Annotated in this window: 56 protein-coding genes (1 of these 56 cut by a window edge); 28 read left to right on the top strand and 28 right to left on the bottom strand. The window is 57.1% G+C overall.

Features of this window, described 5'->3' with window-relative positions; all coding sequences use genetic code 11:
* The 5 genes in view from JWR17_RS25210 to JWR17_RS25190 are tightly spaced (each overlapping or abutting the next) and all read right to left on the bottom strand, a layout consistent with a single transcriptional unit that may run on beyond the window.
* A protein-coding gene (locus JWR17_RS25210; protein ID WP_299835919.1) for an efflux transporter outer membrane subunit crosses the window boundary here: on the bottom strand, positions 1 to 1,209 show its 5' portion. The gene continues 216 nt to the left of window position 1, outside the view; 1,209 of the gene's 1,425 nt are visible here — the first part of the coding sequence; the start codon lies at positions 1,207 to 1,209; the stop codon falls past the left edge of the window.
* Positions 1,206 to 2,126 (bottom strand): HlyD family secretion protein, encoded by a 921-nt coding sequence (locus tag JWR17_RS25205; RefSeq protein WP_299835917.1) that lies wholly within the window; start codon positions 2,124 to 2,126, stop codon positions 1,206 to 1,208. The genes JWR17_RS25210 and JWR17_RS25205 overlap by 4 nt, the downstream gene beginning before the upstream one ends.
* A complete protein-coding gene (locus JWR17_RS25200) occupies positions 2,123 to 2,332 on the bottom strand; it encodes a DUF1656 domain-containing protein (protein WP_299835915.1) in 210 nt (69 codons plus the stop codon). Before JWR17_RS25200 ends, JWR17_RS25205 begins: the two co-directional genes overlap by 4 nt.
* The gene (locus JWR17_RS25195; protein ID WP_299835914.1) at positions 2,329 to 4,413 is read right to left on the bottom strand and encodes an FUSC family protein; all 2,085 of its coding nucleotides are present in this window, start codon (positions 4,411 to 4,413) and stop codon (positions 2,329 to 2,331) included. Before JWR17_RS25195 ends, JWR17_RS25200 begins: the two co-directional genes overlap by 4 nt.
* A complete protein-coding gene (locus JWR17_RS25190) occupies positions 4,410 to 4,862 on the bottom strand; it encodes a MarR family winged helix-turn-helix transcriptional regulator (RefSeq protein WP_299835912.1) in 453 nt (150 codons plus the stop codon). Before JWR17_RS25190 ends, JWR17_RS25195 begins: the two co-directional genes overlap by 4 nt.
* Before the next feature lie 207 nt (positions 4,863 to 5,069).
* Between JWR17_RS25190 and JWR17_RS25185 the strand changes: the two genes are divergently transcribed.
* Positions 5,070 to 5,642: a YbhB/YbcL family Raf kinase inhibitor-like protein gene (locus JWR17_RS25185; RefSeq protein ID WP_299835910.1), complete on the top strand. Its 573-nt coding sequence runs from the start codon at positions 5,070 to 5,072 to the stop codon at positions 5,640 to 5,642.
* 117 nt (positions 5,643 to 5,759) lie between these two features.
* Here the strand turns inward: JWR17_RS25185 and JWR17_RS25180 are convergent, their stop codons facing one another.
* A complete protein-coding gene (locus JWR17_RS25180; protein ID WP_299835908.1) occupies positions 5,760 to 7,151 on the bottom strand; it encodes a heavy metal sensor histidine kinase in 1,392 nt (463 codons plus the stop codon).
* Positions 7,124 to 7,819 carry a heavy metal response regulator transcription factor gene (locus JWR17_RS25175; RefSeq protein ID WP_299835906.1) on the bottom strand — a complete coding sequence of 232 codons (696 nt, stop codon included), beginning with the start codon at positions 7,817 to 7,819 and terminating at the stop codon, positions 7,124 to 7,126. Before JWR17_RS25175 ends, JWR17_RS25180 begins: the two co-directional genes overlap by 28 nt.
* Positions 7,820 to 8,049: 230 nt before the next feature.
* On the opposite strand from JWR17_RS25175, the gene JWR17_RS25170 reads away from it, so the two are divergent.
* From JWR17_RS25170 to JWR17_RS25160, 3 genes are all read left to right on the top strand, one after another.
* Positions 8,050 to 8,655, top strand: coding sequence for a hypothetical protein (locus tag JWR17_RS25170; protein WP_299835904.1), 606 nt, complete (start codon positions 8,050 to 8,052; stop codon positions 8,653 to 8,655).
* 173 nt (positions 8,656 to 8,828) lie between these two features.
* Positions 8,829 to 9,437 carry a cytochrome b/b6 domain-containing protein gene (locus JWR17_RS25165; RefSeq protein ID WP_299835903.1) on the top strand — a complete coding sequence of 203 codons (609 nt, stop codon included), beginning with the start codon at positions 8,829 to 8,831 and terminating at the stop codon, positions 9,435 to 9,437.
* Positions 9,430 to 10,197, top strand: a complete 768-nt coding sequence (locus tag JWR17_RS25160) for a molybdopterin-dependent oxidoreductase (protein ID WP_299835901.1) — start codon at positions 9,430 to 9,432, stop codon at positions 10,195 to 10,197. The genes JWR17_RS25165 and JWR17_RS25160 overlap by 8 nt, the downstream gene beginning before the upstream one ends.
* Positions 10,198 to 10,281: 84 nt before the next feature.
* Here JWR17_RS25160 and efeO (JWR17_RS25155) read toward each other — a convergent pair whose 3' ends face one another.
* The 5 genes from efeO (JWR17_RS25155) to JWR17_RS25135 form a co-directional block, all read right to left on the bottom strand.
* Entirely contained in the window at positions 10,282 to 11,103 is an 822-nt protein-coding gene (gene efeO / locus JWR17_RS25155) for an iron uptake system protein EfeO (protein ID WP_299835899.1), read from the bottom strand.
* A 26-nt stretch (positions 11,104 to 11,129) separates the two neighbouring features.
* Positions 11,130 to 12,440, bottom strand: coding sequence for an iron uptake transporter deferrochelatase/peroxidase subunit (gene efeB / locus JWR17_RS25150; RefSeq protein ID WP_299835897.1), 1,311 nt, complete (start codon positions 12,438 to 12,440; stop codon positions 11,130 to 11,132).
* A 43-nt stretch (positions 12,441 to 12,483) separates the two neighbouring features.
* Complete coding sequence (gene efeO / locus JWR17_RS25145; protein ID WP_299835895.1) at positions 12,484 to 13,692, bottom strand: iron uptake system protein EfeO; 1,209 nt, start codon at positions 13,690 to 13,692, stop codon at positions 12,484 to 12,486.
* Between the two features lie 8 nt (positions 13,693 to 13,700).
* Positions 13,701 to 14,567, bottom strand: a complete 867-nt coding sequence (gene efeU / locus JWR17_RS25140; RefSeq protein WP_299835893.1) for an iron uptake transporter permease EfeU — start codon at positions 14,565 to 14,567, stop codon at positions 13,701 to 13,703.
* Positions 14,568 to 14,889: 322 nt separating this feature from the next.
* Positions 14,890 to 15,429, bottom strand: coding sequence for a cytochrome b (locus tag JWR17_RS25135; protein ID WP_299835974.1), 540 nt, complete (start codon positions 15,427 to 15,429; stop codon positions 14,890 to 14,892).
* A gap of 413 nt (positions 15,430 to 15,842) precedes the next feature.
* Here JWR17_RS25135 and JWR17_RS25130 point away from each other — a divergent pair, with 413 nt between their 5' ends.
* A complete protein-coding gene (locus JWR17_RS25130) occupies positions 15,843 to 16,982 on the top strand; it encodes a hypothetical protein (RefSeq protein WP_299835891.1) in 1,140 nt (379 codons plus the stop codon).
* 99 nt (positions 16,983 to 17,081) lie between these two features.
* On the opposite strand, the gene JWR17_RS25125 is transcribed toward JWR17_RS25130, so the two are convergent.
* The 3 genes from JWR17_RS25125 to JWR17_RS25115 all read right to left on the bottom strand — a co-directional run bounded on the left by JWR17_RS25125 (position 17,082) and on the right by JWR17_RS25115 (position 18,409).
* Positions 17,082 to 17,582 carry a DUF4142 domain-containing protein gene (locus JWR17_RS25125; protein WP_299835889.1) on the bottom strand — a complete coding sequence of 167 codons (501 nt, stop codon included), beginning with the start codon at positions 17,580 to 17,582 and terminating at the stop codon, positions 17,082 to 17,084.
* Between the two features lie 75 nt (positions 17,583 to 17,657).
* The gene (locus JWR17_RS25120) at positions 17,658 to 17,813 is read right to left on the bottom strand and encodes a KGG domain-containing protein (protein ID WP_299835887.1); all 156 of its coding nucleotides are present in this window, start codon (positions 17,811 to 17,813) and stop codon (positions 17,658 to 17,660) included.
* Between the two features lie 158 nt (positions 17,814 to 17,971).
* Positions 17,972 to 18,409 carry a hypothetical protein gene (locus tag JWR17_RS25115; protein ID WP_299835885.1) on the bottom strand — a complete coding sequence of 146 codons (438 nt, stop codon included), beginning with the start codon at positions 18,407 to 18,409 and terminating at the stop codon, positions 17,972 to 17,974.
* A 148-nt stretch (positions 18,410 to 18,557) separates the two neighbouring features.
* Here JWR17_RS25115 and JWR17_RS25110 point away from each other — a divergent pair, with 148 nt between their 5' ends.
* The 4 genes from JWR17_RS25110 (at position 18,558) to JWR17_RS25095 (ending at position 22,472) form a co-directional block, all read left to right on the top strand.
* Positions 18,558 to 19,475 (top strand): DUF72 domain-containing protein, encoded by a 918-nt coding sequence (locus tag JWR17_RS25110; protein ID WP_299835884.1) that lies wholly within the window; start codon positions 18,558 to 18,560, stop codon positions 19,473 to 19,475.
* 74 nt (positions 19,476 to 19,549) lie between these two features.
* Entirely contained in the window at positions 19,550 to 20,257 is a 708-nt protein-coding gene (locus tag JWR17_RS25105; RefSeq protein WP_366944196.1) for an endonuclease/exonuclease/phosphatase family protein, read from the top strand.
* Positions 20,258 to 20,259: 2 nt separating this feature from the next.
* Positions 20,260 to 21,501 (top strand): cardiolipin synthase ClsB, encoded by a 1,242-nt coding sequence (gene clsB / locus JWR17_RS25100; protein WP_299835970.1) that lies wholly within the window; start codon positions 20,260 to 20,262, stop codon positions 21,499 to 21,501.
* Between the two features lie 26 nt (positions 21,502 to 21,527).
* Positions 21,528 to 22,472, top strand: a complete 945-nt coding sequence (locus JWR17_RS25095) for a YbhN family protein (RefSeq protein ID WP_299835968.1) — start codon at positions 21,528 to 21,530, stop codon at positions 22,470 to 22,472.
* Positions 22,473 to 22,485: 13 nt separating this feature from the next.
* Here JWR17_RS25095 and JWR17_RS25090 read toward each other — a convergent pair whose 3' ends face one another.
* Positions 22,486 to 23,397, bottom strand: a complete 912-nt coding sequence (locus JWR17_RS25090; RefSeq protein WP_299835966.1) for a MurR/RpiR family transcriptional regulator — start codon at positions 23,395 to 23,397, stop codon at positions 22,486 to 22,488.
* A gap of 272 nt (positions 23,398 to 23,669) precedes the next feature.
* Between JWR17_RS25090 and iolC the strand changes: the two genes are divergently transcribed.
* From iolC to JWR17_RS25015, 15 genes are all read left to right on the top strand, one after another.
* Positions 23,670 to 25,625 (top strand): 5-dehydro-2-deoxygluconokinase, encoded by a 1,956-nt coding sequence (iolC, locus tag JWR17_RS25085; protein WP_299835882.1) that lies wholly within the window; start codon positions 23,670 to 23,672, stop codon positions 25,623 to 25,625.
* A gap of 55 nt (positions 25,626 to 25,680) precedes the next feature.
* A complete protein-coding gene (gene iolE / locus JWR17_RS25080) occupies positions 25,681 to 26,598 on the top strand; it encodes a myo-inosose-2 dehydratase (RefSeq protein ID WP_299835880.1) in 918 nt (305 codons plus the stop codon).
* A 2-nt stretch (positions 26,599 to 26,600) separates the two neighbouring features.
* Positions 26,601 to 27,425, top strand: coding sequence for a 5-deoxy-glucuronate isomerase (gene iolB / locus JWR17_RS25075; RefSeq protein WP_299835878.1), 825 nt, complete (start codon positions 26,601 to 26,603; stop codon positions 27,423 to 27,425).
* 38 nt (positions 27,426 to 27,463) lie between these two features.
* Positions 27,464 to 28,981 carry a CoA-acylating methylmalonate-semialdehyde dehydrogenase gene (locus JWR17_RS25070; protein ID WP_299835876.1) on the top strand — a complete coding sequence of 506 codons (1,518 nt, stop codon included), beginning with the start codon at positions 27,464 to 27,466 and terminating at the stop codon, positions 28,979 to 28,981.
* Positions 28,982 to 29,030: 49 nt separating this feature from the next.
* Complete coding sequence (locus tag JWR17_RS25065) at positions 29,031 to 29,867, top strand: TIM barrel protein (RefSeq protein ID WP_299835874.1); 837 nt, start codon at positions 29,031 to 29,033, stop codon at positions 29,865 to 29,867.
* A 203-nt stretch (positions 29,868 to 30,070) separates the two neighbouring features.
* The gene (gene iolD, locus JWR17_RS25060) at positions 30,071 to 32,008 is read left to right on the top strand and encodes a 3D-(3,5/4)-trihydroxycyclohexane-1,2-dione acylhydrolase (decyclizing) (RefSeq protein ID WP_299835872.1); all 1,938 of its coding nucleotides are present in this window, start codon (positions 30,071 to 30,073) and stop codon (positions 32,006 to 32,008) included.
* A gap of 37 nt (positions 32,009 to 32,045) precedes the next feature.
* Positions 32,046 to 33,056 carry a Gfo/Idh/MocA family oxidoreductase gene (locus JWR17_RS25055; protein ID WP_299835870.1) on the top strand — a complete coding sequence of 337 codons (1,011 nt, stop codon included), beginning with the start codon at positions 32,046 to 32,048 and terminating at the stop codon, positions 33,054 to 33,056.
* A 150-nt stretch (positions 33,057 to 33,206) separates the two neighbouring features.
* Complete coding sequence (locus JWR17_RS25050; RefSeq protein ID WP_299835868.1) at positions 33,207 to 34,067, top strand: sugar phosphate isomerase/epimerase; 861 nt, start codon at positions 33,207 to 33,209, stop codon at positions 34,065 to 34,067.
* A 76-nt stretch (positions 34,068 to 34,143) separates the two neighbouring features.
* Entirely contained in the window at positions 34,144 to 35,163 is a 1,020-nt protein-coding gene (locus tag JWR17_RS25045; protein WP_299835866.1) for a Gfo/Idh/MocA family oxidoreductase, read from the top strand.
* A 191-nt stretch (positions 35,164 to 35,354) separates the two neighbouring features.
* Positions 35,355 to 36,281, top strand: coding sequence for a sugar ABC transporter substrate-binding protein (locus JWR17_RS25040; protein WP_299835864.1), 927 nt, complete (start codon positions 35,355 to 35,357; stop codon positions 36,279 to 36,281).
* Positions 36,282 to 36,329: 48 nt separating this feature from the next.
* Positions 36,330 to 37,898, top strand: a complete 1,569-nt coding sequence (locus tag JWR17_RS25035) for a sugar ABC transporter ATP-binding protein (RefSeq protein ID WP_299835862.1) — start codon at positions 36,330 to 36,332, stop codon at positions 37,896 to 37,898.
* A 32-nt stretch (positions 37,899 to 37,930) separates the two neighbouring features.
* On the top strand, positions 37,931 to 38,953 hold the full coding sequence (locus JWR17_RS25030) for an ABC transporter permease (RefSeq protein ID WP_299835860.1): 1,023 nt from the start codon (positions 37,931 to 37,933) through the stop codon (positions 38,951 to 38,953).
* A 468-nt stretch (positions 38,954 to 39,421) separates the two neighbouring features.
* On the top strand, positions 39,422 to 39,826 hold the full coding sequence (locus JWR17_RS25025) for a TraR/DksA C4-type zinc finger protein (protein ID WP_299835858.1): 405 nt from the start codon (positions 39,422 to 39,424) through the stop codon (positions 39,824 to 39,826).
* A 197-nt stretch (positions 39,827 to 40,023) separates the two neighbouring features.
* Positions 40,024 to 41,682 carry a methyl-accepting chemotaxis protein gene (locus JWR17_RS25020; protein ID WP_299835856.1) on the top strand — a complete coding sequence of 553 codons (1,659 nt, stop codon included), beginning with the start codon at positions 40,024 to 40,026 and terminating at the stop codon, positions 41,680 to 41,682.
* A gap of 186 nt (positions 41,683 to 41,868) precedes the next feature.
* Positions 41,869 to 43,350: a DUF2235 domain-containing protein gene (locus tag JWR17_RS25015; RefSeq protein WP_299835854.1), complete on the top strand. Its 1,482-nt coding sequence runs from the start codon at positions 41,869 to 41,871 to the stop codon at positions 43,348 to 43,350.
* 58 nt (positions 43,351 to 43,408) lie between these two features.
* On the opposite strand, the gene JWR17_RS25010 is transcribed toward JWR17_RS25015, so the two are convergent.
* A complete protein-coding gene (locus tag JWR17_RS25010) occupies positions 43,409 to 43,648 on the bottom strand; it encodes a DUF2789 domain-containing protein (RefSeq protein WP_299835852.1) in 240 nt (79 codons plus the stop codon).
* Between the two features lie 264 nt (positions 43,649 to 43,912).
* Positions 43,913 to 44,143 carry a hypothetical protein gene (locus JWR17_RS25005; protein WP_299835850.1) on the bottom strand — a complete coding sequence of 77 codons (231 nt, stop codon included), beginning with the start codon at positions 44,141 to 44,143 and terminating at the stop codon, positions 43,913 to 43,915.
* A 423-nt stretch (positions 44,144 to 44,566) separates the two neighbouring features.
* On the opposite strand from JWR17_RS25005, the gene JWR17_RS25000 reads away from it, so the two are divergent.
* A complete protein-coding gene (locus tag JWR17_RS25000) occupies positions 44,567 to 45,034 on the top strand; it encodes a hypothetical protein (RefSeq protein WP_299835848.1) in 468 nt (155 codons plus the stop codon).
* 5 nt (positions 45,035 to 45,039) lie between these two features.
* On the opposite strand, the gene JWR17_RS24995 is transcribed toward JWR17_RS25000, so the two are convergent.
* Genes JWR17_RS24995 through JWR17_RS24970 form a run of 6 tightly spaced genes read right to left on the bottom strand, consistent with a single transcriptional unit; the run spans position 45,040 to position 51,130 of the window.
* On the bottom strand, positions 45,040 to 45,408 hold the full coding sequence (locus JWR17_RS24995; protein WP_299835846.1) for a Na+/H+ antiporter subunit G: 369 nt from the start codon (positions 45,406 to 45,408) through the stop codon (positions 45,040 to 45,042).
* Positions 45,405 to 45,683: a K+/H+ antiporter subunit F gene (locus JWR17_RS24990; protein ID WP_299835844.1), complete on the bottom strand. Its 279-nt coding sequence runs from the start codon at positions 45,681 to 45,683 to the stop codon at positions 45,405 to 45,407. The genes JWR17_RS24995 and JWR17_RS24990 overlap by 4 nt, the downstream gene beginning before the upstream one ends.
* Entirely contained in the window at positions 45,680 to 46,168 is a 489-nt protein-coding gene (locus tag JWR17_RS24985) for a Na+/H+ antiporter subunit E (RefSeq protein ID WP_299835843.1), read from the bottom strand. The genes JWR17_RS24990 and JWR17_RS24985 overlap by 4 nt, the downstream gene beginning before the upstream one ends.
* Positions 46,165 to 47,871 carry a monovalent cation/H+ antiporter subunit D gene (locus tag JWR17_RS24980; protein ID WP_299835841.1) on the bottom strand — a complete coding sequence of 569 codons (1,707 nt, stop codon included), beginning with the start codon at positions 47,869 to 47,871 and terminating at the stop codon, positions 46,165 to 46,167. The genes JWR17_RS24985 and JWR17_RS24980 overlap by 4 nt, the downstream gene beginning before the upstream one ends.
* Positions 47,868 to 48,212, bottom strand: coding sequence for a Na+/H+ antiporter subunit C (locus JWR17_RS24975; protein WP_299835839.1), 345 nt, complete (start codon positions 48,210 to 48,212; stop codon positions 47,868 to 47,870). The genes JWR17_RS24980 and JWR17_RS24975 overlap by 4 nt, the downstream gene beginning before the upstream one ends.
* Positions 48,212 to 51,130: a monovalent cation/H+ antiporter subunit A gene (locus JWR17_RS24970; protein ID WP_299835837.1), complete on the bottom strand. Its 2,919-nt coding sequence runs from the start codon at positions 51,128 to 51,130 to the stop codon at positions 48,212 to 48,214. The genes JWR17_RS24975 and JWR17_RS24970 overlap by 1 nt, the downstream gene beginning before the upstream one ends.
* 320 nt (positions 51,131 to 51,450) lie before the next feature.
* Between JWR17_RS24970 and JWR17_RS24965 the strand changes: the two genes are divergently transcribed.
* The gene (locus JWR17_RS24965) at positions 51,451 to 52,014 is read left to right on the top strand and encodes an XRE family transcriptional regulator (protein ID WP_299835835.1); all 564 of its coding nucleotides are present in this window, start codon (positions 51,451 to 51,453) and stop codon (positions 52,012 to 52,014) included.
* Between the two features lie 26 nt (positions 52,015 to 52,040).
* Positions 52,041 to 53,492, top strand: a complete 1,452-nt coding sequence (locus JWR17_RS24960; protein ID WP_299835834.1) for an FAD/NAD(P)-binding protein — start codon at positions 52,041 to 52,043, stop codon at positions 53,490 to 53,492.
* A gap of 101 nt (positions 53,493 to 53,593) precedes the next feature.
* Here JWR17_RS24960 and JWR17_RS24955 read toward each other — a convergent pair whose 3' ends face one another.
* Together JWR17_RS24955 and soxR are read right to left on the bottom strand one after the other, a co-directional pair.
* Positions 53,594 to 54,028 (bottom strand): hypothetical protein, encoded by a 435-nt coding sequence (locus JWR17_RS24955; protein ID WP_299835833.1) that lies wholly within the window; start codon positions 54,026 to 54,028, stop codon positions 53,594 to 53,596.
* Between the two features lie 195 nt (positions 54,029 to 54,223).
* Positions 54,224 to 54,685, bottom strand: coding sequence for a redox-sensitive transcriptional activator SoxR (gene soxR, locus JWR17_RS24950; protein WP_299835831.1), 462 nt, complete (start codon positions 54,683 to 54,685; stop codon positions 54,224 to 54,226).
* A 92-nt stretch (positions 54,686 to 54,777) separates the two neighbouring features.
* On the opposite strand from soxR, the gene JWR17_RS24945 reads away from it, so the two are divergent.
* Positions 54,778 to 55,113, top strand: coding sequence for an antibiotic biosynthesis monooxygenase (locus JWR17_RS24945; RefSeq protein ID WP_299835829.1), 336 nt, complete (start codon positions 54,778 to 54,780; stop codon positions 55,111 to 55,113).
* Between the two features lie 36 nt (positions 55,114 to 55,149).
* Here JWR17_RS24945 and JWR17_RS24940 read toward each other — a convergent pair whose 3' ends face one another.
* Together JWR17_RS24940 and JWR17_RS24935 are read right to left on the bottom strand one after the other, a co-directional pair.
* Positions 55,150 to 56,250, bottom strand: a complete 1,101-nt coding sequence (locus tag JWR17_RS24940; RefSeq protein WP_299835828.1) for a sigma-54 dependent transcriptional regulator — start codon at positions 56,248 to 56,250, stop codon at positions 55,150 to 55,152.
* 131 nt (positions 56,251 to 56,381) lie between these two features.
* Positions 56,382 to 56,497 (bottom strand): hypothetical protein (locus JWR17_RS24935; protein ID WP_299835964.1); only part of this gene is annotated, 116 nt, incomplete at its 5' end.

Below are 56,497 nucleotides of genomic sequence, written 5' to 3'. Positions count from 1 at the left end.
GTCGCGGCGTTCCAGCAGAGCGGTGTATTGCGCCAGGCTGGTTTGGGTTTCGCGGATAGCGTTTAACACCGTGCCGTCGAAACGTGCCAACGCTGCTTGGGTCGAGGCCTCGGCTTCGTGGATGCGTGCCCGTGAACCGTTGGACGGAACGGTCCAGTTCAGCAGCGGGCCAAAGCCCCAGCGGTTGGTGGCCGGTTTGCCGATGTCGTCGAGAATGCCCACGGAACCGATGGTCGCGCCGATGCTGATGTCCGGGTACAACTCGCCCGTGGCCACACCGATGTCGGCCGTCGCAGCCGCCAGTCTGCGCTCTGCTTGACGCACGTCCGGCCGACGCTTGAGTAACGCTGCGCCGTCACCCACCGGCATCACTTGCGCGATGTGCGGCAGTTCTTTGCAGGTGGCGACACCCGCCGGCAGTTGGTCGAGCGGTTTAGCCAGCAGCATGGATAAGCGAAACAGCCCTGACTGACGCGCTGCGGTATAACGGGGCAACTCGGCGCCCAAGGATTTGAATTGTGTTTGCGACCGGGTGACTTGGGTTTCATCGCCGCGCCCAGCGTCACGCAGACGCTGGGTCAGCTTCAGGCTTTGCTGTTGCAGGTCCAACGATTGCTGGGCGATACCCCGTTCTTCGTTGGCCGCGCAGACTTGGGTATAGGCCCGCACCACATCGGCGACCAAGGTGATACGCGCGGTGTCAGAGGCTGCCTGAGTCGCATCGGCGTTGGCTTGCGCCGCTTCGATGCCGCGTTGCAGCGTGCCGAACAAGTCGAATTGATACGAGGTGGTGATACCGACATCAGCGACGTTGGCGACCGGGACTTTTTCCGTCAACAAATACGCTTCGCCTGATTCCTGCAAACGCTGTGCGCCGAGGGTCGCACTGCTGTGAAAACCGCCCGCTGCCTGGGCCTCTGCAACCTGCATGCGCGCGCGCGACAGGTTGGCCGCGGCGACGCGCAGGTCGGTGTTGGTCGCCATGGCTTGTTCAATCAACTGGTTCAGGCGTTGGTCCTGGTACAACCGCCACCAGTCTTCAGGGACTGGTGCCGAAATGGCGTCGACGCCTTTGCCCGCCAATTCACCTTGCAAATCCGGACGATTCAGCGCGGCGTCTTTGGGCACATCATAGTTCGGGCCAACAATCTGGCACGCGGACAACATCAAGCTCAGCGCGAGCGCCGTGAAATGAACGCCGTGCTTCATTTCCCGGCGTCCTTGTTTTGGGTGTCTTTAGCATCATGCGCGGCCAAGTCGGCATCGTCGATCATCGACACGGTGGCGGTACGGCCGGCAATCATGCGAAAGTCATCGGGCACGCTGTCGAACGCGATGCGCACCGGAATCCGCTGCGCCAGGCGCACCCAACTGAACGCTGGGTTAACGTTTGGCAACAGGTTGCTGCCACTGCTGCGATCCCGGTCTTCGATACCGGCGACGATGCTCTGCACATGGCCCCGTAGACGCGAGTGATCGCCAATCACCCGGATATCCACAGGCTGGCCGATATGAATGCCAGACAGTTTGGTTTCTTCGAAGTAGCCATCGATGTGAAACGACGTACCGTCAACCACCGACAGCACGGCACGGCCCGCGGTGACATACTCCTGCGCCCGGGGCGCACGGTCGTTGAGGTAGCCGTCCACCGGGCTGCGAATCACCGAACGATCAAGGTTCAACTGCGCCGCGTCCACCGCCACTTGCGACTCGCTCAAGGCCGCCAGGCCGCGGGCTTCACGTGATTGGCCCTCTTCCAATTGTTCCTGGGCGACCAGATTGCCCAACCCACGGTTACGTTTGTTTTCGCGACGGGCTTGTTCGTAAGCTTCCTGCCGTTCGGCCACCGTGGCTTTGGCCTGGCGCAAAGCCAGACGGAAGCGGTCCTGGTCGATGGCGAACAGCACTTGGCCTTTGCTCACCACTTGGTTATCCACAACGTCGACTTGCTGGATCAAGCCAGAAACGTCCGGGGCTATTTGCACCACGTCGGCCCGGATATGCCCGTCCCGTGTCCAGGGCGCGAACATGTAGTACATCACCATGCGCCAGACAACGACACTGGCAAGCATCACAATCAGTAGGGTCAGGACCACGCGGCCCAACGTCAGTAAAGGTTTTTTCATTTCATCAGGTATCGACTGAGAGTATCCACCGCGCCGAGCAGCAGAGCGTATAGACCTACGTTAAACAAAGCCCGGTGCCAGACCAGACGATAAAAGTGGGCGCGGTTCAGCAGCGCATGCACCCCCAGGTAAAGCACGTACGTAATACCCATCACCACCATTAGCGTGGGTAAAAATATTCCACTGATGTCCACATCACCGATCATAGCGGCGCTCCGTCGAGTCCATAGGGCGGTTGTTCTTCGAATTCGCCTGCGGCAACGATCTCCACACCTGGCAGCAGGGCCAGGCGCAGACCGCTGAGGGCATGCAGCAAATGGATGCGAGTCGGATCGTCACCCATCCAGGCAAATGTCATTGAGCGCCGTGCCCGGTCCATGGTCATCAATAACCCCTTAGGGGCGGGCAAGCGTTCGCGGGCATCAAGGCATGCCTGAAAATAGGCGCTAACCTCATTGATCACCTGACGCAGCAGGCCTTGCGGCACCGGGTGTACGCGGGGCAGATAGGCCAGCAAATCCAACAGGTTGAGGGTGACCCGCAGTTCGCGCAGGGCGATGCCGCTGTCTTGTGCGGTGATGGTCAGGCGCGGCAGATGCTGCATCAAACGGTCGAGCATTTTGACGCCCATTTTCCGGTGTTCAGATAACGTTGCCGGCTCGCTGAGGCTGGCGATGTCGCGCCAGCCGAAACGAGTCAAGCGTTTGGCCGCAAACTCGACGCCGAACGGGCGCACCACCAAGGTCCAGACAAAGGCGAACAGCAGACCGATAGGCCCGGCCATGTTGTTGTTGATGAACACCAGGAAGTCAGTGTCGTAGGTGCCCTGGATACTGATGAACGTTGCCGTGTTGACCAGCGTCAGCAAGGTGCCAAGGTAAAAGCGTGGTTGCACGGTGAGCGTGGCGATCCAGATAAAAGGAACGGCAAACGCGAGGACCAGCATCGGAAAGTCGTTGATGTTTGGCAGCACGACAAACAGGTACAGGCTGGAAAGGAGGACCGCCACAGAGGTCCAGAAAAAGAACCGATAAATCTGCGGCGCCGGGTCGTCCATGGCCGCGAAGAAACTGCAGGATACGGCCGCGAGGATCACTGCGCTGCCACCCTCGGGCCAGCCCAGCAGGATCCACAAGACTGAAGCAACAATGATTGCCGCGACCCCGGACAGTACCGAATACAACATCAGCCCACGGTCCAGAAACGGCGTCAACCGACCCAGCCGCCAGTGCCGATACACTGCGCGCCATGTCGATTGATCGTCGTTGCGCAGGGCATGCTGCAGGCTGCGGCAGTCTTGCCACAAATCCACCCATTCGCCCAAGCGAAACAAGGCGTTGGACAGCAGTAACTGATGGCGATCATCCAATTGCGCGGGGCTCGGTTGCAATTGTTCCAGCTTGGCGCGTAACGCCTGCCACTTATCCACAGCCGCGCTTTTGTCGGTGCCCTGCAACCAGATATGCGCTTTGTACAACGCAAATTGCAAGAGCGCCACCAGCTCTGGGGAGCGCCGTTCGACGGCCCATATGGCGTCGTCCAACGCATCGATCACGGGCAATAGATGAATCATTCGGCCGCGCAGTTCTTTGCTGTTGCGCAGGCTTTGTTGACGAACTCCTTCATGGGACAACTGGCCGATCATCAGCTCCAGGGAATTGAAGCTGCCGACCATGGCCGTGCGTAGCTGACCGATCTCTTCGGGCTGCTGACTGCGGGTCAGAAATCGCGCGCTGTAAGCAGAGGCGTCGGCAAACCATTTGTTTGCCGTGTCCATCACCACTGGCGCCAGGTGCCGTGGCCAGAACATCGCGCCGATCACGGCGGCGCAGACGATGCCGAGAAAAATTTCCTCGGTTCGGGCCACGGCAATGTCGAACACCGCCAACGGATTATCCACCACCGGGAAAGCAATCAGCGGCATGGTGTAGCCGGCAAGCATCAAGGCGTAGCTGTTGGCGGTGCGCAGGTGCAACGACAGAAACAGCAAGGTGCCCGTCCACAGGGCGATCACAATTGCCAGCAAGAGGGGGGTTTGCACGAACAGCGGCACAAAAAACACCGCTGCGGCGGCACCGACGAAGGTGCCGACGGCGCGGTACAGCGCCTTGGAACTGGTGGGGCCGACGAAGGGGCTGGAGACGATGTACACAGTGGCCATGGCCCAATAAGGACGAGGCATTTCCATGATCAAGGCGATGTACAGCGCGACCATCGACGCGGCGAAAGTGCGCAGGCCAAAAAACCAGTCCCGTGCAGGCGGCACGCTGGCAAAAAAGCCCTTCATTGCACCCACTCCGCGCCCAACTGTCCGGCTTCTTCAAATGCATGCAATACGCGCAGGGCGGCTTCCAGATCATTGACGTCGACGTTTCTCAGCACCTTGCGGCGCAGGCTTTGCAATTCAGTTTCGATGGACAAAGCCAAGGCGCGTCCGCTGTCGGTAAGGCTCAGGGACTTGGCGCGGCGGTCAGTGGGGTCTGCCGTGCGCAGGACGATATTGGCGGCACACAGCTGGTCAAGCAGGCGTACCAACGATGGGCTCTCGAGGCCCGAAGCCTGAGCTACAGTCACTTGGCGCACGCCATCACCCAAGCGCAATATCATCAGCAACGGCATCGCACAGGCTTCGGAAATGCCGTAGTTGACCAAGGTGTTTTGGCAAATTCGGCGCCAATGACGAGAGGCGGCGACGACGCTGCGGCTGATGCTCATTTGCAGTAGATCAGGGGTCATGACGTCGCCAGCGGAAAATTGTTGGGGTTGATATTATTAGGATGCTAACTAATATCTTGTAACAGTGTTGCTGTGACGTCAACTGGCATTTTTGCTGACTGACTTGATGAATTTGCACAGGGTCCGGCAGTCCAACGGTTCATCTATTAGGGGCGCGGGCATTCCGTGACCCGATTTCCAAACGTGTTTAATCGACAGGTAACCGGCATGAATCGTTCATTGGGAAACTTTTCCACCCGAAGCTGGTTGACCGTGGGGGTATTGGCCTTGTGTCTGCACATGACGGCCGAGGCCGCGCAGCCGCATTTCAGCCTGGCCATGCCGGACGCCGAAGACAATGCGTTTTTCTCTCCGGACAATGCCGCCAGCGCCAACGGTTGCGGCGGCAAAAATATTTCGCCGGCGTTGTACTGGAGTAACCCGCCACAAGGCACGCAAAGTTTTGCATTGATAATGCATGACCCGGATGGCCAGAAGGGTTTGGGTGTGGACCACTGGGTGCGTTATGGGTTGCCATTCAGCATTGCAGAGATTGTGACTGGCGTAGGGGGAGAGTCAAAACTGGAAGGCATGGGCGGGGTGAACACCCGAGGCACGACGGACTACATGGGGCCATGCCCGCCACCGGGTGATAGCCCCCATCATTTTGTGATCCAGCTGTATGCCCTTGATTTGGCCCATGACGCATTGAAGCCAGGCCTGACCGGGGATGAACTGCGCGCGGCAATCAAAGGCCATATTTTAGGGGTGAGCAGCGTGGTTAGGCGCTATCAGCGGTAGATCCTCCGGCCACATTGATCTTTGTAAGAGCCAACGTGTTGGCGAGAGGTTGGATGCGGTGGATCGGGTACACCGCCTCGCCAACACGTTGGCCCCTACAGAGGTCGTGTGGCTGCCTCAGGCTGGAAACCCCAGCGCAAACCGAATCCTGCCCTCCACGGGTTGAGTCACTTCAACCCTCCCGCCGTGCAGGTGCATGATGGCGGCGACGATGGCCAGGCCCAAGCCGTTAGAGTCGGAGCTTTGGTGGCGGGAGGCGTCGCCGCGGTAGAAGCGGTCGAAGAGTTTGGTCAAGGCGGCTGCTGCCAATACGGGGCCTTGATTTTCTACCTGAATCAGCCATTCACGATGACGTTGTTCCACCACCACCAGGATCTCGCTTCCCTCGTCGGCGTAGCGAATTGCATTGGCGACCAAATTGCTCAGCGCCCGACGCAGCAGGATCGGATCAGCGTGTAACGTGCCGCCACCCGTGGTGTGCAAGGTCAACCGGCGCTCTTCGGCCAGGCCTTCAAAATACCCCGCTACGCGCTGCATTTCGTCCTCAAGATTCAGCGGTTGGCGCTGCAGCACTGACTGAGCTTCATCGGCCCGAGCCAGGAACAGAATGCTTTCTACCAACCGCGAGATACGCTCCAGCTCCTCCAGATTCGAAGCCAACAATGCCTGGTATTCATCGACGCTGCGAGTTTGCCGCAGCGCCACCTGGCAGTGGCCCATCAACGAACCCACCGGCGTACGAATCTCATGCGCTAAGTCGGCGGAGAACTGCGTCAAGCGCTGGTAGCCGTCCGACAAGCGATCAAGCATGGCGTTGAAGGCTTCGCTGAGCTGATGCAATTCAACCGGCGTATCCTGTCCATCGAGGCGGCGGTCGAGCCGCGCCGGAGTGATATCCGCGGCATGGGCAGCCATTCGCCGCAAGGGCCGCAAGCCACGGCGCAGCAGCAGGTAACCGAGCAGGGCAGTGACGATGAAGGCCAAGGTCACGGCGGCATACAGGCGTTGGCGAAAGGTGGCGAGCATGGCCATTTCCTTAGCCATCACGTGGGCCGCCACTAAGTGCAACTCGGTGCCCCCCGAGAGTATCTGCGCCGAGGCAGCGCGTAAGGGCACCCCTTGCAAACTCATGCCGCTGCGCAGATCAGCCTCGGTCAGCACCCGATCCTGGCCAACCACCTGTAATTGCGGCAGTGGCGCATGCAGCGGATTGACCGAGATCACTGGCGGTTTGTCTGGCTCGCCCAGGATAAAAATATCGTCTTCGTTGTCGAGCATGTTTTCGAACAGTTGCGGGCTGCCCTTGAACTTGTCCAGCGTCAGGTCGTAACGTAGCAATTTGCGAAAGTGATCAAGCCGCGCCAGCACCGCGTGGTCGCTGCGCAACATGACCGTTTCCTTGATCGATTCGTACAAGTACAACCCTGCACCCGCCACCGTCAGCATCGCTACCAACGCGAACGCCAGCGAAGCGCGCAGGGTCAGGGATGGCTGGCGTCGGGCGCGCATGCTCGTACCTCGCAGACATAACCGATGCCGCGCACGGTATGGATGAGTTTCACCGGATAGGGTAGATCGATTTTGCTGCGCAGGCGTTTGATCGCCACATCAACCACGTTGGTATCGCTGTCGAAATTCATGTCCCAGACCTCAGAGGCTATTTGCGCCCGGGACAGTACATCGCCTTCGCGGCGTAATAGAAGGTGCAACAGCGCGAACTCTTTATTGGTTAGCACGATGACCTGCTGTTGACGGGTGACACGACGGCGCAACAGGTCCAGTTCCAGGTCGGCGAGATGAAAATGGTCTGCCTCGCGAACCACCCCTCGACGTAGCACTGTGCGGATGCGCAACAGCAGTTCGGTGAAGGAAAACGGCTTGATCAGGTAATCGTCGGCGCCCAGCTCGAGGCCGCGAATACGGTCTTGCAATTGATCCCGGGCGGTAAGAAACAGCACTGGCACGTCTTGCTTGGCGCGCAGCACTTCGATGATCTGCCAGCCATCGATGCCGGGCAGCATGACGTCGAGCACGATCAGGTCATAGCGCTGTTCCAGGGCCATGTGCAGGCCGTCAGCACCGTGCTGTGTCCAGTCGACTTTGTAGCCGGATTCGCCGAGGCCCTTTTTCAGGTATTCGCCGGTTTTGGTGTCGTCTTCGATGAGCAGGATGTGCATCGAGTGTGGCTCCTTCCAACGAGGAGCGTTGGGCATGGTCGGCGCGTTCAGGCGGTGCTCAAAACACGCATCGGAGCTGAAGTTTAACCAAGTGCCAAGCGGGTGTCGGTGACATTTTTGTCATCCGCCAAACGCGCCCGGCAAATGACAAAAATGTCATTCGCCGGTCATGGTACAGCGCCGGTTCGAGGGCCATGATGAATGCCACTTCAACCCAACCAGGTAATGACATGAAGATTGCATTGTCCACCACGTTCGGCCTCCTTTTGCTCAGCGCGGCCGTTATGGCCCAAGCGGCAGACATGCCGGTCGTCAAACCCGTGCGCGGCACCATCGACAGCGTGCAGGCTGATACCTTGAGCTTCACTGACCGCGCCGGTAAGCATGAAACCATCGGGCTGACTGACAAGACCGCGATTCGAGTGATCTCAAAAACCGAGCTTACTTCGATCAAGTCCGATAGCTTCGTCGGTTCAGCCGCAGCAGCTCAGCCAGACGGCACGCTCAAAGCACTGGAAGTGACCGTGTTTGAACCCAGCCTGAAAGGCAGCGGCGAAGGCCATTACGGCTGGGAAAATGCGGATGGCACCACCGGCACCATGACTAACGGCACTGTGGGGAAAATCACCGGAACCACCGGCCGGACTCTGACGGTTATGTACAAAGGCGGCGAGAAGCAGTTGGTTGTGCCTAATGACGTGCCAATCGCTTATGTTGAACCAGGTAAGCGTGAGCAGTTAGTGGCCGGTGCTAAAATCGTATTGTTCCCGGCTGAAGACGGTAAAACCGCTCGCGGTATCGCGGTTGGCAAAAACGGTTTTGCACCGCCGATGTAAGCTGGATTCGCTGCCACAGGAATGCAGGCGATGGTTACATTCTCTGTAGGAGCTGCCGAAGGCTGCGATGGGCGTCCATAGAGATCGCAGCCTTCGGCAGCGCCTACAGTAGATCCAGGCACCGCCTGCATATTCCCGAAGGCGACCCATCAATCCTAGCGCAGGAGGCAGCCATGAGTACCCGACGTATCCACCCCTGGCCGGTTCGGCTTACCCATTGGCTGAACGCGATTGGCATGGTTGGCATGTTCATGAGCGGCTGGGGTATCTACAACGCTTCACCGTTGTTTGCATTCAATTTCCCCCGCAGCATTACCTTGGGCGGTTGGCTCGGTGGCTCCATTGCCTGGCACTTGGCGGTCATGTGGTTACTGGTGGTCAACGGCCTGGCCTACGTGTTGTATGGCGTTTTCAGCCGCCACTTCAAGCGCGACTTATTACCGGTCTCGGTCAGCGCGATAAGACGCGATTTTATCGATGCCTTGCGTTTTCGCCTGGCGCACCAGCATGGGCGTTATAACGCGGTGCAACGCCTGTCATATTGGCTGGTACTGGCGTTGGGCGTTCTGGTGCTGCTGTCCGGGCTGTCGATCTGGAAACCGATTCAGCTGCAAGGGCTGGTCAATCTGTTTGGTGGATATGACTTCGCTCGCTTCGTGCATTTTGGTGCCATGGCCGGAATTGGCGCGTTTGTCGTCGTTCATTTGGCGCTGGTGTTGCTGGTTCCGCGGACCTTTTTGCCGATGATCACCGGCGGCACTCGGGAGAATTCCAATGACTGACCCCAAACAGCGGCCGCCTCGAATCATCCTGGAGCCGGCGCAGCAGACTGCGTTGTTCAAACTGCAACGCCGCTCGTTTTTGCGCGCGGGTCTGACCCTCGGCGCTGTGTCGATGCTGACTGGCTGCAATCTCGAAGGCGACGATGCCGTGGATAAAACCCTGTGGGCCATGTCGCGCTGGAACGACCGGGTTCAGGCCTGGCTGTTCAGCGGACAGAAACTGGCGCAGACTTACGACAAGTCGAAACTCACCACTCCGTTTCCGTTCAACGCGTTTTATGCCGAATACAACGTCCCGGACCTGGATATATCCACCTACAGCCTGGGGGTCTCAGGATTGGTACGGGACAAGCAACCGTGGACCCTTGACGGCTTGCGCAAGCTGCCGCAACGCACCGACATCACGCGGTTGATCTGTGTCGAAGGTTGGAGTGCGATTGGCCAGTGGGGCGGGGTGCCGTTACGTACGTTTCTTGAACACATTGGTGCTGACACCACCGCGAAGTTCGTCGGCTTCAAATGCGCCGACAAGTACTACTCAAGCCTTGATATGCCCACCGCATTGCATCCACAGACCTTGTTGGCACTGGACTTCGGCGAAGTCGCACTGCCACCGGATTATGGTTATCCGTTGCGGGTTCGGGTACCGACCAAATTGGGGTTCAAGAATCCCAAGCACATCGTCGAATTGTTCGTGACGAATGACTACCCGGGCGGGTATTGGGAAGATCAGGGGTACAACTGGTTTAGCGGGAGTTGATACCAGAATCGCAGCCTTCGGCGGCCCCTACGGGATCGCGCTGGACCTGTAAGAGCTGCCGAAGGCTGCGATTGGGTTTTATGCTTAGTTCAGACCCAGCTTGCCACGCAGTGTGGACAGGTCTTCTGCCAAAGTGGTAACCGGGCCAGTCAGTGCTTTACGGTCGTTGGCGGTGACTTTGTCGTAAGACTCAAAGCCGCCGTCCTTGGTTTTGTACTTGGCCAGGATCTTGTCGACCGCAGCGAAGTTCTTGTCGACCTTGTCGGCGAACGCTTTGTCTTGTTTGACGATTTGCGGGTGGAACAAGTCGACGATTTTCTTCGCGCCGTCAATGTTGCCCTGGAAGTCATACAAATCAGTGTGGCTGTAACGGTCTTCTTCACCGGAAATTTTGGTCGCGGCGACCTCTTCCAGCAAGGCAGCAGCACCACCAACAACTTTCTCTGGCGGGAACGTCAGGCCGGCAACGCGGGTTTGCAGCTCTTTGACGTCGTTATTCAGCTTGGTAGCCAGGTCGCTGAGACCTTCTGTGGTTTTCTTCTCGAACAGGGTGTATTCGATGCGGTGGAAGCCGGTGAAATCCGGGGCATCCACGTTGTCACCGTGGTCATCAACACGGGAGTCGATGGCCTTGTCGAGGTCGTCGAACAGCTCGGCAATCGGCTCGATGGCTTCATACGATACGCGGGTCGTCGGGTACAGCTTCTGGGCTGTTTTCAGGTCGCCTTTCTTGATGGCGTCGGTGAACTTCTGAGTGTCAGTACCCAGGGTGTCCAGCTGTTCGGTGACATAAATCTTGTAGTCGGAAACGGGTCCTACCAAGTCCAGCGGCGCCGTGGCTGCGAAAACGAACGGAGTCTGGAGCAAGCCAAGGGTAAGCATTAATGCGAGAGGCGACTTTTTCATGGGACGTTTCCGGGTAGGGTTAGGGATCATGCGGTTTTTGTTGAGGTTGAAGCGGCAAGCAGCGAACGGCCGATAAAGTCTTGATCGCTGACGACACCGGGCAAGGTGAAAAAGTAACCGCCGCCAATGGGCTTGAGGTACTCCTCCAGAGGTTCGCCATTGAGGCGGGTCTGCACCGTGATAAAACCTTTTTCCAGATCAGACTGGTAACAGATGAACAACAGGCCCATGTCGAGCTGACCGTTTTTGCTCACGCCGTTGGAATAGTTGAATGGACGGCGCAGAATCCGGTTGCGCTCAGTGGCAGCGGTGCGTGGGTTCGCTAAACGGATGTGGGCATCCATTCGCGTGACTTTGCCTTCCGGATCGGCCACAAAATTGGGCTCGTCGCTTTCCTGCTTGCCATCCATCGGCGCGCCCGTCGCTTTGTGGCGGCCAAAAATCGATTGCTGTTCCTGCAGGGGGGTCCGGTCCCAGCGCTCAACGAAGTTACGGATGATCCGCACCGCTTGATAACTGCCGTTGGTAGCCCAGGCGGGTTCGTCGACGTCGGGCTGTACCCACACCAACGCATCCATGGCTTTCTGATCGCTGGAGTCCGGGTTGGCGGAGCCGTCGCGGAATCCCAGGAAATTGCGTGCGCTTTCTGCCGGTTGACCGGGTTTAAGCGGCGCTTGTGGCGGCACGGTGCCTTCCTGCTTCCAACGCACCAGAAGCAAATCGGGCAAGTTTTTTACAATGTCGCGTAGGGCGTGGATGTTGCTGTCCGGCGTGTTGGAGCAGAACTGAATGCTCAAGTCGCCATGGCAGCAGTCAGGTTCCAGGGCGTCGTTGGGAAAACCGACCATCTCTATCAGGCGCTTGGGTTTTACCGACTCAAGGCCGAAACGCTCATCGAACAACGAAGCGCCTACAGAAACCGTGACCGTCAGGTTGTCCGGCGTGACCACCGGGCCGAGGATCCCGGAATCGGTGGGCGGAAACTTTTCGTCAACCTGCGGCACTGTGCCGCCCTTCATCAGAAACGCGATGCGCTCGTTCAGCGTGCGGAACAGGCGCTCCAAATCTTCACGGTCCGTGGCCAGCACGTCGAACGACACCAGCATGCCAGCGGCGGGGCGCGGGGTAACGATCCCGGTCTGATGAAGACCGTAGAAATCGTGATGATCGTGAGTCTGCTCGCTGTGCGGTGCTTCGGTCACTTTCGCCGGTGTGGCCGCCAGAACGTTGCCGCTCAGGCTGCTGCCGGCCAACGCTGCGCCCGCCGCGCCGAGGCCCAGAAGCACTCGGCGGCGTTGAACTGACTCTGGAGCATCGGTGTTCTTTGAATCTTTCATGGGGGTACGTCTTCGCTCTAATTCAAAATCGAGAGGACACTGTTCAGAGACCAGAGAGGCCTAATGCCGGATCGATTCCATCGAGTGCATCGGCCAGTGCCGAGGCCTTGTCTGCGATCTGCTGACGTTGTTCAGCCGTCACTTGGTCATACGGGCGGTAAACGCCATCGGTACTGAAACCCTTGATCTGCGCATCCAGCGCGGCGGTGGCACTGTCAATGCGTTTGAGCAGGTCGACGTTAGAGGTGCTCAACAGCGGCCGCATCAGCTCGATAACTTTGCGCGTGCCGTCCAGGTTGGCGGCAAAGCCATTCAGGTCGCTGTGGCTGTAACGTTCTTCTTCACCTTTGCTGCGAATGTCCGCAAGGCTACGCAGGGAGTGGACGACGCCACCGACCAACTGTTCAGGCTGCATCGACTGCGCCAGCAATTGTTGCTTGAGACTGGCGACGTCGGCTTGTAGCTTCTGCACCACCGGGCCCAGCCCCTCGACGGTGTGTTGGTCAAACAGGCTGTACTCAATGCGGTGGAAGCCACTGAAACCGGCATCTTGCTCGCGTTTTTCGTAGTAATCGGCACGGGCGTTGATTGCGTTATCGATTTCGGAGAATCGTTGGGCCGCAGGAGCAAGACGCTGGTAGGCAGCCCGGGCGGGCAGATAGGCCGCTTGCGCCTGGCTCAGTTCGCCGGCATCGACAGCGGCCTGCAACGCAATAACCGCCTTGAGCAGCGCCGAGCTTTGCAGGCTCATGTACACCCGGTATTCCGACAACGGGCCGAGAAACGCAGCCAGGGTAGGCTTGGCCTTGGCGAGGGCGTCGGACGCGGCGGTCGGAGTGACCTTCATGGTGCCGTGGGGATTGCTGAGCAAACCGCAGGTGATGGTGTAGTCACCTGGCTTGAGGTTGGCGTTGATCAGCGCACTCAAACCGGGCGCGATGTTCTCTCGCTCCTCGAGAACCATGACGCCATCGAGAATTTCCCACTCAACGGCACGTTCCGAGCGGTTGATGATACGAAATGCAGTACGCCCGGCCGGGACGGTCAGCGCGTTCGGTTCACAGTTATGGGCGTGAATGGTCACCGTCACTTCCGCGCTGTTGTTGGCCTGACGCTTGTGCATGGCGGCTTGGGACGCGTAGTAAAACAGTCCGCCAGCGGCAAGCATGACGATCACGGAACCGGCAACTGCCAAGCGCAAGACGCGGGTAGGCATGGCCTTCTCAGGAAGCCCGGTGGGGAGGTTCGACATGGGTGCCCTTATTTATTCGTAACAGAAGATGAGTGGTGATGTTGCGCAGGCTTGGTCGGCAAGCTGACCACCCGGGGGTGCGGCAGAAAGAACAGCACAAGAGCACCGATCAGGTAGATCAAATACACGCTCAGCGTGCTGACGGTCGGAGCATCCTGATAGCCGAACATACCCGCCAATACCGAACCCACTGGACCATCCATAGGCAACGTGGTGCTGATATCGAAGACCACGGTTTGTAAGTGATTCCACAGCCCGGCTTCATGCAAGGCTTGCACAGAGGTGGACAGAATGCCGGCGGCCACCACCAGGATGAACAGGCCCGTCCAACGGAAAAACAGGCTCAGGTTCAAACGCATGCTGCCGCTGTAGATGGCGAAACCTACGCCAATGGCGAGGATCAGGCCTAACAAGGCGCCGATGGGCGCGCCCGGGCCTTCGCTCTGCTGGAACACAGCCAGCAGGAAAAATACGGTTTCCAGACCCTCACGGGCCACGGCGAAAAACACCATGGCGATCAACGCGTAGACCTGGTTTTTCGAGGTGGCGAGGGCTGCGTCGAGAGAAGCGTGCAGGGCATGCTTGATGGAACGCGCAACCTTGCGCATCCAGAACACCATGGAGCTGAGGATGGCAACAGCTATCAAACCAACAACGCCTTCGAACAATTCCTGCTGACGTTGCGGAAATTCCGCACTCATCATTTCCAGGCCACCGCCAACCAACAGCGCAAGTGCCGACGCCAGAAACACGCCAATCCATACGGCGGGCATCCATTCACCGCGGCCGGTCTGCTTCAAGTAGCTGGCAATGATGCCAACGATAAGCGCGGCTTCAATGCCCTCGCGCAGCATGATCAGAAAAGGAACAAGCATCTTTCACCACGGAATCAGTAGGGTGTCTTTTGCCCGCACAACGGAACTCTGTGCGTATGGCAATACGTAACATAATGATACTCATTATTGACTGGAGCTACCTGTTTTTTCTGACGTCTGCGGATTTATTGTACGGACACGCTGGATTCGGGGGGTGGAGCTGACTACAGCGAAGCGATAAACCGCCGCGCTGCGGGGAAAAGACTGGCGCACTCAAACAGTTTAATTTGCGCCGATTCAGTGGCTTGGCCGTTAGCTGCCGAAGGCTTAGATAACGTCCGGGGAAGATTTCGTGGGAAATCGAATGTCGGAAATCGCCCCGTTACACCATGCGTTTTACGGTGTCGTCGCGGCGCACGAAGTGGTGCCACATCGCCGCGACAACGTGCAGGCCGATCACATAGTAGAAAATCGTGCCCAGTAAGACGTGCAGATGTACAAGGGATTCTGCGGTGGGTTTCGATACGTCGAACGGCGAGGGAATCGCCAACGATGTTAGCGGAATGGGCACCTTGCCGCTGCCCAGCAGCACGGTAAACAAACCCAACAATGGCTGAGCGAACAAAAACGCATACAGCGCGTAATGCGAGAGCGTCGCCATGACCTGCAGTGCGCCTTCAAGGGGTGGGGTAATCCCGGGCGGTGTGTGACGGTGGCGCTCGGCAATGCGAAAAAACGCCATCAGGAACACCAGAATCCCGACCCAAAAATGAGTTTGAATAACGAACGTCCGTGGGTCCGATCCTTTGGCAAACTGACTACGGCTTAGGATCAGGGCGTACGCCAGCACAATCAGGCCGGCCATCAACCAATGAAACCAACGAGCTTTGGCGGTGTAACGGGGGGCTAACGAAGCTGCAATCACGGTTTATTTCCTTGGTCGATTATTTGTCCCAGCGCTTGAACGGCGAAAGGCGTGGGGCCCTTAGAGTTAAGAACAGCTCAGTTGGCTAATTTATTCAAATTAAATTGATCACTGACCCAAAGCTAGAGGCCGACATGTGTGTACGGATTGCTCTCCAAGGGTTATTTCCAGTTTGCATAAGCCAAGCTCAATTTATTCCAGAGGCTGCGTTGACACCGTACCAACTTGGATCCAATCTTGAATGGCGGACCCTGGTTCAACAGCTAGAGCAGGACAAACACACCATAGAATGGTCTCCGCCAAATTGGCTATAGGCATCATTACACGAAAGAGTCATCGCCCCGGTTTTCATTCGATTCGAATGCGAGCGTGGTTATTTCGTCCCATGGAACTTCAACGGAAGCAGTATCATGGACCGGAAAAAAATACTGATTATTGGTGCGGGCCCCTTATCGTTTCAAATAATTCAGATGTTGGCGCTACGTAGTAACTTCCAGATATTTGTCGCAAGTCGCGACCTGGAAAAAACGACTCGCTTGTGCAATTTGGTAGCCCTCACTTTGTTGCAGTTAGACAGTTCAGCCTCTGTCACGGCTTTGCAGGTGGACCTTGCCGACATATATAGGACCGCCGACATTTTGCTCAAGCTCAGGCCCAATATCATTGTCAATTGCACGTCATTGCTGCCGTGGCGGGTCACTAAAAGATTACCCACCGCCGGGGATGATGACTTGGAATTGGCGCATCGCGGTCCTTGGCTACCGATGCATCTAGCGCCAGCCTACGATCTCATGCGGGCCGTCAAGTTATCCGGGATCAGGACCCTGACGGTGAATGCGGCGTTCCCGGATGCCGTTAACGCCGTGTTGGACAAGGTGGGCCTGGCCCCGGTTATTGGCGTTGGTCATGTTGCTAATCGGGTCCCCACTGTGCGCTTGGCCATTGCCAAAATGGCTAGGTGTACCCCTGCGGAGGTCGAGGTCAAACTCATCGGCAGGCATTACTTCACTCATCACGTTCCCCGGACGGCATTGCCCTGCGACAGCAGCTACAAACTTTTTTATCGAATCGGGGGTGTTGAATGCTCTGGACAATTTTCGGACTCGCAGATTTTTTATTCCGCGAGCAGGGACTTTCGACACGCGCAAGGGATGCTAGCGCAGGCATTGACAGCCGCTTCGGCCGCAACGGTCATCAACAATATACTTCTGGATAATGAGATTGAAACCCATGCGCCAGGTCCCAACGGACTACCCGGCGGCTATCCGGTGCGAGTTGGCCAAGGCCAGGTTGTGTTGTCACTGCCCCATGGTATGTCGCGCAATGACGCCATCACGGTTAACCACAACTGCCAGAATCAAGATGGTATCCGCTCGATAAATGCAGATGCCAGCGTCACCTTCGAGGTTCAATCGATGTCGATCATGGAGTCGTTACTTGGATTTTCAATGCCAACCATGAAGCTTCAAGACGTCCATCAATGGGCGGGAGAGCTTGGTCGAAAATATAATGTTTACGCTGATCATGCGAAACGCGCCTGCTGTCGTTAACCGTTCCAACTACGAGGGTGTCCCACTCAAAGCATCTGTTAACGGTTAAACGCAAAAGCCCCTCCAGAGCGAGGGGCTTTTGTCATCATTCAAACCGCGTTACTTGTTGTACTTAGCTTGTAACTGCTTGGCCATTTTTAAATGGTCCTGAAGTTTTGGCAGGGTGTCCTTGGCAAACGCTGTCAATTCAGGCGTCTGTGAGGTCTTGATCTCATCCTGGAACACCTTAATGGTTTGTTCGTGAGCTTTCACTTGGTTGGCGGCATAAGCCTTATCGAACGAACCGCTGCGGTATTGAAGGATCATTTTCTTCGCTTTATCCATCAACTCGGCATCGCTGGCGGTTTTCAAATTGAGGTTGGTCGCGATGGCGGCGAGTTTCTGGTTGGCGTCGGTATGGTCGGTAATCATCATCTGGGCAAAGCTTTTCACATCGTCAGACTGAGATTTGTCCAGCGCTAATTGGCTCGTCTGGATCTCCGCCATGCCTTTAGCAGACGCATCGTCAACAAAGGTAGCGGGTGAAGCAGCAAAGGCACTGACGCTGGACAGCAGTAGGGCCAGGCTGGTGGCGCGTAGGGAATAAGTACGAAGTTTCATGGATAGGACACCTCAGGCAAATTGAAAAGGCAGCAAATTTAGAAAGCGGGGACTGCATCTCTCGATATGTCAGGGCTACGATTTACGCCCACTGGAGTGGCTGGCTGAACCACCTTTTTTACCGGCTTCCGATGCTTTTTCCTTGTCGTTGGCAAAGTTTCCGCTTGAGCCGCTGCCTTTTTTGCCGGTTTCTGACTGCTTGTCACCGGCTGGTTTTTTGCTGTTTGGCATGATCAGTCAACCTCGAACGTTAAATGTCTGCTACGAGGATTAGCCCCCGTAAACGTGTGAAGTCTTGAGGGGTAAATGGTTTAACTAATTAATCAGGCAGCCGATGAGCGGTAACCAGCCCTGTGGCTGAGTCGGTTGCCGGGACGAGCCCCACGCGGCTACTTCCACGAGCCGCCGCCCTGTTCACAATCAATTTGCGCCTGATGAGCGTCTTGCATTTCATAGTAATGAGTCACGACTTGGGCGCCGTTGGGAATATTGACTGTGGGTTTGCCGGGTTCTTTGCTGGTTGAGCGTTCGTTGGCCAATGACTCTTGAGTCAGGGTTGCTCTGCAAGTGGCCTTGGCGGCGGCCGGGCAACTGTCTACTTTGCGTTTTTCACTGGTGAGCGCGTCTTTGCTTTGGTTGCTGCATGACCAGTCTATCGAGCCTGCGGGCATTCCCGTGAACTCGTAACAGGTCTGGATACTAACCGCGGCAATTGCCTGATTGGCAGGCCGCACGTTGACTTCACAGGCTTCGGCCCATACCCCGCTGCTGAGGATCGCGCACAGCATCCCGCCGATGGAAGTTAGAGTTATTTTAGTGACACCCATGACCGCCGCTCCATGAACCCATTACAGCTGTGAAAAATCCACTTGCGAAAAGTTCCCGGTGCTGGACCGATCACCCAGGTGAAAAGCATTGAACCTGCGCGCCCCGCAGGCTTCATATACTTTGATAACGGACAGGTAGGATCGACAGATGGGGCACATCCGAATCGGCATATCCGGCTGGCGCTACGTACCGTGGCGGGGTGATTTCTACCCTGAACATTTGGCGCAAAAGAATGAGCTGAAGTTTGCTTCCCGCGCCGTTAACAGCATCGAAATCAACGGCTCGTTCTATTCTTTGAAATCGCCGACGTTGTATTCCCGCTGGGCGGCAGATACGCCTGATGGCTTTGTATTCAGTATCAAGGGCCCGCGCTTTATCACCCATGTTCGGCGCCTGAATGAAGTGGAAACACCGGTGGCTAATTTCTTCGCTTCCGGGATATTTCAGTTGAAAGCGAAACTCGGCCCATTTCTGTGGCAGTTCCCGCCCTCGTTCAAATTTGATCCGGAAAAATTCGAGCATTTTCTGTCGTTGCTGCCTCAGACCATGAAGCAAGCCAGGGCCTGTGCCAAACAATGTGATGAGCGCATGAAAAAGCCCGGCTACCTTGATATGCCTACGACGGGAAGGGTGCGGCACGCGGTGGAGATCCGCCATGTGAGTTTCGTTACAGATAAGTTTGTCGCACTGCTGCGCAAGTACAAGGTTGCGTTGGTGGTAGCAGATACGGCGGGCAAATGGCCGTACGTTGAAGACGTGACCAGCGACTTCATTTATCTGCGTTTACACGGTGAGAAGGCCTTGTATGAGAGCGGTTATACCCCTGCAGCACTCAAGCGATGGGGCGACCGCATCGAGAGCTGGAGCAACGGCTCGCAGCCAAAAGACGCGCATCTGATTACCGACAAACCCGCGCCCAAGCGCAAGTCCCGGGACGTCTATTGTTATTTCGATAACGACATTAAGGTCCGCGCGCCGTATGACGCACGTACCTTGTTGGAGCGTTTTGGTCTCGCCCAAGGGCTGGAAGTGGCGCCTGGTGTCTTGCAAGGGGTTACGTTTTGAGTCGTTTTACCGCTGAGTTGGGGCAGGGTGGCGCGCTGTCTACCGGGCTGGGATTGAACGTGTTAACCATAAATATGCACATGGGTTTTGGCGTCTTTAACCGACGTTTTATTCTCCCGGAGCTTCGCGATGCGGTGCGTAAAGTCTCCGCCGACGTGGTGTTTTTGCAAGAGGTTCACGGCACTCAACAGGCCCATGCGCGGCGCTGGGAACACTGGCCAACAACCTCGCAGTACGAATTTCTCGCCGACAGCATGTGGCCAGCTTTTGCCTACGGTCGCAATGCGGTCTATCCAGATGGCGATCACGGTAATGCGCTGCTGTCCAAATACCCGATCGTGCACCATGAAAACCTGGATGCCTCGGTTCATGGTACTGAACAGCGCGGGTTGTTGCATTGCGTGCTGGCGGTGCCCGGGTATGGCCCCGTGCACGCCATTTGTGTGCATCTGGGCTTGCGTGAAGGCCATCGCCGTCAGCAGTTGAACCTGCTCATGGGATTGCTGGCGCGGTTGCCGGTCAGTGCGCCGGTTATCGTTGCTGGGGATTTCAATGACTGGCGGCTACAAGCCGACAGCCTGCTGGCGGGGTCCGGGTTGCACGAAGCGTTCGTCCAGGCGTCAGGGGCGCCGGCAAAAAGTTTTCCGGCACGCTGGCCGCTGTTACGCCTGGATCGGATTTATGTGCGCAACGCTACGACTCATCGGCCCAAGGTATTGACCAATCGACCTTGGTCCCATCTTTCCGACCATGCGCCGCTGGCGGTGGAGGTGCGATTGTGAAAATGCCCTATGCCGAAAGCCGCTGGCGTGACGGTAACTCAGCCAGGTTGCTGATCAATGGAGAGGATTTTTTCGCTCAGGTATTCGCTTGCATCCGAGCGGCACGCAAAGAAGTATTGCTGGAAACCTTTATTATTTTTCAGGATCGAGTCGGCGAGGCGCTGCAGCAGGCGTTGATTGAGGCAGCTTCGCGCGGCGTACGCGTAGTGGTCACGGTGGATGACTACGGCACCTCGGCGTTGAGTTCGGAGTTCCTCGGGCAAATGCTCAGCGCCGGGGTGCAGATTCAACTATTCGATCCGCGCCCCCGGGTACTGGGCATGCGCACCAATCTGTTTCGTCGGCTGCATCGCAAGATCGTGGTCATCGACGCCGAACTGGCCTTTATCGGCGGTATCAATTACAGCGATGACCACATGAGCGACAGCGGTCCGACCGCCAAGCAGGACTATGCTTTACGGGTGCAAGGCCCAGTGGTGAGCGACATTTATCAGTCCAGCCTGACCTTGGTCAGGCCTGTGGCAAACAAGGCAATCACCCCGTTGCGTGTGGTTCAGCACCAGACCGGCAGCGCACGGATGTTGTTGGCAGTGCGCGACAACACTGAGCACACCACGGACATCGAAGAGCAGTATTTGCTGGCCATTCGTAACGCTAACCAACGCATCGTGATTGCCAACGCCTACTTTTTTCCCAGTTATCGGTTTCTACGGGAACTGCGCAACGCAGCGCGGCGGGGGGTCAGAGTAACCTTGCTGCTGCAAGGCCAGCCTGACCTGCCCTTGGTCCGGATATGTTCGCGCATGCTGTACACCTACTTGCTGCGCGAAGGCGTGATCATTCATGAATACACTCAACGCGCATTGCACGGAAAAGTGGCGCTGGTCGATCAGGAATGGTCCACCGTAGGGTCCAGTAACCTCGATCCGTTGAGCCTGTCGCTGAACCTTGAAGCCAATCTGTTTGTCCGTGATCAGGCGCTTAATCAGCAATTGCATAAACACCTGCGTGAGTTGGTGCTAACCCAAAGCCGGCAGATAACCCTGCAACACGCCACGCGCGGGGAGTGGTGGCGTGCGCCACTGATCTTTGTCTGTTTCCACTTTTTGCGGCATTTTCCAGCGATCGCCGGGTTACTGCCAGCGCACGCTTTGCGGCTCAAACCGGTCCGGGTGGCGATGCCAGTTGCACAACCCGAAGCATCCCCTGGCGCTGTGCGGGGTGATCGGGAGGAGTCGCTGTGACCCGTCCAGCGGACGCTTCGCCTGACGTGGGCCGCAAGCAGAACGCCGACGCGGGTAGCGGCCGGTGGAAATGGGCCAAGCGCGCATTGACTGTGTTGTTCTTCGTCGCAGTGCCGCTGCTGCTATTCACCCTGCTGAAAAACCTCGACTGGCACCAGGTCAGACAGGGGCTGGAGTCCTATAAGCTGTCCACGCTGCTGACAGGCGTCGCCATCGCTCTGGCCAGCTATTTCACCTATTGCGGGTTCGACCTGCTTGGCCGCTATTACACAGGCCATACCCTGCGCATTTGGCAAGTCGTGCCCATCACCTTCGTTTGCTATGCCTTTACCCTGAATCTCAGTTCCTGGGTGGGTGGCGTTGCGCTGCGATACCGGTTGTATTCCCGCCTGGGCCTGGACGTGCCGACGATTACCCGCATCCTCAGCCTGAGCCTGATGAGTAACTGGCTCGGTTATATGCTGCTGGCGGGGTTGGTATTCTCCCTCGGCTTGCTCACCTTACCCGCGCACTGGGCGATTGGGACAAGGTCTCTGCAACTGATCGGCGCTGGCCTGTTGCTGATAGTGGCGGCTTACGTACTGGCCTGCCGATACGCCAGGCGGCGCTCGTGGCATATCCGTAGACAGGAAATTACCTTGCCGACGGCGAAACTGGCGGTGCTGCAAATCGGCCTGGGCGCGCTGAACTGGTCGTTAATGGCGGCGCTGATCTATTTATTATTGCCGCCAAACGCCTTCTACCCCACGGTGCTGGGGGTGTTGATGATCAGCAGCATAGCTGGCGTGATTACCAACATCCCGGCAGGGCTTGGGGTGCTGGAAGCAGTGTTTATTTCGCTGATGCAGGACCAGATCCCCCAAAGCAGCTTGCTGGCGGCGCTGATTGGTTATCGGGCGATTTACTTCCTGCTGCCGCTAATCATCGCGCTAGTGATGTACCTGGTTATAGAGCGGCAGGCGAAGCGCTAACTCGTGCACGCGACTAATCATCGAACCCCACCTGCTCGTGAATCTGATCTACCTTCAGCTCCAACCGATAGGCCACCGCGATAAACAGCGCCTGGCACAAACACAGGGTTGCGCTGAGTGAGCGAAACGCGAATGAACTGCCTTCGTTGACCAGCAGCACCGCATTGGCACGTTTGGCCAGCGGCGAGAGGTTGCTGTCGGTGATAATCAGGGTTTTGGCTTGATTGTGCTGGGCGATCCGCAGGCAATGTTGGGTCTCTTTGCCGTACGGCGTGAAGCTGATGGCGATCACCAGATCATTGGCCCGCACGCTGCGCATTTGCTCTCGGTAGCTACCACCCAAACCAGAAATCAGGTGAATACGCTTGTTGGTGTGTTGCAGGTTGTACACCAGATAATCGGCCACCGCGAACGAGCGCCGCACGCCCACTACGTAGATATTGTCCGCATTGATCACCAAGTCCACAGCCTTGTCGAACGACACGTCATCCAATTCGGCACCTAAGCGTTCCAGCCCGGATAACGTCGCGTTCACGCATTCGCGGGCCAAATCACCGCCGCTGGCTTTCTGTGATTTATTGGCGATCAGGGTGCGAATGCGCTGCTGGTAATTCTGCGCGGGCGTGGTCTTGTGGGTATACGCCTCGCGAAACAACGCCTGCATTTCGCTGAAACCACTGAAGCCGAACCGCTGTGAGAACCGCACGATAGCCGACGGATGTACTTCACATTCACGGGCAATGTCGCTGATCCGGTCGACCATGATCCGGTCGCTTTGCTGGCTCATGTACGTGGCGATGCGTTTGAGTTGGCGCGGCAGGCTTTCGTACTCAGTCGAAATCAGCTTAAGCAGACCTTCGGCATTGAGGGGCGGCGTGTCGGCGTTCTCAATCAACGCCTGCGGGTCGGTGGTCATACGACTAATCCTTATGGCTTGTTCTTATAAGGCACGGCCGGACGGCAGAAACGCCCATGCCCCTGACAATAGAGCGTCCAGTTTACAACGCCTGCGATTATATCTTCGCCTGTTTGTGACCCTATGCCACTACAGTGCCGGCTTATGGAAAAAATATTCTACTTGAAAAATATATAGAATAATTATTGATCGGCGTAACAAGACGTTCTAATCTCCATCACCAAGAGCGATTGCGCACGTTGGGAGCGCAACGCAGGCTGATAAAAATAATAGGAGCCAGCATGGTTCAGACACGTTTTGCCTCTGGGCGCCCGTTGGATCTGATCTGCCTCGGACGTCTCGGCGTTGATCTTTATGCACAGCAAGTAGGTGCGCGCCTCGAAGATGTCAGCAGCTTCGCCAAATACCTCGGCGGCTCATCTGCGAACATCGCTTTTGGCACTGCTCGCCTTGGGCTCAAATCGGCGATGCTCAGCCGGGTGGGGGACGACCACATGGGCCGTTTTCTGGTGGAGTCTCTGCAACGGGAAGGCTGCGACACGCGCGGCATAAAAATTGATCCCGAACGCCTCACCGCCATGGTGCTGTTAGGCCTCAAAGACCGGGAAACCTTCCCGTTGGTGTTCTACCGCGAAAATTGCGCCGACATGGCGTTGCGCGCCGACGACATCAATGAAGACTACATCGCTTCCAGCAAAGCCTTGCTGATCACCGGCACGCACTTTTCCACCGATCAAGTGTTCAAGGCCAGCAGCCAAGCCCTGGATTACGCCGAAAAACACGACGTCAAACGTATCCTCGATATCGACTATCGCCCCGTGCTGTGGGGCCTGGCGAGCAAGGCCGATGGCGCCACCCGTTTTGTTGCGGACCAAAAAGTCAGCCAGCACGTGCAGCGTATTCTGCCGCGCTTCGACCTGATCGTCGGCACCGAGGAAGAGTTTTTGATTGCGGGCGGTGGCACGGATTTGCTCGGGGCTTTGCGCACCGTGCGTGAACTGACCGCCGCCACCCTGGTGGTCAAACTGGGGCCCCAAGGCTGTACGGTGATTCACGGCGAGATTCCCCGCCGCCTGGAAGACGGCGCAATTCATCCCGGTGTGCGGGTTGAAGTGTTGAACGTGCTGGGCGCTGGCGATGCGTTCATGTCGGGTTTCCTCAGCGGTTGGCTGCGCAATGACGCTGACGACAGCGATGCCAGCGACGCACGCAATTGCCAGTTGGCCAATGCCTGCGGCGGTTTGGTGGTGTCGCGCCACGCCTGCGCGCCGGCGATGCCAACCCCGGCGGAGCTGGATTATCTGCTTAACAGCCCGGTGCCGATTACCCGTCCGGATCAAGACACCGTGCTGCAACGGCTGCATCAGGTCAGTGTGCCGCGCAAGCAATGGAAGCAACTGTTTATCTTCGCCTTTGACCACCGTGGTCAGTTGGTAGAGTCGGCGCAAAAAGCGGGCCGTGATCTGAGCAGCATCGGTCAGCTCAAACAGCTCTTTATTCAAGCCGTAGAACGGGTTGAGTTGGATTTGCAGCAGCGAGGCATTGATGCCAGCGTCGGGCTGCTGGCGGATCAACGCTTCGGTCAGGATTCGTTGAACAGCGCCACCGGCCGCGGTTGGTGGATTGCCCGCCCGGTAGAAGTACAAGGCTCGCGACCTTTGGCGTTTGAACATGGCCGTTCCATCGGCAGCAACTTGCTGACGTGGCCCAAGGAACAGATCATTAAATGCCTGGTGCAGTTTCACCCGGATGACGAACCCATGCTGCGGTTGGAGCAGGAAGCGCAACTCATGGGCTTGTACCAGGCTGCGCAAACCAGCGGCCATGAACTGTTACTGGAAGTTATTCCGCCAAAGGATCATCCCTCGACCTATCCGGACGTGCTTTATCGGGCGTTGAAGCGCTTGTACAACCTCGGGATCTTTCCCGATTGGTGGAAGATCGAAGCGCAGACCGCCGAGGTTTGGCAGCGGTTGGATGAGTTGATCCGTGAACGCGATCCGTATTGCCGAGGTGTGGTATTGCTGGGCTTGAATGCCCCGATTGAAGCACTGGCTGAAGGCTTCAAACAAGCCAGCCGCAGCAGCAGTTGCCGTGGGTTTGCCGTCGGCCGGACGATATTCCAGGAGCCAGGCCGGGCCTGGATGGCAGGCGAAATTGATGACGCTACGCTGATCAGCCAGGTGCAGAGAACGTTTATGTTCTTGATCGAATCCTGGCGCGAGGCGCGGGCCTGACGTCATCGCAGTGAACCGAACGCTGTCAGTCGAAAAAAACAAAACAGGTGCATCCATGCCCACTTCGAACACCCCGTCAGCGATCCGAATCGGCATTAATCCGATTTCCTGGAGCAACGATGATCTGCCCGCCTTAGGCGGCGAAACGCCTTTGAGCACCGCCTTGAGTGAAGGCAAAGAAATTGGTTATGCAGGCTTCGAACTCAACGGCAAGTTTCCCAAGGACGCCAAGGGCGTTGGCGACGTATTACGCCCCTATGACCTGGCGCTGGTCTCGGGTTGGTATTCCAGCCGCCTGGCCCGGCGCTCGGTGGCCGAGGAAATCGAAGCCATCACAGGTCACGTGCACTTGCTCGCAGAAAACGGTGCCACGGTACTGGTTTATGGCGAAGTGGCTGACTCGATCCAAGGGCAGCGTATAGCCCTGGTAGAAAGGCCACGCTTCCACAGCGATCAGGCGTGGCAGGAGTACGCCGACAAGCTCACGCAACTGGCGCGTTTCACCTTGTCCAAAGGCGTGCGCCTGGCTTACCACCACCACATGGGCGCCTACGTCGAATCTCCCCAAGACATCGATAAGCTGATGGCCCTGACCGGCAGCGAAGTTGGGCTATTGTTTGATTCGGGCCATTGCTACATGGGCGGCGGCGAGCCGTTACAGGTATTGAAAAAGCACATTGAGCGGGTTTGTCATGTGCATTTCAAAGACGTGCGCAAGCCAGTGGTGCAATTGGCGCGCAACAATCTATGGAGCTTTCCTGACTGCATCATCAACGGCACCTTCACCGTGCCCGGTGATGGCGATATCGATTTTTCTGCGTTGCTCGACGTGCTGCTCGCCGCCCATTACCAAGGCTGGCTGGTGGTCGAAGCCGAGCAGGACCCGGCGGTCGCGCCCAGCTATATCTACGCCAAAAAAGGCTATGAAACCCTGCGCAATCTGCTGGCCGATGCCCAACACAGGAGCGTTTGATCATGAACTTGCCGGTAAAAAATCTGTTGGTTAAAAGTAAGGCTGAAGGTCGTAACGTCGTTGCCCTGGCGGACGGTGTGCTGGACTACGTCGGCTTCGCCGCCTACCGCTTGAGCGTCGGGGAAAATCTGCCGGTCAGTTCGGGTGAAAAAGAACTGTGCCTGGTGCTGCTCAGCGGCCGGGTCGATGTGAGCGGCGAGGCGCCGGGGCAGGCCGCTTTCCAGTGGCCAAACATCGGTGACAGACATTCGGTGTTTGAAGATAAATCACCGTTTGCCGTGTATTTGCCCCCCCACAGTCAAGCCCAGGTTACGGCGTTAAGCGCAGTGCAAATCGCCGTGTGCGCGGCCCCTGGCGATGTGGGCAAACAATTGCCGGCACGCTTGATCCGTCCTGAAAGCATGAAGCGCAGCAGCCGTGGCAAGGCCGCAAATACCCGCTATGTGTGCGACATCCTTCCCGACACCGAACCCGCGCATTCGCTGTTGGTGGTGGAAGTGCGTACGCCGTCCGGGCACTCGTCCAGCTACCCGCCGCACAAACACGACAAAGATGATTTGCCCCACGAAAGCTTTCTTGAAGAAACCTATTACCATCAGGTCAATCCGCCCCAAGGTTTCGTGTTTCAGCGGGTGTACACCGACGACCGCAGCATCGATGAAGCCATGGCCGTGGAAAATAATGACTTGGTGACCGTGCCCAAGGGTTATCACCCGGTCAGTGTGCCGTATGGCTACGAGTCGTATTATCTGAACGTGATGGCCGGCCCCAAACGCGCCTGGCAATTCAATAACGATCCGCAGCACAGTTGGTTGCTGGATCTTTAATATTCGAAAAGAACGGCTATTCGAAAAGGAACAGTGACATGAGCAACGCTCCGATTATTGGGCATTACATCAATGGGCAGGTTGTCGCCGATTCGGCACAAAACGCCAGCGACGAGCGCTACAGCAATGTGTTCAATCCGGCCACTGGCAGCGTTCAGGCGCGGGTGGCACTGGCCAGCGTCAAAACCGTGGACCAGGCTGTGGCCTCTGCATTGGCTGCGTTTCCGGCGTGGGCTGATCAATCTTCCCTGCGCCGCGCACGAGTAATGTTCAAGTTCAAAGAGTTGTTAGACAAACACCACGATGAGTTGGCGCAAATCATCAGCCGCGAGCATGGCAAAGTGTTTTCCGACGCCAAAGGTGAGGTCACCCGCGGCATTGAAATCGTCGAATTCGCCTGTGGCGCACCGAGCCTGCTGAAAACCGATTACAGCGACAACATCGGTGGCGGCATCGACAACTGGAACCTGCGCCAACCACTGGGCGTTTGCGCCGGGGTTACGCCCTTTAACTTCCCGGTCATGGTGCCGTTGTGGATGATCCCCATGGCGTTGGTGACGGGCAATACGTTCATTCTCAAGCCCTCCGAGCGTGATCCTTCGGCCAGCCTGCTGATGGCTCGGTTGCTCACTGAGGCCGGTCTGCCAGACGGTGTATTCAACGTGGTCCAGGGCGACAAGGCGGCCGTGGATGCTTTATTACAACACCCGGACATTGAAGCGATTTCCTTTGTGGGTTCGACGCCGATTGCCGAATACATCTATCAACAAGGCACGTCGCGAGGCAAGCGCGTGCAAGCCTTGGGCGGCGCGAAAAATCACATGATTGTCATGCCCGATGCTGATCTCGATCAGGCCGCGGATGCCTTGATCGGCGCTGCCTACGGTTCGGCTGGCGAGCGCTGCATGGCGATTTCCATCGCGGTGGCGGTGGGTGACGTGGGCGACAAGCTTATCGAGAAGCTGCTGCCACGTATTGACCAACTCAAAGTCGGCAATGGCATGCAAAGCGATACCGACATGGGACCGTTGGTGACGGGGGAACATAAAGCCAAGGTCTTGGGTTTCATCGACCAAGGCGTGGAGCAGGGCGCCGAATTGATTGTCGACGGCCGCGGTTTCAGCGTGCCGGGTGCTGAAGCGGGCTTCTTCGTCGGCGCCACGCTGTTCGATAACGTCACCCCTGAAATGACCATTTATAAGCAGGAAATTTTCGGCCCGGTGTTGGGCATCGTTCGGGTGCCGGATTTTGCCAGTGCCGTGGCCTTGATCAACGCCCACGAGTTTGGCAATGGCGTGTCGTGCTTCACCAGCGACGGCGGTATTGCTCGAGCGTTCGCCCGTACCATCAAAGTTGGCATGGTCGGGATCAACGTACCGATTCCGGTGCCCATGGCCTGGCATTCATTCGGCGGCTGGAAGCGCTCGTTGTTCGGTGATCACCATGCCTACGGCGAAGAAGGCATGCGTTTCTACAGTCGTTACAAAAGCGTGATGCAGCGCTGGCCTGACAGCATCGTCAAGGGGCCGGAGTTTGGTATGCCAACCGCTAAATAACCCTTCGTTCAATAGCCTTCGTTCGCAGACTTTCAGGAGAATAAAAATAATGAGTCATCCCCTGCGTTTCGCCCTGAATCGTATGGTTGCCCCTCGGTTGTCATTGCCAGGCTTCATTGATCTGGCGGTGACCTTGAAAGCCGATGCCATTGAAATCCGCAATGACCTCAAAGGCATCGAGATCGAGGACGGTACGGCGCCCCATACAATCCGTGAGTTGTGCGCCGCCCATGGTGTCCGGGTGTTGTCGATCAACGCGCTGTACCCCTTCGATGTCTGGAACGATGAACGCCGCGCCCAAGCGTTGAACCTGGCCGCGTATGCCCGCGACTGCGGTGCCGAAGCCTTGGTCTTGTGCCCGTTCAACGGCCCTGCCGATCCACGCACTGCCAGCGAGCGCGCGGCAGGCTTGCATACAGCGCTGACGGAACTGGCGCCGATTCTGCGCGAATACGGGGTGCTTGGATTCGTCGAACCGCTGGGCTTCGAGCAGTGCTCGTTGCGGCATAAACGCCAGGCGGTGGACGCAATCAAGGCCACCGGCGGGCTGGATGTGTTTCGTGTGGTGCACGACACTTTTCATCACCATCTGGCGGATGAAAAGGAGTTCTTCGCCGACCTGACCGGGTTAGTACACATCTCCGGTGTCGAAGACGGCGACGTACCGCTGGCGAACATTCGTGATGGTCACCGGGTGCTGGTGGGCGAGGGTGACATCCTCGGCAACGCAGCGCAGATCGGCCGGTTGCTGAGCGATGGCTACACAGGACATTTGTCCTTCGAACCCTTCGCTGACAGCGTGCATGAGATGGACGATATCAAGCAGGCGCTGGGGGCGAGCATGGCTTACCTGGACACAGCCCAGACCCTTGCAAACCCAATCTAACTGTAGGAGCCAACGTGTTGGCGATGGAGCGCGAAGCGATCCCAAATGCCATACCCGGTTTTAACGGGAAGAAATCTACTCAATGAACCACGACTGCTGCGCAGCCGATCGCGAACAAGTTCGCTCCTACAGATTGTGTTTGCTGCGCGACAGCGCGGCGTCGGAGACGTGGCGGACCCTCCTACAGAAAACGAGTATGACCTATGAAAACAACAAGATTGACCATGGCCCAGGCGCTGGTGAAGTTTCTCGATAACCAGTACGTCGAAGTCGATGGGGTTGAAAGCAAATTCGTGGCCGGGGTTTTCACTATTTTCGGTCACGGCAATGTGCTGGGCATCGGCCAGGCCCTGGAGCAAGACAGCGGGCAGTTGGTTGTCCACCAGGGCCGCAATGAACAGGGCATGTGCCACGCCGCTATCGGTTTCGCCAAGCAACACTTGCGGCGCAAAATTTACGCCTGCTCCTCATCCGTTGGCCCAGGCGCAGCGAACATGCTAACCGCCGCGGCGACCGCCACGGCTAACCGTATTCCGTTGTTGTTGCTGCCAGGCGATGTCTATGCCAGTCGGCAACCCGACCCGGTATTGCAACAGATCGAACAGTTTCATGACTTGAGCATCAGCACCAACGATGCGTTCAAAGCCGTGAGTAAGTACTGGGACCGCATCAACCGTCCCGAGCAACTGATGAGCGCCGCGTTGAATGCCATGCGCGTGCTCACCGACCCGGCTGAAACCGGTGCCGTGACCTTGGCCTTGCCCCAGGACGTGCAAGCCGAAGCCTACGATTATCCCGACAGCTTTTTGCAAAAACGTGTACACCGCATCGACCGCCGTCCGGCCAGCGAAGCCATGCTTAACGATGCCTTGGCGTTGCTTAAAAGCAAGCGTAAACCGTTGCTGGTGTGTGGCGGCGGCGTACGTTATTCCGGCGCAGCTGACGCATTGCAAGCGTTTGCTGAACGCTTCGATATTCCGTTCGCGGAAACCCAGGCCGGTAAAAGCGCGATTGTTTCCGCACATCCGTTGAACATGGGCGGTTTGGGCGAAACCGGTGCGTTGGCCGCCAACTTATTGGCCAAAGAAGCGGATTTGATCATCGGCGTCGGCACCCGCTACAGCGACTTCACCACCGCGTCGAAATGGTTGTTCCAGAACCCCGAAGTACAGTTTCTCAACCTCAATATCAGCGCTTTCGACGCGCAAAAACTCGATGGCGTGCAAGTACTGGCCGATGCGGAATTTGCGCTCTTGGCACTGACCCAAGCGCTGCAGGACAGCGGTTATCGCTCCGCGTGGGGCGAACAACCGCAACAGGCGCGAGCGCAACTGGACGCCGAAGTTGATCGGATCTATGCGGTCGAATACCAAAGCCACGACTTCGTTCCCGAAATCAACGACCACCTCGACCCGGCGGTACTGCGCGAGTTCATCGAGATGACCGGCTCTTGCCTGACCCAAAGCCGGGTGCTGGGCGTACTCAATCAAAGCTTGCCCAAAGATGCAGTGATTGTCGCCGCCGCGGGCAGCCTGCCGGGGGATTTGCAACGTGCCTGGCGCAGCACCGGAGTCAATACCTACCACGTTGAATACGGATTTTCCTGCATGGGCTACGAGGTCAATGCCGCCCTTGGGGTCAAGCTTGCCGAACCCCGGCGCGAAGTCTATGCGTTGGTTGGCGACGGCTCTTACATGATGCTGCATTCGGAGTTGGCCACCTCGATTCAGGAGCGATGCAAGGTCAACGTGGTGCTCCTCGACAACATGACCTTCGGTTGCATCAACAACCTGCAAATGGAACACGGCATGGACAGCTTCGGGACCGAGTTCCGCTTCCGTAACCCGGAAACCGGCAAGCTCGATGGCGATTTTGTGCCGGTGGATTTCGCCATGAGCGCTGCCGCGTATGGCTGCAAGACGTACAAGGTCAACACCATTGCCGAGCTGGAAGCGGCGTTGCTCGACGCGCAGCAACAGACCGTTTCAACCCTGATCGATATCAAGGTGCTGCCCAAAACCATGATTCACAAATACCTGTCCTGGTGGCGAGTCGGTGTCGCCGAGGTTTCAACCAAAGGCACCACGGCTCAGGTGTTTGAGAAGCTCAGCAAAGAATTGGCGAAAGCCCGCAAATACTGATGATTCACTCCGCAAAAACCACAACGGGAGCAGTGAAATGGCGTTGAAATTAGGCGTAATAGGCACCGGCGCAATTGGTCAGGACCACATTCGGCGATTGAGCCAGACGTTGCTGGGTAGCGAGGTAGTGGCATTGACCGACATCAACCTTGAGCAAGCGGCCAAGGTCGCCCGGGATTTAGGCCTGACTGCCGAGGTGTACTCCGACGGCCACGCACTGATCGCCGCGCCGGACGTAGAAGCGGTGCTGGTGACATCGTGGGGGCCAAGCCATGAAGAGTTCGTGCTGGCAGCCATCGCCGCTGGCAAACCGGTGTTTTGCGAGAAGCCGCTGGCAGTGACGGCTGAAGGTTGCCGTCGGATCGTCGACGCCGAAATCGCCTATGGCAAACGTCTGGTGCAGGTCGGTTTCATGCGTCCCTACGACGAAGGCTATCGCGCCCTTAAAGCGGTGGTGGACAGCGGCCAAATCGGCGAACCATTGATGCTGCATTGCGCCCACCGCAACCCGACCGTAGGCGAAAACTACAAAACTGACATGGCGATCACCGACACCTTGATTCACGAGATCGACGTGCTTCGCTGGCTGCTCGACGATGACTATGTCTCGGTACAAGTGGTGTTCCCGCGTAAATCCGGCAAGGCCTTTGCGCACCTTAAAGACCCGCAGATCGTCTTGCTGGAAACCGCCAAAGGCACGCGGATCGACGTCGAGGTGTTCGTCAATTGCCAATACGGCTACGACATCCAATGCGAAGTCGTTGGCGAGACCGGCATCGCTCGCTTGCCTGAGCCGTCCCAGGTACAGCTGCGCAGCGGCGCCAAACTGTCCAACGCCATCCTGATGGATTGGAAAGACCGCTTCATCGCTGCCTACGACGTCGAACTGCAAGCCTTCATCGACAGCGTCCGCGCCGGCCAGATCGGCGGCCCATCGGCCTGGGACGGCTACGCCGCCGCAGTCACCGCTGATGCTTGCATCGAAGCCCAAAAAAGCGGCGCCATTGTCCCGGTGAGCTTGCCGCAACGGCCGGCGTTTTATGGTTGATAGCTGATAAAAGCACATCTGTAGGAGGCAACTCCTTGGCGATGCGCCTTGTGCGAATGCCTGTTAAATCGCCTCGCCAACTAGTTCGCTCCAACAGAGGGCTTGGCTCAGCAACGCCAGAGCCTTATCACAATAAAAAAGGAGAACATAATGCGCATCGCACTGGATCCCTACATGTACCGCCATCTGTCTCTCGGGCAGATGGTCGATAAAGTCGCCGAACTGGGTTACGAGCACATCGAGTTGTCGCCTCGGGAAGATTTTCTGCCGTTCTACAAATACCCACGGGTCGACCGGGCGCGGATAAAGGAATTTCGTAAGGCATTGAGCGACGCCGGTGTAAAACTCTCTTCGCTGCTGCCGCTCTATCACTGGGCCGGCGCCGACGAAGAACTGCGCAAAGCCGCCGTGCGCAACTGGAAACGGGCTATCCAAATCGCCGTGGAAATGGACTGCGATCTAATCAACACCGAATTCAGCGGCCAATCCGACAACGCCCTGGTCTGTGAAAACCAATTCATGAAATCCATGGATGAACTGATGCCGATCTTCGAACGAGAGGGCGTCAAACTGGACATCCAGGCCCACCCGTACGACTTCTGCGAACGCAACAACGAATCGGTGGACATCATTCGCGGCCTGGATTGCGATTGGGTCAACTATCTTTACGCCGCGCCCCATACCTTCTTCTATGACGATGGCAAAGGCGACATCGCCCCGATGCTTCGTTATGCAGGCGATAAACTCACCCACGTAATCATCGCTGATACCTATAACCATCGAGCTTCATCGGGCCTGCGCTACATCGTTAACCCGCCGGGCGTTACCGCCACCGTGCATCAACATCTGGACATTGGTCAGGGCGATGTGGACTGGCAGGCATTCTTCTCTACGCTTAGAGAGATCAAGTTCGACGGCATCGCCACCGTCTCGGTATTCGCCTGGGAAGAGCGGGCAGATGAATCCAGCCGCTCTATGCTGGAACGGGTACGCAGTGAGCTGATCAGATGAACCTGTATCTGCCGGCGCCGCTTCGCCAACACGTTAGCTCCAGATAACTGTCGAAAGAACCGGAAAGGAGATTTAAATGCGTATTGGATTAGTCGGATACGGCAAAGGCGGGCGGTATTTTCATGCCCCGTTGATCGCCAGTTTGCCCGGCGCCAACTTTGTCGGCGTGGTCACCCGTTCGCCAGAACGCCGGCTGGAATTGTCTCAGGACTATCCCAAAGTGCTGGCATTCGACACGCTCGCGGGACTGGTCGCCAACGGCGTCGATGCCGTGGTGATTTCTACGCCGTTGTCCTCGCGCAGGGCGCTGATTCTTGAAGCCATAGAGTTAGGTGTAGCGGTGGTCAGCGACAAGCCATTCGCCAACGACGCCGCCCAGGCGCGGGAATTGGTTGAAGCCGCTGAGCGACGCGGCGTGCTGCTGAGCGTCTATCAAAACCGCCGCTGGGATTCGGATTTTTTGACGGTACGCAAGCTGATTGATAACGGCGTGCTGGGTGACATCACTCGTTTTGAATCCCGGGTCGAACGTTTTTCGCCTAAATCAGTAGGCAAGGCCAGCGGCGGTGGAATGCTTCGGGATTTAGGCAGTCACTTAGTAGATCAGGCCTTGTTGTTATTCGGCCCGGTGTCGCGGGTGTATGCCGAACTGAGTTTCGCCACCGAAGACAAAGAACTCGACCACGCTTTCTTTGTGTCGTTGACCCACGCCAGTGGCGTGATTTCGCACCTGTGGGGCAGCTGCTTGCAAAACTGCCCTGGTCCCCGTTTCAGAGTTAGCGGGACGTCTGGCTGCTACAGCGTTGAAGGCCTGGACGGACAGGAAGCTGCCTCCCTGGCTGGGCGGTCGCCGAAAAGCGAAGGCGACAACTGGGGTGTCGAAGAACACCGGCGCTGGGGCTGGTTCGAACAAGGTGAGCACCGCGAACGCATTCCCTCCGAGCGGGGATGCTGGAACGAGTACTACCGCCAACTGCAGGACGCCGTCGCCGGTAAAGGCAAAAATCCGGTGGAGCCCAGGGATGCAGTGGCCTCGGCCGTGGTGCTGGACGCAGCGCGGTTGAGTGCGCAGTCGGGCAGGGTGCAATCGCTTTAGGCGCGAACGTGTTCGCGAGGCGATAGACCTGATGTGCCCCATCGGGCTTCTCGCCAACAAACTGGCCCCTACAAATCCTGATATAAATGAAATAGAAAAGAGTTCTAAAATCTGTTGATATAGAAATTATTTTCCAATAGAGTCGTTCCAAGTTATCCATACAACTACAAAAACGTGGAGACAGACCGTTCATGAAAACCCCTATCCGTTTCACTTCCCTTGCCTTGTCCCTCATGCTCGTCAGCGGCGCCGCCTTGGCCGAGATGAAAATTGGCGTGAGCATGTCGCAGTTCGATGACACCTGGCTGACTTACCTTCGTCAAGACATGGCTGCCAAAGCCAAGTCCATGCCTGACGGTGTTTCGCTGCAGTTTGTTGATGGCCGTGGCGATGTGGTCCAGCAGTTCACCCAGGTACAGAACCTCATCAATCAGAAAGTCGATGCCCTGATTGTTAACCCGGTGGACACTGCCGCTACCGCAAATATCACCAAAGCCGCCGTCGCGGCGGGTATCCCGCTGGTCTATGTCAACCGTCGTCCTGATGACCTGAAACTGCCTGCAGGCGTAATCACTGTCGCTTCCAATGACGAAGAAGCCGGCAAACTGCAGATGCAGTACTTGGCCGACAAAATGGGCGGCAAAGGCAGCATTGTGATTCTGTTGGGTGACCTGGCAAACAACTCCACGCAAAACCGCACCAAAGGCGTCAAAGAAATTCTCGCCAAATACCCCAATATCAAGATTGACCAGGAACAAAGCGGTACCTGGCTGCGGCAAAAAGGCATGGACCTGACCAACGACTGGATAACCCAGGGCAAAAAATTCGATGCCGTGGTCTCCAACAACGACGAAATGGCCATTGGCGCCTCCATGGCGTTGAAACAGGCCGGTGTGGCTAAAGGCACCGTGTTGATAGCAGGGGTCGACGGTACGCCGGATGGTTTGAACGCGGTCACCAAAGGTGACATTGCAGTGTCGGTGTTCCAGGACGCTAAAGGTCAGGCTGACGGTGCAATTGACGCTGCAGTCAAAATGGTCAAGAAGGAACCCGTCGAACAGTCTGTATGGGTTCCATACCGCTTGATCACTCCAGATAACGTTGCATCGTTCAAATAACAGCACCACCTCTTTCTATAACAAGAACGTCGCGAGAGGACTTGTCACATGTTCACTTCACCTTCTACAAGTAACGCCACGACCGACGTGTTGGCTGGCGCTGCCGCGATCCATACTGCCGATTCCCCGTACCTGCTGGAAATTATCGATGTCAGTAAAGGCTTTCCCGGTGTTGTGGCCTTGTCTCACGTACAACTGCGGGTGCGTCCCGGATCAGTACTGGCGTTGATGGGCGAGAACGGTGCGGGCAAGTCCACTCTGATGAAAATCATTGCCGGCATATACCAACCTGATGAGGGCCAAATACGCCTGCGGGGCAAACCCATCAGCTTCGACACACCGTTGGCGGCGTTACAGGCCGGGATTGCGATGATCCATCAGGAGCTCAACCTGATGCCGCACATGAGCATCGCTGAAAATATCTGGATCGGTCGTGAGCAGCTCAACGGCCTGCACATGGTCGACCATAAAGAAATGTACCGTTGCACCGCAGAGTTGCTTAAGCGTCTGCGCATCAAACTTGAGCCGCAAGACCTTGTGGGTACGCTGAGCATTGCCGAGCGGCAAATGGTCGAAATCGCCAAGGCGGTGTCCTATGACTCGGACGTGTTGATCATGGACGAGCCGACCTCTGCTATCACGGAAACAGAGGTTACTCACCTGTTCTCGATCATTGCTGACCTGAAAGCCCAAGGTAAGGGCATCATTTACATCACCCATAAAATGAACGAAGTGTTCAGCATTGCCGATGAAGTGGCGGTGTTCCGCGACGGCGCCTACATCGGCCTGCAACGCGCTGACAGCATGGACGGCGACAGTCTGGTGTCGATGATGGTCGGCCGAGAGCTGAGCCAGTTGTTTCCTGAGCGGGAGAAGCCTGCGGGTAAGTTACTGCTTTCCGTGCGGGATTTACGTCTGGATGGCGTGTTTGAGGGCGTTTCATTTGATCTGCACGCCGGAGAAATCATCGGCATCGCCGGTTTGATGGGCTCTGGACGCACCAATATCGCCGAAACCATTTTTGGCATTACCCCCAGTGACGGCGGCGAGATTCAGCTCGACGGCGTCAGCCTGCGCATCACCGACCCCAATCTTGCGATCAAAAAAGGTTTCGCCTTGCTGACTGAGGACCGCAAGCTCACCGGCCTGTTTCCGTGCCTGTCGGTGCTGGAGAATATGGAGATGGCGGTCATCCCACACTATGCCGGTGGTGGTTTTATCAAGCAAAAAGCCCTGCGCACCCTGTGTGAGGACATGTGCCAAAAGCTCCGGGTAAAAACCCCTTCACTGGAGCAGTGCATCGACAACTTGTCCGGTGGGAACCAACAGAAGGCCTTGCTCGCCCGCTGGCTGATGACCAATCCTAGGATTTTGATTCTCGACGAGCCCACTCGCGGCATTGATGTGGGCGCCAAGGTCGAAATTTATCGGCTGATTACGCTCCTCGCCAGCGAGGGCATGGCGGTGATTATGATTTCTTCGGAACTGCCAGAAGTGCTGGGCATGAGCGATCGGGTCATGGTGATGCACGAGGGCGAGATGATGGGCATGCTCGATCGTGGTGAAGCGACTCAAGAGCGGGTAATGCACTTGGCTTCCGGCAATTTGGTTCACTAGCCGGTCGACGCGCAGAGAGAGGAATAACCGCTATGAACGCTATTATTGGAAACAAACCTGCCGCCGTCCCGGCCAGGTCGAAACGGCGCCTGCCGACCGAGTTGAGCATTCTGCTGGTGCTGATCGGAATCGGCCTGGTGTTTGAAGTATTCGGCTGGATCGTCCGCGATCAAAGCTTTCTGTTCAACTCGCAACGTCTGGTACTGATGATCCTGCAAGTCTCGATTATCGGTTTGATAGCGATTGGCGTGACTCAGGTGATTATCACCACGGGTATCGACTTATCCTCAGGGTCCGTCCTGGCACTGTCGGCGATGATTGCCGCCAGCCTGGCGCAGAGTTCTGACTACACCCGGGCCGTGTTCCCATCGCTCACCGATTTACCGGTCTGGATACCCGTTGCCGTGGGCTTGGGCGTGGGATTGCTGGCGGGAGCCATAAACGGCAGCATCATTGCCATTACCGGCATTCCGCCGTTTATCGCAACCTTGGGCATGATGGTTTCCGCCCGTGGTCTGGCGCGCTTTTATACCGCAGGCCAACCGGTGAGCATGCTCACGGACTCCTATACCGCTATCGGTCAGGGTGCGATGCCGGTGGTTATCTTCCTGGTGACGGCGCTGGTGTTCCACATCGCTCTGCGCTACACCAAATACGGCAAGTACACTTACGCCATCGGCGGCAACATGCAGGCGGCGCGGACCTCCGGGATTAACGTCAAACGGCATTTGATCATCGTCTATAGCATCGCCGGTTTGCTGGCGGGTCTGGCCGGCGTCGTGGCGTCGGCGCGTGCAGCCACCGGACAGGCCGGTATGGGCGTGTCCTACGAGCTGGATGCGATTGCCGCAGCGGTGATCGGTGGTACAAGCCTGTCGGGCGGGGTGGGACGCATTACCGGCACCGTCATCGGCGCGCTGATCCTTGGGGTCATGGCCAGCGGCTTCACCTTTGTCGGCGTCGATGCCTATATTCAAGACATCATCAAAGGTCTGATCATCGTCGTCGCGGTCGTCATCGACCAGTACCGCAACAAGCGCAAAGCCAAACGCTGATTTTGTGTCCGAAAAATCTCTGCTTTTTGTAGGAGCCAACTTGTTGGCGAGGTGCCTTGTACAAATGCCTGTTAAATCGCCTCGCCAACAAGTCGCCCCCTTCAGATGATGTGTGGATGCATCGAAACCTTCTCACCGTTCCCTCGGGGACTGTGAGGCATTTAACCCGCCCCGCGCATTCCCCCACCCCAAGGAACTGACGCCCGACATAGGGGTCAGACCGTCAAAGAGCGTCGCACAACGTTGCACTGAGCCCGATCAGTGGTGAAAAACCCTGTTAATGAGGGTATTGAGCGACTTGTTGAACAAAAACGATTCAATTAGGTTGCTGTGTCCACGGCCGGGCCTTAGACTGCCGCCCCTCATAAATAGAGTGCCAGGTGGCGCTTGGAGACTGTGGCGCTTTTTTGGCAACGCTGAGTCGCTCCCTAATTCGCCCTAATGCACGTATTTTTTATAGAGAAATAAATGACAAAGGACAAGTTGCTGGCGATGCCGGCCGATGACTACATGAACGCTGAGCAGCACGCCTTCTTCGTCGAGCTGCTGCAGGCCATGAAAGTCGAGATCCACGAGCGTATCGATCAAAGCCGTATCGCTATCGAAAGCCTGGACACGCCTGCCGACCCTGCCGATGCAGCTTCGGTGGAAGAGGAACGTCACTGGTTGGTCAACATCATTGATCGCGATCAGCGCATGCTTCCGCAACTGGAAATGGCCCTCTCGCGCATTAGCGATGACAGCTTCGGCTGGTGCGAAGACAGCGGCGAGGCTATTGGCCTCAAGCGCCTGCTGATCAGCCCTGCCACCAAGTACTGCATCGAAGCTCAAGAGCGTCACGAGCAGATCGACAAGCACCAGCGTCAAGCCTGATCGGCTGATAGGGGTAGCTATTGCCTGGGGGCATTCACTTGCCCTCCGGTCGTCACAAGGGCGTTGCTGGCTCCTTTATCGATTATTCATTGCGCTGACTCCGTCATGCCATCGTTACAACTAACGGCTCATAGCTTATGGTCAATGTCTGGCGTTTAATGCAGGCATAACAACCATAAGCGCAATGGGTGAAGAACATGGCTGGAGATGGACCTCTCATAGGGACGCTGGCGTCGCAGGCCCACGCCACGAACCAGGCACCGACGCCAAACATGCAATCTGCCGTCAGCGGCTCGCGCTGGCTGATCCCTCTGCTGCAAAGCCTGATGCTGTGTCTATTGCTCCTGGCAATGGCGTTGCTCAACGTGTCTGTCTATGTTTGCCTGCCGCTGGCGCTGGTATTGATCTGGCTCCCTCGCTTACTGGCTGCGCAACCCACGTCAGTCGTGTCCTCAGACAGCGGCGCCGGTATTGCCGAATTAACCCGCGATCTGTCGTATGCCACAAGCCACAACGCGCTGTCTGCTGCGAGCGTGGCGTTTTCGGTGGGGCAACTGGCGAATAAAGTCCAGTCGCAACTGGATGCAGCAGAACAGATTGTCAGCAGTGCCGACGCAATGATCGCCACTGAGCAGGTGACCTCTCAGCTCAGCCAACAAGCGCTCAGCGCTGCCAGTGAAGCCCGACAAAGCAGCGACGCCGGACGCAACGTGTTGGCTGAATCCATTAGCCGCATGCACCAGTTGAGCGAGCGCGCCGTCAACAGTCGTGAGCTGATCGAAGCGCTCAACCAACGTAGCGCGGACATCCAGCGCGTGACACTGGTCATCCAGTCAATTGCCAGCCAAACCAATTTATTGGCCCTGAACGCTGCCATTGAAGCCGCCCGTGCGGGAGAGCATGGACGTGGTTTCGCCGTGGTCGCCGATGAGGTGCGCGGTTTGGCCGGACGTACCGCCAGCGCCACCGAGGAAGTCGGGCAGATGGTGGCGGATATCCAGCAACGCACCGGGCAGGTGGTCGAGCAGATTAGGCAGCTGTCCAGTGATCTGGACACAGGGGTGGAACACGTCGAACGTACTGGCCAGCACCTGGAAAATATCGCCCGGTTGGCAGCCGGGGTGGAAAGCCAGGTGGGCGAGATTGCCGCCGGCGCGCAAACCAATCAGCAACAACTGGGCAGCCTGTTCATCGCCGTCGAGCAAATGCGCGGCGATTTGGCCATCAGTGATGAGCAAACTCAGCAACTGGCGAAAGCGGCCGTGCAAATGGAAGGGCAGGCTGAAACCATTAGTCAGCGGTTGGCGCAAGTCGGGCTGGACGATTACCACCAGCGTATTTACGATCTGGCCCGTGAGGGTGCGCTGCAAATCAGCGCCCGATTTGAAGCGGACATTGAGCTACGAAAGGTCAGCCTTGAGGATTTGTTTGACCGTAGTTACCAACCGATACCTAAAACTTCGCCTGCCAAGTTCCAGACCCGATTTGATCGATACACCGATCAGGTGTTGCCAGCGATTCAAGAACCGTTGTTATTGCGCCACGAGGGGCTGGTTTTCGCCATCTCATGTACACCCCAGGGTTACGTGCCGACGCACAATAAACTGTTCAGCCAGCCGCTGACGGGAGACAGCAAACTCGACGCCGTGCAGAACCGCACCAAGCGCAAGTTCGATGACCGCACCGGTATCCGTTGCGGCAGCCACCAGCAGCCGATGCTGCTGCAGACCTATACCCGTGATACCGGGGAGTTGATGCATGATCTTTCGGTTCCGATCATGGTCAAGGGGCGTCATTGGGGTGGCTTGCGTTTGGGCTACAAGCCTGAAGGGCAGCCGCCACAGCGGCGTGGCTAATTGGGCTGGTTTGCACGCCATTCAAGTTACAAAGCTGCTCTAAAATCCGTCCTGTTCGTGGGAGTTTTCTGAAATGCCGTGATGTCCTTGACGTTGGATCGTGGCTGACCATGCTGGTTTAAATCAAACAGTCATTATTGATTTAAGCAGCCTGATCCTCAGCTGCATTCCACAGGCAATAACATTATGGTCTCTATTTTTAAGGTCTCAGGTGCGGCGTACGGCACTCACGTTCAACACAGAGGTGTTACGGTGCGCATTGGCCTGTTCTTCGACGGAACCGGCAACAACAGAATCAACAGCCAGATCGCAGCCGATTGCCGCGCTCAGGCGTTAATGAATAACAACGCTCATACCGGTGCTTGCGCTGGCCGCCATGCTAACTTAGCCAGCAGTTACGCCAACGATGTAACCAACATTGCACGCTTGTATGAGCTTTACGCCGTGCAACCCAGGGCCCTGGAGTCGGTACACGGCCTTAACGTCTTTGTACCCATTTATATCGCAGGTATAGGGACAACGTCTGGCAAGCCGGACTCGGTGCTGGCAGGACAGAGTTTTGGGCGCGGGATGACGGGTGTGCTCGCGAAAGTGGCGTCGGCAGTCAGGTCGCTGCGTGATGAGCTCACCGCTTTCCAGGGGAATAACCCAGGCTGTGTCATCAAAGGGCTGGAATTCGACCTGTTCGGGTTCAGTCGGGGTGCGGCGGCGGCTCGCCATTTTGCCAACGAAGTGTTGAAGCAGAACAAAGGTGATTTGGCCCCGTTGCTCAGGCTAAAAAGCATTGCATGGGCAAGCGATTTTTCCTGGGCTGCAGACAGCGTTCGAGTGAAGATGATCGGACTCTTCGACACAGTGGCAGCGATTGGAAGCGTCTCCGACCTGGGCAATGTAAGGGACGCTTTGAGTTGTAGGGTCAATATCTATCTGCCCCCCGGTTGTGCGCAGCAAGTGGTGCAATTGGTCGCCGGTGATGAACAGCGCCGCAACTTTCCATTAAACAGCGTGGCACCGGATTGGCCGCTGGAAATCGTGGTACCCGGCAGTCATTCCGATATTGGCGGTGGCTACCATTTGAACACCCGCGAAAACGTGCTGCTGACCCGACCTCGGCGCAGCGTTGTCGCCTCGGGTACGAACGTTTCTGCAACCTCTGCGTGGCAGAAAAGCCAAGCGGATCTTCAAGCGATGGACGCCTACGAATGGCTTGATCCGACGGATACCAACGCTTCATTGTTTATTGATTGCCAGGAAAACTACCCCAATGTGAGCGGCGATACGGTCGGGGTGAAGGCTGTTTTAGCGGCAGTGTGTATGAATCGCCGTGTGTATGGCCATCTCTCTCGGATATACCTGCGAGTGATGCACGCGTTGGCTGTCGATGAAGGCGTCCCGCTGGAACCCGTGCCAAACAGCCCGGCACTGGGCCTGGTGCCAGAGTTAGAGGTGATTGCAGGAAAACTGATCGCCTATGCCAAAGGAGGCCCTGATACATTGCTCGACAGTGAACGGCGCTTGTTGCGTCGACGCTATACCCATCGGTCGGCGCATTGGACCGCCCTGGTCGGCAGCGGGGCAAGTCGCAGCAAGGCGCTGTTTGTGCATGCGCCAGAGTTGGGACGAAGGGTCTTTCATCCCAACGTCCAGCCGCCGGGGTATCCAGTGTAGAGCCCGGAGTAAGGCGCTGCCGTTTATGGCAGCCTGAGCGCTGAAAACAGCGTTCGGGCTACTTTGATTCGTGCAGCAATACGTTCAGCTCGTCAACCACGGGCGCCCAGTCAGCGTCGACACGTAGCTCTTCTTTAAGAAATCTGGCTTGTTGTGGCGTCCAGAATTCGGCATCGACCAATTTGACGTCTTCAGGCAATGGCCCATGACTCTCGACAAACGCATCAATGCTGGCCTCGTCGGAATCGAGGCCCAATTGCTCAAACAAGGTTTGCAAGGTGGGTGTGGTCAGGTCCATGTCATCTCCGTGGCGGGCAAGTAACCCGTTCAATGGGCAAAGCCACGTTCAAACCGTGGCAAAGCATCAGAGGGCTTGGCTCGGCAAGAGTTCGCAATGAAAGGGTGCGGTTGTAATAACGGTAATTCGAAACCCCCTGTGCGAATTCATTAGCGAAATGCCACGAAGCGGTGTTTCAGATAGACCGAGCCGTCCGCTACCGGAGGGAATTGGATCCTCCAAGTGATTTGCGCACTGGCCGAACCATACGGGAACGCAGGCCCGTTAAACGCTAAGGGCGCCCGCGTCGACAGCCAGTTTTAGTTCTTTGGCAGATTCCTTTGCGGCAGCTGCGGCTACATCAGCGGTTTTAAACCAGCGGTCTTTTTCAACCTGGTGATAGCTAATGGCGTTTTTTCCTTCCTTGGCGCGCATTACAATCACCGCCTGGTATTCACCTTCGACTTCTCTGGATTCTCCCCAGATGAAGAATTCGCCGATATCAAATTCAGTCACTATTACCTTCCCATGGATGACGAGTTGCTACGCTATGGCGCGCGGGTGCATCGCCTGTAGTCTTGTATGTGCGCGAGTATGGCAGTTGTTGGCCGGCTCAGGCTGGGTTTAGCGATCACTATGACGAATGACAGCGTGCTAAATCAGCCGATCACCGGGCGGATACCTGCTTGTGACCTATTCTCTAGCACAACAGTTGCTGTATAGCGGACGAAAGGTATATACCCGTAGGGCGCTGCTAGCCGGTAGAATTGCGTTTTGATCCTCTGGATCACCGCTCGATATTCCTTGGCCACATGGTTCTGATTTTCTGCACAGCTGGGGCCGCTGCTGCGGAACGCTGGACCTTGTGGAACAACACCCGTGTTCTGTGGCGCCCGACACTATTGGGCGAGCTCATTTTTCAAGTTTGAGGATTCTTCATTGGCAGTCAGTAATCTGGACATGCACGCACTGTTCGTACTTGGCGATCTTCGCGCCAAGTTGGTCAAGCAATTCCAATCCCGTTTTGTTTATGTTTCCGAGCAAAACGCCGAAGGCATTTACATTGCCGAGATCGACACTGAAACCGCGCTGGTGGTGGACGACAAACCCCGCCTCGAACTCAAAGTAGGCGATCATTTTCGCGCGGCGGTATTGCCCAGCCGAGAAGGTGGAAAGTTCGAACTGAAATTTCGCGATATCAAGTTGACGGTATACGGCCTGGGCGAATACGCCTACGTCGACACCGCCGACGGCCACGGTATAGTGTTCAAGGAAGGGCAAACCGTGGTGACGGTGTTCGCCGCTCACGAACAGTTGGAAGGCGCCCTAAGTAAAACGTTGAAGGCCGTTACCGGCAAAGCCGCGAAATGGCGCAAGGGCGAGTTGACCTTCAAGGCAAGTGAATAATCTGCTTAGTTACCCCCTTCACTGCCTTCGCCACTGACCTCCGGTGGAACATCGTCGCCGGCCATTCGTTTACGAAACAGGCCGGTACGGGCCAACAACAAGGTTGTGACCGGCACGGTAATCGCCAGCAGTATCGGGATCAGCCAAGCGTGCAATACAGGGCCGGATTTTAACGCCGAGAAGTAAATGATCGAAGCCAGTGCGACCAGCCAGGCACCTAGCGTAGAGGCCAGCGCTGGCGGATGCATCCGCTGGAAGAAATCTTTCATCCTCAGCAGACCGAGGGCGCCGGTCAGGGCAAACAGGCTGCTGGCCAACAACAGCGCCGCAGTAATCACTTCGACCCAGAACGGTAATACGCTGAGGGAATTCATTCGATCACCTCGCCACGCAATAGAAACTTCGCCAACGCAAACGAACCGACGAAGCCAAATAGCGCGATCAATAACGCGGCCTCGAAATAGGTGTCGCTGGCATAACGTATGCCCAGCACGAGCATCATCAGCATGGCGAGGAGGTACAGATAGTCCAGCGCCAAGACCCGATCCTGAGCAGACGGACCGATGAACAGGCGGATCAACGTCAATAACATTGCCAATGCAAAGATGCACAGGGCAATCAGAATGGCGTCAGAGAGCAAGTCACTCATTGAAAAATCTCCATCAACGGACGTTCATAGCGCTGCTTGAAGTGCTCAATGAGTTGCGCCTCATCGTCCAGATCGAATACATGCATCAGCAGCACGCTGCGGTCCAGCGCCAGCTCTGACCAAACGGTTCCGGGCACCACGGTGCAGATCATGGACAAAGCCGCCAGGCCGTTGGCATCGTGCAAATCCAAAGGGATTTTGATGAAGGCCGGTCGCGGCGGATGCCGATGGGCATTCCATACTCTCCAGCCCACGGTCAGATTGGACCTGACGACGTCGCAGCCAACATGGAACAGCAGTTTCAAGATTACCCCGGGGTTGCGGATACGCACCGGCAAAGGCCGCAGTGGCGCGGTCAGCAAGGGGGCGATAAAGCCGAACAGCGCGCCAAGCAACAGATTGCCTGGGCTGAGAGAAAGGTTCAGCAACAGCCACAGCAGCCAAAGCGCCAACGACAACCAGGGCGCGGGGAAGAAACGCATCATGGTTGCACCTCTGCGGATAAGACAGCAGCGGCGGTGGGCTGGGGTATTGGCCGTGCAGCCATTACCGACAACACGTATTGCTGTGGGTCATGCAGCGCAGCCGCAGTGTCTTGGGTGTAGCGCAGCAGTGGCTCAGCTTTGAACGTCAGGGCAATGCACAGTCCCAACAACATCACGATGGGCAGGCATTCGTAGATGCGCAGCTGAGGAGACGGGCGATCAGCCGGGGTCCAGAAACGCGCAATGCCGACCCGGGTAAAGGTCAACAGCGACGCCAGTCCGGAAAAGATCAGCAGGCCAACCAACGCCCAACTGGTTCCGGACATGGCTTGGTCCTTGGCCACGTCCAGCCCTGACGGATTGAGTAGCGCGCTGAGCAGGGTCAGCTTGCCAATAAACCCGGACAGTGGCGGCATGCCGATGATAAGCAACGCACAGGCGATGAAACTCAGCCCCAGAAACGCTTTGGTCATGGGAATAACCTGGCCAACCACGGCCTTCTGTTGGTCATCGAGGTTGGTCCCCGGCGGCGGATGTAGCGATTCCACGCTCCGGGGCAATTGGTCGGCATCCTCTTCAAGCGGTATATCGTTGGCCGAACGCGAGCGCTCGATCAGTTCAGACAGCAAAAACAAGGCGCTCAGGGTCAGGGTCGAACTGACCAGATAGAACAGCGCCCCTGCGGTCAAACTCGGTTGTGCAAAACCGATGGCGGACAAAAGGATGCCGGCTGACACCAGGATGCTCAAACTGGCCATACGCTCAAGGCGTTGCGCGGCAAGAATGGCCACGGCCGATGTAAGGATGGTCGCCATGCCGCCGTAAATCAGCCAATCGCCACCGAAAAATGCCGACGCACCCGCTTGCCCGGAGAACAGCAGCGTCCACAGGCGCAGCAGGGTGTACACGCCGACTTTGGTCATGATGGCGAACATAGCGGCTACCGGAGCGCTGGCTGCCGAGTACGCTGGCACCAGCCAGAAATTCACCGGCCACATCCCGGCCTTGGCCAGAAACGCTGTGGCGAGAATGGCGGCACCGGCGTGCAGCAGGCCGCGATCAGCTTCTGGCACCAAGGGGATTTTCATGGCCAGGTCGGCCAGGTTCAACGTCCCGGTGACGCCGTAAATCATTGCGGCACCGATCAGGAACAAGGACGAAGCCACCAGGTTAATGGTGATGTAATGCAAGCCCGCCGAGACCCTTGCTCGCCCTGAACCATGCAGCATCAGTCCGTAGGACGCTGCCAGCAACACTTCGAAAAATACGAACAAGTTGAACAGGTCAGCGGTCAGGAACGCGCCATAAAGGCCCATTAGCTGAATTTGAAACAGGGCATGAAAGCTGGCGCCGGCCCGATCCCAACGCGCCAACGCGAAGAGCAGGGCGCAGACGCCGATGATCCCGGTCAGCACCAGCATTAGCGCGGACAGATGATCTATAACCAGCACGATGCCGAACGGGGCTTCCCAATTGCCGGGCAGATACACGCCTATTGAGCCCGTGGTGCCGTCTTTCTGCACCCACATGAACAAACAGATCGCTATTGCCAGCCCGAGCATGGTCGACAGCAGGTTGATCCGGGCTTTGAGTGGTCGGCGCTTCTCTCCCAGTATCAGCATCAGCGCAGCCGTCAGTAGCGGTAGCAAAATAGGCGCGACGATCAGTTGATTCATCAAGGTCGACGGATTCAACCAGGTCATTCGGTAGGCTCCCGGCCATCGACATGGTCGGTGCCGGTCAGACCCCGTGAAGCCAGGAGCAACACCAGAAACAGCGCGGTCATGGCGAAACTGATGACGATCGCAGTCAGTACCAGTGCCTGGGGCAACGGGTCGGTGTAACTAAGCAAATCGTGGGGAATGCCGTCCTTGATGATCGGCTCTTTGCCAATGAACAGGCTGCCCATGCTGAAGATGAACAAATTGACTCCGTACGACAACAAGCACAGGCCCATTACCACTTGAAAGGTCCGTGGTCGCAGAATCAGCCAGACCCCCGACGCAGCGAGTATCCCGATGGCGATAGCGATGACTTCTTCCATCAGACAGCTCCTTGGGTAGCAATGGGTTTGGGCAGCGATGTTGGACGATGGCTGCGCACCGATTGGTGAGCCAGTGCGGTAAGAATCAGTAAGGTCGAACCCACTACCACCGCGTACACACCGATGTCGAAAAACAAGGCACTGGCGACATGTATGTCCCCCAGCAAGGGCACATGCAGGTGTGCGGTATGGGTGGTGAGGAAGGGATAGCCCATCGCCATGGCACCCAGCCCGGTCAGGGTTGCACACAGCAGGCCGGTGCCCATCCAGCGCAACGGGCGCAGGCTCATTTTCGCCTCGACCCACTGGGTGCCAGCGACCATGTACTGCAGAATGAACGCCACCGACATCACCAACCCGGCGACGAAGCCTCCACCGGGTTGATTATGCCCGCGCATGAACAAGTACATCGACACCACGAACGCAATGGGCAGCAGCAAACGCACCAACACCGCAGGGACCATCATGAAGCCTAGTGCGGTGTCACTGGCGCTGCGTGGGTTGACCAGATCAGTCGCCACATCGCGGGCCAATTGCCGCTGCTGGGCGGGCAACGGAATGCTTTCTTTCGGTGGCCGGAAGCGTCGCAGCAAGGCAAACACAGTCAGCGCCACGGCGGTTAATACGGTAATTTCGCCCAGGGTATCGAAACCACGGAAGTCCACCAGCATAACGTTCACCACATTGGTGCCGCCGCCTTGGGGCAGGGCTCGGCTGAGGTAAAACGACGAAATCGTGTTGGGTGTCGGACGCGTCAGCATCGCGTAGGAGAGCAGCGCCATGCCGGCCCCCACCAGTCCGGACAGTAACAAGTCCCGCACGCGACGTGCCCTGGCCTGATTGACGCTGGCCGGCGACGGTGCGACGTTTTCATTACGTCTCGGCAGCCAACGCAAGCCGAGCAGGATCAATACCGTGGTGACCACCTCCACCACCAACTGCGTCAACGCCAGGTCCGGTGCCGAGAACCAGACGAACGTGATGCAGGTCATCAAGCCGCAGACACTGACCATGGTCAGCGCTGCGAGACGGTGATATTTGGCTTGCCATGCGGCGCCCAGGGCACAGGCAATCGCGATTAGCCATAACGTGACGAAGACCCCGGAGCCGGGAATTTTTGGTCGATCACCCCAGCTTAATCCGCTGTAGAAGAGTGGCGCCCCTCCGGCAACCACTGCGACCAACACCAGCAAGAACAGCTGCGCCTGCAAGCGATGGGTACTGACAAGTCTTTCGAAGCGCCGCGCCCACCGCATCATAATGACCAGCGAGCGTTCAAACAGACGTTTGCCATTTAGGCGTGACACCAGTGGCGGACCGGCAAAGCGCTCCTGTTTGAAAGAATTGCGCAATAACAGGTACAGAATGATCCCGCCGCCCATGGCCACCAGACTCATGATCATGGGGGTGTTCCAGCCGTGCCAGATAGCCAGGCTGTATTCCGGCAGCGTACCGCCGACCACCGGTTGCGCAGCTGCGGCCAATAATGGACCCACAGACAACGCCGGAAAGACCCCGACGATCAAGCAGGCAAACACCAGTAATTCCACCGGGGCGCGCATCCAGCGTGAAGGCTCGTGGGGTGTATGCGGCAGATCAGTGGCCTTCGGGCCGAAAAATACATCCACGGTAAAGCGCAGCGAGTAAGCAACGCTGAAGGCTCCCGCGATAGTCGCGATGACAGGCAAGGCCATTTCGACCCATGCCGTGGACGAAATAAAGACGGTCTCGGCGAAGAACATTTCTTTCGACAGAAAACCATTCAGTAACGGGACGCCAGCCATGGATGCGCTGGCAACCATGGCCAGCGTTGCGGTATACGGCATCATTTTGATCAGGCCGCTGAGTCGCCGGATATCCCGGGTGCCGCTCTCGTGGTCGATAATGCCTGCGGCCATGAACAGCGAGGCCTTAAAGGTGGCGTGATTGAGGATGTGGAACACCGCAGCAACGGCCGCCAACGGGCTGTTCAAACCGAGCAGCAAGGTAATCAGCCCCAAATGACTGATGGTCGAATACGCTAGCAGGCCTTTGAGGTCGGTCTGGAAAATTGCCGAGTAAGCGCCCAGCAGCAGAGTGCAGGCGCCGGCACCACTGACGATCCAGAACCATTCTTCGGTGCCCGACAGGACTGGCCAGAAGCGCGCCAGTAAAAACACGCCGGCCTTGACCATGGTCGCAGAGTGCAGATACGCCGACACCGGCGTTGGCGCTGCCATGGCGTGGGGCAGCCAGAAGTGAAACGGAAACTGGGCGCTTTTGCTCAAGGCTCCGATCAGAATGAGTGGCAGCAATATCGGGTACAGCGCATGGGCGCGAATCTGTTCCCCGGCAGCAAGGACTTTATCCAGGTCGTAGCTGCCAACGACGTGGCCCAGCAGCATGACCCCCAGCAGCAACGCCAGACCGCCGGTGCCGGTAACGACTAATGCCATGTAGGCGCCACGTCGTGCGTCGGAGCGGTGGTGCCAGTAACCGATTAACAAAAAGGAGAAGAGGCTGGTGAGCTCCCAGAAAAATACGATCTGGATCAAGTTGCCGGAGATGACCAGACCTAGCATCGCGCCCATGAACGCAAGGAAAAATGCAAAAAACCTCGGTACAGGGTCGTCGGGTGACATGTAATACCGGGCGTACAAGGACACCAGCGTACCGATGCCTAATACCAGCATTGAAAACAGCCAGGCAAAGCCGTCCATTCGCAGCGAGAAGTTCAGGCCCAGGCTGGGCAGCCATAGGAACTCCTGGTGGATAATTCCGCCGTTAGCAATTTGTGGATACCACAGCGCAACCTGGATCGCCCCAGCCAGGCTGAGAACCCCCGCCAAAATCGACTCGGCGTTACGCGCATTGTGCGGCAACAGTGCCGCGACACAGCTGCCGACAAAGGGCAGAAGCAGCAGAATTATCAGGGACATAGGCTTCTAATCTGCAAGGAAATGGCAAGGATCATACTGTGCGGGTAGTGGATCACCAACCGGCAACCTGTGGCAAGATCCTACAAGCAATGTGCGCTGCAGGAAATTGCGCCCCGTCTCCGACGCCGTGCTGTCGCACAGTAAACACGGTCATTGCAGGAGCGCCCTTGCCCGCGATCAGCTGCGCAGCAGTAGGTAATTCGGATTTCATCAGCGGCAAGTTTTAAGCTGCAAGCGTCGAGTAATGCAGTTGACGCGGCTTGAACGTGTAGCTTGCAGCTTGCAGTATCCTGCGAAGATTCAATCGAGCGAGCAATAGAGTGCACAAAGACAGTTCTCATAGAGCGCCAGTGCTGCAACACGTCAGCCAGAACGTGCGTCGTCTACGTAACGCTGCGCAGCTCAGCCAGAGCGCTCTGGCGGAAAAGTCGGGGGTGAGTCGGCGTATGCTGGTGGCCATTGAAGCCGGGGAAAAAAACGTCAGCCTGGCCACCCTTGATCGGGTCGCTGACGCGTTGAACGTGGCGTTTAGCGATCTGATCCAGGCCCCTGACGTGCGCGACCCTAGCCGAATCAACGAAGTGGCCTGGGTTGGCCTGATACCAGGCAGCAAAGCCGTGCTGCTGGCCAAGGCAGTGGCCAAGCGTGAAGTGGAATTGTGGGAGTTTTGCCTGCAACCGGGTGAAATCTATTCTTCGGAAGCTAACCCCGGGGGTTGGAGCGAGCAGGTGTATGTGATTGAGGGCTGTCTGGGTATTGTCTTGGGCGACGATATCCGGCGTATTGAAAGCGGCGAATTTTTTATGTTCCCCAGCCATCAGGCCCATACCTACCGCAATGATGGCAGCCTGATCGTGCGTTTCGTCCGTAACGTCGTGCTATGAGTTATTCATCGAAGGAACCGTATTGAATGAAGCAGTCAGGGGCAACCCTTGCATCACAACGTGAACAGGCAAACCGTGCGGTTCGTACCGCCGATATCTTGATCGTCGGCGGCGGTTTGAGTGGCAGTATGTTGGCTGTGCAGTTGCTTCGGCAGCCTGGCAAACGGCAGATTTTGATCGTTGAAACCCGCAGTGAGTTGGGCCGGGGTGAAGCCTACAGCGCCACCGAAACCGGCCACACGCTGAACGGTAATGCCGCGCGCATGAGCGTCGAGCCCGATAATTCCGACGATTTGACTCGCTGGCTGGATCATTACATCAGCGCCGGTGGCTGGCCTGAATCAGCTGAGCAGCAAGTACCCGTGGCCGAGCTGTTTCCGCCCCGGGGCGTTTTCGGTCTCTACGTGCAACAGCGATTGGCTGAGGCCCAGGCCTTGGGCGCCACCTACGGGTCAAGTCTGGAGCACGTGCGCGAAGAGGCGGTCGATCTGCAAAGCAGCGACTTCGGTGTGCGCATCACGTTGAAAGACGGTAAGCAGTTGCAAGGCAAATTTGGTGTCTTGGCCACCGGAATGTTTCCTGCCGCGCGCACACCGCAACGTGAGTCCAGCGGCCTCAATGCGGCGGCCGTTGACCCTTGGGATGTGCGCAGCATGGGCCAGCTCGACCCGCTGGCTAAAGTGTTGATCATCGGCGCGGGGCTGACCATGGTCGATGCCGTAGTGTCCCTGCAACAGGCCGGGCATCGAGGTCCGATCGAGGTGTTTTCTCGCCACGGGTTGCTGCCACATGTCCGCCGTCAACCCCCCGCGTGGGTGGATTTTCTGGCCGAGGACCATGGCATTCGCAGCACTCGGCAATTGTTGCGTAAGGTCCGCGAACAATGCCAGCAAGCCATGGCTCAAGGGATCGATTGGCAAGCGCCGCTAGACACGGTGCGTGCGCATATTGGCCGTTTGTGGAATCAAGCCAGCGATGTGCAACGTCGGCAGTTTGTACGTCACGTCAGGCCCTGGTGGGAAAGTCATCACCACCGTTCGCCGCCTTTAAGCGCGGAGTTACTGGCAAGACGGGTCAAAGAGGGGCGGCTAAGTATTCACGCCGCGTCGTATCAAGGGTTGGAAGTATTGCCAACGGGGCAGGTCCAGATACGTGTTCGGCGACGGGGTGAGGCCGAGCCGTCTTACGTCATCGGCGACGCGCTGATCAATTCCAGCGGTATTGAATACGATTGGCGTCGGGTAGACCGGCCGTTGCCTAAACAATTGTTGACCAGGGGATTGATTCGACCTGGACCCTTGGCATTGGGCATCGCCGCGCACGCCAGCGGTGCATTGCTTGACGCCCAGGGCAATGTCTCGAAACGGCTGTTCGCCATGGGACCGCCATTGCGCGGGATGTGGTGGGAAAGCACTGCGGTAACCGATGTCGCCAGCCAAGCCAAAGCGTTGGCGGAGCGACTGGTGTCACAGCGCTGACGGTTTCAGGCTTCAAGACACTCGGACAAGAAACGCCGCTCAGCGAAAACCAAGCGGCGTAACGTTCGCGGTGCGGTTCAGTCCGTAACGGACTTCAGCGCTTAGCGGATGCTGTCGATGCTGCCTTTGTTGCCGGTAACCTTGACGTTGACCTTCTTGAAGATGAAGTAATCTTCAACGTTCACTTCGTAGCGTGGCGCGACGATCAGGTCGGAACCGGAGCTTTTTACCGCTTTGTACGCAGCGGCTGCTTTAACGGCGGAGATTGGGTCAGGCAAACCGATCGCAGAACCGCCAGCGCCGCCGTAGGTAACGCCGTCAGCGAACTGAGTGTCGCCGCCAACGCTCAACCAGCCAAACAGGATGTTGGTGGACGATTCGCCGGAGATTTGCTCGCCGACTTTTACGTTCGCTTTCAAGTCGGCGGTGACCGAACCCGAGATTGGGGCGGTCGGCTGGCTCATGTTATAGCTTACGCAACCGCTGGTCGTGGCGATCAACGTGGCAACGGCGGCAGCAAGGTATAATTTTTTCATTCGAGAGTAACTCCTGATTGGTTTTGCTTGGCAGAAAAGCCGGCGCAACCATAACGGGAGCTATTCAATAAAGATGTCAGGCGCTTCCCGCACTGTGTAAGGACGCCTAACCGTTTGTTGTAGGTTATTTCCTAGTAAATTTAATGGTCGGCGTTTTTTCCCGCCGATGCTGGGTAATACCGCCGTAACACGCACTTATTCCCGGTCGAGCAATTGCGCTCCCGGACCCTGCTTGCCGAGCACATCGGCCCAATTTCGCAGCGGACAGGCCTCCATCGACAGGCAGCCGCAGCCGATGCACCCCGACAATTGGTCACGCAGAGCGGTCATTGTGTTAATTCGCTGGTCCAGATCGGCTTTCCATTGTGCAGAAAGGTTGTTCCAGTCTGCGGCGCTGGGAGCGGTGCCGTGGGGCAGGGTTTGCAGGGCCGCATGAATGGTTGCAAGCGGAATACCGAGGCGCTGGGCAACCTTAATGATGGCGACCCGACGCAATACTTCACGCGGATAGCGACGATGGTTTCCCTCATTGCGATGGCTGCAAATCAGCCCTTTTGATTCATAGAAATGCAACGTAGTAACGGCCACGCCGCTGCGGGCAGCCAGTTGTCCGACAGTCATTTCATGCTGAAGCTTAGGTGTGTCGCAGGTATTCATGGTTGATTTCACTTGACCTCTAGTTAACTAGAGGTTTTACCCTTCAAGGCCTCGGATCGCAAGGTCCGACCCAAGATCAGTGGAGAACCTTCATGGCAATACATGACAGCAGTCGGCGTTTTAGTCAGCTAGTAGAGTTTGCAGTTGAGCCTCATCATCAGACCGGTCTGGTGGCAGCGCTGGCTGAACAGGCCGAACGTTTCACCCAGATTTATCCAGGGTTTATCAGTGCCAGTGTGCAGGCCAGTGAGGACGGGTATCGAGTGCTTAATTACGTTCAATGGCGTTCCAGGGAAGCCTGCGAATTAGCCTGCCGCGCTGTTGGCAAAGATGAATTGGACATCACCGATTTGATCAAGCGGTATCAGGCCAGGTCGGTCACGTTTGGCACATTCCATCTGATGCACCTGATCGAAAGCCATCTATAGGGTTTTGATCCAACCCTTGAGCGCTGAGCGTTGGCGCTAGATCGACAACTGCAGAAAACGCTCTTCTTGAGCGCGTTCGCCTGTTCGACGTTTATTGACCGCCAGCTCGCCGATTTTAATCAGCCGAGTGCGGATAATGTTACGGCTTAAACCCAGCAAGTTGGCGGTGTGTACCTGATTGAAATGGCTGAAGCGGTAGGCGGCTCGCAATAACGTGTCTTCAACCTTTTCATGCAGGGCGCCTGCCTGCTCTTCAAACAACACCTGGAACGCTCGGGCCAGCAGAGCATCGGCAGATTCGTCGAGGGCAACGCTGTCTTCCTGCCGTTCGATACGCATGTTTGACAGGCGCAGGTCGTCGCGTTGGATAACCCCATCGCGGCAGACGAGCAACGTGTGGTGAATGACATTTTCCAGCTCGCGAATGTTGCCCGGCCAGCTGTAGGTTTTGAGTTTCTGTTCGGCCTCCGGGCTAATCGTAATCTGGCCATAGCCCAGGCGCCGGCTATAGACGTCGATGAAATGTCGGGTCAACGGCAGGATATCGCCAGGTCGCTCGCGTAATGGACTTAGCTCGAGGCTGACGACGTCCAGCCGGTAATACAAATCTTCCCGAAAGTGTCCGGCGTTAATCGCTCGTTCCAATTGCACGTTGGTTGCGGCCAGTATCCGCACATCAATGGCTGTGCTTTTGCGCGAACCCAGGCGCACCACCTCGCGCTCCTGCAGTACCCGCAGTAACTTGACCTGGATCGGCATGGGTAAATCGCCGATCTCGTCCAGAAACAAGGTGCCGCCATCGGCCTCTTCAAACCAGCCAGCCTTGGCGCTCAAGGCCCCGGTAAAGGCACCTTTTTCATGACCGAACAGCTCCGCCTCCACCAGCGATTCAGAAAACGCGCCGCAGTTGACGGCCAGGAATGGACGATCACGTCGTGCGCTGAGGTTATGAATATGCCGCGCCACCAGCTCTTTGCCGGTGCCGGTTTCGCCGATGATCAGCACACTGGCTTCACTGGGCGCGACCTGTTGCACATGCGCCAACAGGGCACGGGATTTGGGATCTTCGAACACTTGAGCTGTGGCCCGGATCGAAGTCGCCAGCGCGGGCGATGGAGGTAAGGTCAGAAGCTGCATAAGCATCACTTTTAGTTGGAGATCGCGCATTTCTGTAGGAGCCAACGTGTTGGCGAGACATCGTGCCTGGTACACAGCGTCAAACCGCTCGCCAACACGTTGGCTCCTACAGGGGGGCATGGCCAGCAACCTCAGGCTTTAGCCTTGGTGGGCAACAAGTCATTGGCGATCATCTCGCCAAACGGTCCGGTCAGGTTGGTGATGCCGTGCCCGGCCAGGCTGGCGTAGGGCTCCGGCAGCAGCGGGA

Origin of the sequence: Pseudomonas sp., assembly GCF_028293835.1 — a bacterium.
GTDB lineage: Bacteria > Pseudomonadota > Gammaproteobacteria > Pseudomonadales > Pseudomonadaceae > Aquipseudomonas.
Note: the sequence above shows the minus strand (reverse complement) of the source record. Positions and strands in the feature narration are given on the sequence as shown.

Coding starts and splice junctions, on each gene's coding strand:
- JWR17_RS24945 (WP_299835829.1), top strand. CDS start 54,778: ATGGCAATACATGACAGCAGTCGGCGTTTTAGTCAGCTAGTAGAGTTT.
- JWR17_RS25010 (WP_299835852.1), bottom strand. CDS start 43,648: ATGGACCTGACCACACCCACCTTGCAAACCTTGTTTGAGCAATTGGGC.
- efeO (WP_299835895.1), bottom strand. CDS start 13,692: ATGTCGAACCTCCCCACCGGGCTTCCTGAGAAGGCCATGCCTACCCGC.
- JWR17_RS25200 (WP_299835915.1), bottom strand. CDS start 2,332: ATGATCGGTGATGTGGACATCAGTGGAATATTTTTACCCACGCTAATG.
- JWR17_RS25190 (WP_299835912.1), bottom strand. CDS start 4,862: ATGACCCCTGATCTACTGCAAATGAGCATCAGCCGCAGCGTCGTCGCC.
- JWR17_RS25050 (WP_299835868.1), top strand. CDS start 33,207: ATGCGCATCGCACTGGATCCCTACATGTACCGCCATCTGTCTCTCGGG.
- JWR17_RS25035 (WP_299835862.1), top strand. CDS start 36,330: ATGTTCACTTCACCTTCTACAAGTAACGCCACGACCGACGTGTTGGCT.
- JWR17_RS25045 (WP_299835866.1), top strand. CDS start 34,144: ATGCGTATTGGATTAGTCGGATACGGCAAAGGCGGGCGGTATTTTCAT.
- JWR17_RS25170 (WP_299835904.1), top strand. CDS start 8,050: ATGAAGATTGCATTGTCCACCACGTTCGGCCTCCTTTTGCTCAGCGCG.
- JWR17_RS25195 (WP_299835914.1), bottom strand. CDS start 4,413: ATGAAGGGCTTTTTTGCCAGCGTGCCGCCTGCACGGGACTGGTTTTTT.
- iolC (WP_299835882.1), top strand. CDS start 23,670: ATGGTTCAGACACGTTTTGCCTCTGGGCGCCCGTTGGATCTGATCTGC.
- soxR (WP_299835831.1), bottom strand. CDS start 54,685: ATGAATACCTGCGACACACCTAAGCTTCAGCATGAAATGACTGTCGGA.
- JWR17_RS25115 (WP_299835885.1), bottom strand. CDS start 18,409: ATGGGTGTCACTAAAATAACTCTAACTTCCATCGGCGGGATGCTGTGC.
- JWR17_RS25120 (WP_299835887.1), bottom strand. CDS start 17,813: ATGCCAAACAGCAAAAAACCAGCCGGTGACAAGCAGTCAGAAACCGGC.
- JWR17_RS24990 (WP_299835844.1), bottom strand. CDS start 45,683: ATGAGTGACTTGCTCTCTGACGCCATTCTGATTGCCCTGTGCATCTTT.
- efeO (WP_299835899.1), bottom strand. CDS start 11,103: ATGAAAAAGTCGCCTCTCGCATTAATGCTTACCCTTGGCTTGCTCCAG.
- iolD (WP_299835872.1), top strand. CDS start 30,071: ATGAAAACAACAAGATTGACCATGGCCCAGGCGCTGGTGAAGTTTCTC.
- JWR17_RS25185 (WP_299835910.1), top strand. CDS start 5,070: ATGAATCGTTCATTGGGAAACTTTTCCACCCGAAGCTGGTTGACCGTG.
- JWR17_RS25025 (WP_299835858.1), top strand. CDS start 39,422: ATGACAAAGGACAAGTTGCTGGCGATGCCGGCCGATGACTACATGAAC.
- clsB (WP_299835970.1), top strand. CDS start 20,260: ATGCCCTATGCCGAAAGCCGCTGGCGTGACGGTAACTCAGCCAGGTTG.
- JWR17_RS25110 (WP_299835884.1), top strand. CDS start 18,558: ATGGGGCACATCCGAATCGGCATATCCGGCTGGCGCTACGTACCGTGG.
- JWR17_RS25205 (WP_299835917.1), bottom strand. CDS start 2,126: ATGAAAAAACCTTTACTGACGTTGGGCCGCGTGGTCCTGACCCTACTG.
- JWR17_RS25165 (WP_299835903.1), top strand. CDS start 8,829: ATGAGTACCCGACGTATCCACCCCTGGCCGGTTCGGCTTACCCATTGG.
- JWR17_RS25160 (WP_299835901.1), top strand. CDS start 9,430: ATGACTGACCCCAAACAGCGGCCGCCTCGAATCATCCTGGAGCCGGCG.
- JWR17_RS25105 (WP_366944196.1), top strand. CDS start 19,550: ATGCACATGGGTTTTGGCGTCTTTAACCGACGTTTTATTCTCCCGGAG.
- iolE (WP_299835880.1), top strand. CDS start 25,681: ATGCCCACTTCGAACACCCCGTCAGCGATCCGAATCGGCATTAATCCG.
- JWR17_RS25125 (WP_299835889.1), bottom strand. CDS start 17,582: ATGAAACTTCGTACTTATTCCCTACGCGCCACCAGCCTGGCCCTACTG.
- JWR17_RS24985 (WP_299835843.1), bottom strand. CDS start 46,168: ATGATGCGTTTCTTCCCCGCGCCCTGGTTGTCGTTGGCGCTTTGGCTG.
- JWR17_RS24995 (WP_299835846.1), bottom strand. CDS start 45,408: ATGAATTCCCTCAGCGTATTACCGTTCTGGGTCGAAGTGATTACTGCG.
- JWR17_RS24980 (WP_299835841.1), bottom strand. CDS start 47,871: ATGACCTGGTTGAATCCGTCGACCTTGATGAATCAACTGATCGTCGCG.
- efeB (WP_299835897.1), bottom strand. CDS start 12,440: ATGAAAGATTCAAAGAACACCGATGCTCCAGAGTCAGTTCAACGCCGC.
- JWR17_RS25180 (WP_299835908.1), bottom strand. CDS start 7,151: ATGCGCGCCCGACGCCAGCCATCCCTGACCCTGCGCGCTTCGCTGGCG.
- JWR17_RS24955 (WP_299835833.1), bottom strand. CDS start 54,028: ATGAAAAAATTATACCTTGCTGCCGCCGTTGCCACGTTGATCGCCACG.
- JWR17_RS24940 (WP_299835828.1), bottom strand. CDS start 56,250: ATGCAGCTTCTGACCTTACCTCCATCGCCCGCGCTGGCGACTTCGATC.
- JWR17_RS25070 (WP_299835876.1), top strand. CDS start 27,464: ATGAGCAACGCTCCGATTATTGGGCATTACATCAATGGGCAGGTTGTC.
- JWR17_RS25015 (WP_299835854.1), top strand. CDS start 41,869: ATGGTCTCTATTTTTAAGGTCTCAGGTGCGGCGTACGGCACTCACGTT.
- JWR17_RS24975 (WP_299835839.1), bottom strand. CDS start 48,212: ATGGAAGAAGTCATCGCTATCGCCATCGGGATACTCGCTGCGTCGGGG.
- iolB (WP_299835878.1), top strand. CDS start 26,601: ATGAACTTGCCGGTAAAAAATCTGTTGGTTAAAAGTAAGGCTGAAGGT.
- efeU (WP_299835893.1), bottom strand. CDS start 14,567: ATGCTTGTTCCTTTTCTGATCATGCTGCGCGAGGGCATTGAAGCCGCG.
- JWR17_RS25175 (WP_299835906.1), bottom strand. CDS start 7,819: ATGCACATCCTGCTCATCGAAGACGACACCAAAACCGGCGAATACCTG.
- JWR17_RS25065 (WP_299835874.1), top strand. CDS start 29,031: ATGAGTCATCCCCTGCGTTTCGCCCTGAATCGTATGGTTGCCCCTCGG.
- JWR17_RS24970 (WP_299835837.1), bottom strand. CDS start 51,130: ATGTCCCTGATAATTCTGCTGCTTCTGCCCTTTGTCGGCAGCTGTGTC.
- JWR17_RS25020 (WP_299835856.1), top strand. CDS start 40,024: ATGGCTGGAGATGGACCTCTCATAGGGACGCTGGCGTCGCAGGCCCAC.
- JWR17_RS24960 (WP_299835834.1), top strand. CDS start 52,041: ATGAAGCAGTCAGGGGCAACCCTTGCATCACAACGTGAACAGGCAAAC.
- JWR17_RS25030 (WP_299835860.1), top strand. CDS start 37,931: ATGAACGCTATTATTGGAAACAAACCTGCCGCCGTCCCGGCCAGGTCG.
- JWR17_RS25055 (WP_299835870.1), top strand. CDS start 32,046: ATGGCGTTGAAATTAGGCGTAATAGGCACCGGCGCAATTGGTCAGGAC.
- JWR17_RS25130 (WP_299835891.1), top strand. CDS start 15,843: ATGGACCGGAAAAAAATACTGATTATTGGTGCGGGCCCCTTATCGTTT.
- JWR17_RS25040 (WP_299835864.1), top strand. CDS start 35,355: ATGAAAACCCCTATCCGTTTCACTTCCCTTGCCTTGTCCCTCATGCTC.